Consider the following 57,671-nt stretch of genomic DNA (forward strand, 5'->3'; position numbering starts at 1 on the left):
TTCCGCGGTCAGCGCGGCCTGAATTTGTATCGATTAAATGAGAGGCCCTTAAGTCACCATCAGGATTATAGAGCTGCAAGCATCTTTCATCCATCAGCCCTTCGGGCAAAGCATCCTCGGGGCCTGCTTGGAACCATTTTTCATTGGGATAATGAACAAAGGCGCTGTTCGCAATTTCTTCGCCAAAAAAATAATCATTATAAAAGAAGTTACAGCTCATACGCTCAATATATTCGCCTAAAGCAGAACATAATGCGCTTTCTTTTGTTGCGCCTTTGCCATTGGTGAAACACATAGGAGAAGCAGCTTCGCGGATATGCAGTGACCAGACATTGGGAACAATATTACGCCAAGAAGCCACTTCAATTTTAATACCAAGATCTGTTAGGATCGCCGTCATGTTAGAAATGGTTTGCTCTAATGGCAAATCTTTACCGACAATCATAGTAGTGCCGTCGCTCGCATAGTCTTCTAGCAGCGATGCATCCTCTAAATTATCAACGGGATCAATTTTAAAATCAGGGGTTTGTTGAATAACTTTTTTTACAGTGCAGCGATCAGCAGAACGGATAATGCCTTCCCTGTCTTTCTCAGAAATACTTTCAGGTAATTCGATTTGAATTTGAAAAGTTTGATTGTAGCGGTTTTCTGGATCGATAATGTTATTTTGAGAGACGCGGATATCATCAGTTGGAATATCGCGAGCAAGACAATAAACTTTGACAAAATAAGCGGCACACAGCGCTGACGAGGCAAGAAAGTAATCGAAAGGACTAGGGGCGGTTCCATCTCCTTTGTACCGTATGGGTTGATCAGTGATAACAGTGAAATCATCAAACTTGGCCTCAAGTCGTAGATTATCTAAAAAATTTACAGTGATTTCCATGTGACTACTCTTTTCTCTAACGATGTTCTAAAGAATTCGATACAGCTTATATCTGATATCTTGTAAGTTGAATATAGCTCTATATAAATAAAACCTGAATATCGTTTACTTTCATGAGGCCATTTCCATGTCAATCATTCTAGATAGTTTGCCAACACCCGAAGAGTTCTTCCGCAATTATTGGAATAAAAAGCCTTTTGTGGTGCGCGGTATGATCCCTTCAACGGTGATCAGGTCCTTGATCGATGAAGATCATCTCGCGGGGCTTGCTATGGAAGAAGAAATTAAGTCGCGTCTTGTGCGTAAAGGGGAAAAGCAGTTTGAATGGACATGTCATCATGGGCCTTTTGAGGAGGAAGACTTTGCTGATTTAGGGGAGAAAGACTGGAGCTTGCTTGTCCAGAATGTTGACCTCTATCACAGGGCGACAGCAGAACTTCTAAAGCATTTCAATTTTTCTCCGCGCTGGTTACTCGATGATATAATGACCAGCTTTTCGCCCAAAGGCGGTACAGTGGGTGCCCACACAGATAGCTATCATGTATTCTTAGTCCAAGGCAAAGGCGAGAGATGCTGGAAAGTTGCACATACCCCCCTTAAGAAGGAAGAGTATATTGAAGAGATTTCTCTAAAAATATTAAAGGATGATTTTGAAGGCGAGGACATCACTGTCACAGAAGGTGATGTGATTTACATCCCCCCAAAATTTGCACATCAAGGCGTTAGCCTCGCACCTTCCATGACCTACTCTGTTGGCTTCTTAGGACCCTCTCTATCCGAGATGTTGATTGATTTCGGCCAGTATCTTGAAGAACATAATTCTGACATTTCACGGTATATGGGTCAAAACTTATCTGGAACTGCAGCCCCTTTTCAAGTCGCGCCCGATCATATTGATGACTTAAAGTCTTTTATGACAGATGTCTTTGATCAGGATGATTTTGTGCAGTGGTTGCTGCACTATTTTTGCGCCCCCGTGCAGACGGAGGATGAGTATCCTGATGATGAATTTGATGATGATAGAGATGAGAGCCAAGCGGACTTCGCTAAAAGCATAATTGAAAATAAGTCTAGGGTGATCAAAGATCCTTCTGTCAAAATAATGTTCACGCCCTCGAAACAGCCGCACAGATATTGCGTTTCAATTGGTGTTGTCTCATTCGATTTAGACTTTTCAGATTTGACTTTAATCGACAGCATGGCAAAAGAAGAGCCCTTTACGGGGGAAGTTTTTGCAGGCCATGTTGATATTTTGCAACGTTTGCTCACCCGCAATATTCTTTATAGAGTTAATCAATAGTTTCATGATAGGAGGCGGACATGTTTACTCGCGCTATACTACTTTTTATGACCATTATTAGTTTTTCGGCCTATGCTGATGACACAATCGTCGAAGAGGCTGATGGCTTGTCCTATGTCTATACGTCGTATTATGAAATAACGATTGATCGAAATTCTGCCGCCATTTGGCCCATTGTAAAAAACCTTCCTGCATGGATGTATGAGTTTGAATTGTCCTACGTAAGCGGCGAGAAGGGCGCAGAAGGTGAAGTTCTCAGGTTATATCCTGGACAGGAGTTTTTCATTCAAGTGACAAAGCTCATTCCTGAAAAGTTATTGGCAATCGTGAATTCACCTTCAAAATTTAGAGGGGAATCCTCAACAGGTTCGGCCGTAATTCATTTGAATGAGCGAGGCAATAAAACAGTCGTGAGTCTCACTATGAGCCGGCGATATACGTGGCACGGTGAGGGTGAAAATCCCATGAAAGCAATGCGCAAATCAGCAGCCTTTGCCGAGAATGCGAAGGCCATGTGGCAAGAAAAATTCTTAGGCCGTTTAAAAGAGTTAGCAGAAAAGTAAACGGCCTCTCTATTTTATGCGAATAATTCGTTCAAATAAGCCGCGATACGAACGCCGCCCATGGTCAGGCGTTTGTTCATAGTTGCTCTATGCTTATACGCATAGCTATACCAAAGATTAGTGCTTTCTGGATAGATGGTATCTCTGATCTTCGTACTTTCTCCAATCCAAACTTTCGGATCTGTTACTGACCAGCGTTTCACGTCGGCTTCAGTGTAATCGTTTTTGAGAAATTCAACATAGTCTCTATAAGAAAGATTTTGACCCTGTATCATTTGCGTATCCCATACTCGATGCAGGTTAGAGTCTTGGCCGAAATATTTTACTTTAAAATCATTGCCGCCACGATCCGTGCCATCCCCAGCGTGAAGAGGTTGGTGCAAATCTCCAATAATATGGACGATAAATCTGAGAGCGCGTTGCTTATCGGCAAGGGCGGTTTTTTCTGAAGTTAAGACAGCAGAAAACATTTTTAGAGCGGTTACGCTATCACCGCGTTCAGGCGCGCCAACATTCAGATAGACTTTGCCTTTGGGTACCGTCACATAATGATAGGGACCCGACTTTTTCCAAAAATCTTCTTTACTAGAGCGCATGAAATCCGCCCATGTTGAGGCTTCAGCAAGACTTTCGCCCCCCAAGATTTCCTTGATGGCAGCCTTGGCTTCTTCAGAGAGATACATCTCCGCAATCGCCCCTGTAATTCTATGGCCATTCTGCCCCCAAGCTTGAACATTAAAAGTTAGTACTAGGGTTGCAACAAATACAAGGATGGTTTTCATGACGGCCTCTCAAATCTCTAATTTTGGGTATTCACACCTATATAGTGTAAATAGCCTTCAAAAGATAGGCGGCATCTAGATTTATTTGGCTTGCAATCAGAGAGGGTTGATGCACAGTATATTTGCTGGAAGAGGGTTAATTATGCAAAAGCTAGATGTCTTAATTATTGGTGCGGGCATATCCGGTATTGGATATGGGGCTTATCTATCTATGAATTGCCCAGATAAGAGTTTTCGATTGATTGAAACGCGACAAAATTTGGGCGGGACGTGGGATTTATATAAATATCCAGGCATTCGGTCAGACTCGGATATGTATACATTTGGGTATAAATTTAAACCATGGAATAAGCCAAAAGATATCTCACCAGCAGCAGACATTCTTTCGTATCTAAATGAAACGGTTGATGATTTTAAGATGCGGCCTAAAATTGATTTTCAGCACTGCGTTAAGAAAGCCAACTGGGTAAGCGCTCAAAAATGTTGGCATGTAACAGTTCAGAATGTTCAAACGGGGGAAGAATACCTTTATGAGGCACGTTATGTGATCGCGTCCACTGGCTATTATGATTATGAGAAGCCCTATCTTCCAAACTTTAAAGGACAAGAGCGCTTCAAGGGGGATTTTTTTCATGCACAGCTTTGGCCCGACGCCTTATGCTATAAAGATAAAAAGGTTGTCGTGATTGGCAGCGGAGCAACAGCGGTCACTATCGTGCCGAATATGGTTCATGAGGTTGATCACGTGACCATGCTGCAGCGCTCCCCCACCTATATGATGTCTGTCCCCGGGTCATTTTTATCCCATAAAATTATCAAAGCCTTCCTCCCCCAGAAATGGGCGCATGCTGTCATTCGGAAAAAAATACTGACTCAAATGCGGTTGTTATTATGGGCCTGTGATCGATTCCCGATACGCGTACGCCGTTACCTTATGGAACAAGCCTCACAGCATCTTGAAGGGAAAATAGATGTGGAGACACATTTCAACCCCCACTATAACCCTTGGGAACAGAGGTTGTGCTTCATGCCGGACGGTGACTTTTTTAAAGCACTGCTAACAGAGAAAGCGTCCGTGGTTACGGACCATATTGAAGCCTTTACAGATACGGGCATCCAATTAAAATCTGGAAATCATTTAGAGGCAGATATCATTATTGCTGCAACAGGGTTGAATTTGAAGATTCAAAAGCATTTTGAATATTTTAAAGATGATGAGCCTGTTAATACAGCTGAGCTTTTTACATATAAAGGGGTCATGTTAGCTGGCTTGCCAAATCTATTTCCTGTGATGGGCTATTCAGGACAATCATGGACCTTAAAGGTAGATTTAGCAGCGCAATATTTTTGTGACCTATTGAAGCTAGCGGACCAAAAAGGGGCTGTGAGTGTGACACCAAAACCACCGGTGACGGATGGAAAAAAGGTCTATAGTCTTTTTGGAAAACGTCTTGAGAAAGCGTCTTATATCAAAAGAGCTCTAGATCAAATGCCACTGCAGTTGGAGGAAGAGCCATATAGTTTTCTTGATCTGCAACAAAAAGATAAGAAAATTCTCGCCAAGAGCCAGATCGATGATGGCTATTTAATTTTTGAGTAGGAGCAAAATCATGTTTGAAGATAAAACAATTGTTATTACAGGGGCGGCGAGCGGTATAGGAAAAGCCCTTGCCAAGGCTTTTGCAGAGCGGGGCAGTCATCTTGCTCTTGTTGATCTTAAAGAAGAAGCTCTTGCAGCCTTGGTACAATCACTGGAAGGAAGTCCTGGAAAGATAACATCGTATCATGCAGATGTTGGGGATGCTGATGTGGTCCGTGCATTACCAGAGCAAATATTGAATGACCACGAAGAAATTAATGTGCTGATCAATAACGCAGGCATCGCCATTGGTGCAGATTTCAAGAATACTTCGGAAACACAGTTTGATCGGTTGCTTCAGGTCAACCTGTTTGGCGTGGTGAATATGACACGAGCTTTTATGCCTGCTTTGGAGAAAGCTTCCTTCGCAAAACTCGTAAATATTTCAAGTATTTTTGGTTTTATTGCTCCGCCAAATCAGACGGCTTATTGTGCCAGTAAGTTCGCTGTGCGAGGCTTTACCGAAAGTTTACGCCATGAGTATCGACGGAGTCATATTGCTATTAGTTGTGTTCATCCTGGAGGTGTTGCGACCAATATCGCCAAAGATTCGCTTTTCCCAGATACATTAAAAGAGGTAGAGCGTGAGCATTTGCTTTCCTTGGCAGAAAAGGCGTTGGTGGCACCTCCAGCCTATGCTGCAGAGGTGATCATTAAAGGACTTGAGAAAAATAAACCAAGAATCTTTATTGGTAAAGATGCTTTGATGGCCCGCTTTTTTCAAAGACTATTTCCGCTCACATATATGAAATATATCGGTAAGCGCGTGTCTCTTTAGGGAGTTTTTTCTAGAAAATTTACCATTTTATCTAAAGACTGTTCAAATGCAGCCTTTGCCGATTTTACATGACCTGAAAGGTTTAGCATAGGATGCGGCAATCCTTCATAGCATGTGGCGTCAACCGATACCCCTGCCTCAGCTAGCTTAGAGGCATACGCCATGCCTTCATCGCGGAGCGGATCAAAGGCTGCTGTTGAAATGATTGCCGGGCAAACACCCTCGACGACACCATAAAGAGGAGAGATTCTCGGATCTTTTTTATCGACATCTGCTGGAATATAAAGATCAATGAACCACTGAATCAGTGTCTCATCCAAAAGATAACCCTTCCCAAAGGTTGAAATGGAAGGATGAAAATGGGCTAGGTCTACCCACGGAACCCATAGCATCTGCAGACAAGGAGGTTGGTCGTGGTCCTTAAGCTGTTGAGCGAGAATTGCAGCAATATTACCGCCTGCGCTATCGCCGCCAATGATAATTTTCCTGGCATCAATTCGAAAATTTTCTGCATGATCAACGACATAATCATAAGCGGCAATACAGTCTTCAATACCTGCTGGAAAGACATGCTCGGGAGCCATGCGATAGTCGATTGAGATGACCTTACATTTTGCATAGGACGCAATTTTTGAACAAATACCGTGATGCGACTTTGGTGACCCAGCCACATGTCCACCGCCGTGGAAATAAACTAGAACCGGGGTGACACGGTCAATGAGTTTCTTCGGTGCGATAAACAGAGCTGGCACATCGTGGCCGCCGCCTTGGATGATCAACTCTGTGGTTTCTATAGAACGATCAGGCTTTGGGGCGAGCATAGGGCCAGATTGTTCAATATCAAAACGCAGATGCTCTGGCGTTAATTGGTCGCCAAATTGAGGCGGAGATATCTCTAAGATAAATTGAACGTAAGGATCGAGTGTCTTACCGTTTACAGTAACAGCCGGCCCCACCATCAAGCGGATTAGACCCTTTGGAAGTGCACAAATGAAACGCGCAAATAAAGCTTCAAATTTTTGCCTCATGGTGATTCCTTTTCAATCACATTTAATCTCTCGACCCCAAAGTTTTGACCAGACAAAAAAACCGCCATCCAAGGATAGCGGTTTCCTCTTGTTTTATGAGATAGTCTTAAAAGACTCCTAGGCCACTGGCGAGAACCCAAATAAGAGCTGCCGGGCAGACATATTTAATAAGAACATGCCAGATTTCAAAGACACCGCCTTCAGGAAGACCCATTTCATCTTTCATGCTATCACGGCTTACAAACCAGCCAACAAAGATCGCAAGTAAGAGGCCACCTACAGGCATGATGATATTTGAAACGGTGAAGTCAATGATTTCACCCATATTGGCAACTTTACCATTTGGCAATTGCTCAAGGCCCATCCATGCTAATGGCAGGAATTCAGCTGCATCATTCCATGAGAAGACAGTCATCAATCCTACTGCAAATGCAATGGCTCCACCAATGATTGCTGCTCTCCAGCGTGTCATGCCAAATTTTTCTTCAAAATAAGCAACACCCGGCTCGAGAAGCGAAATAGATGATGTGATCGCTGCTATTGTGAGTAAGACAAAGAAGGCTGTTGCGATAAAGCTACCGCCAGGCATCTGCCCAAAAGCAATGGGAAGTGTCTTAAAGATTAAGCTAGGACCAGCATCTGGGGCGAGGCCATATGCAAAAACAAGCGGGAAGATAGCAAGCCCTGCAATCAAGGCGACTAGAGTATCCGCTGTGGCGATTAAGGCGCCAGACTTATGAAGGCTAATGTCCTTCGGTAAATACGAGCCATAAGCCAGCATTGTTCCAACAGTGACTGATAAAGAGAAAAAGGCCTGCCCAAGAGCGCTTAGGGCTGTTGAGCCATTAATCTTAGACCAATCAGGTGTAAAGAGAAATTCTGCGGTCTTTACCATATCCCCAGTTGCAAGAGAATAACCCAAAAGCAACAAAATGATGAGGAATAACAGGGGCATTAGATAAGTTACGGCCTTTTCTAGACCCCCCTTTATGCCTTTTCCAACGATCACGACTGTTACCATGATAAAGAGTAGATGCCAGAAAGTTACCGTCCCAGCATTGCTCGTAAATTCACCCATTGCCGCTGTTGCCGCATCAGCCGTGATGTCACTAAAAGCACCAGTCGCCGCTTGAATAACATAGCTCATAACCCACCCAGCGATCACGCTGTAGAAAGATAGGAGGCCCAAACCGCCACCGAAAGTACCAATATGACCAAGCCATGCCCATTTCGGATTAGCTGCAGATTCTTTCGCAATCGCCCCCAAAGAGCCTATGGGGCTTTTGCCACCACGTCGCCCAATAGATAGCTCTGCAATTAAAACAGGCAAGCCAATTAAAAAGACGAAAGCAATATACATTAAAATGAAAGCAGATCCGCCGTTCTCACCTGCAACATAAGGAAACCTCCAAATGTTGCCGAGACCGACAGCAGAACCTACCGCTGCAAAAATAAAAGCCATTCTAGATGACCATTGAACTTGAGCTGCACCAGCCATAGTGACACTCCCCTCCAGTTGTTTTTTTATACCATCGTCCCTCACGACAGCAGAGACACTTTGGTTAGCATATTAAAAAAGCCCTGAACAGCAGAATTGCGTCTCAGAGCTTAAATTTTACTTGTGAAATTGACCTATTGTAATCGGTCGATGACTTTACAGTAATCGCCGACAGCACGTATGGTCACACAAAGCCTATCTGTGTCAGACCACTCATCAGCAGGCACGCCCACTCGCCATACAATGCCGCGATTTGATTGAACTGTCCAAATGCCAATGACACCTTTTAATGGCTTGTATCGCTCTTCGAAAATCGCCACAGCTGCTGTGGCTTTGTCTTCGGAAAAATAAGAGGCAAAATGTGAGAACCAAGTGCCTGCCATCGTGGCGGATGCTGGAGTAGTAATTTGAGTATTTAACCGAAGAAGAGCAGCGGCTTGCTGATCTCGGTCTAGGGTTTGTTTTGCGGCTTTCTTCTGTGTCGGCTTCACAGGATCTAGGCCCGAATGCAATGGCTTTTCAGCAACAAGTTTCACATCATGTTGCACGAGAATTTGCTGCAACATAACAAGTTGATCAGCGGCAACAGAACTTACAGTTCCAGCGAGGGAAAGACATGAAAGGTTGATGCCTGATTGATCATTACTTCTGGCTAAGTCAGCAAATATTTGTCTTGCGGTGAGATGTTTGCCCCCTTGCGTGAGAGCAACAGCTGCAAAAAGATTATTCACCGGCGTATCACTGGCTTGATTTAGATGGGATAGGGCTGCAGCAGGATCTTTGGCGCAAAGAGCGGACTTAAGGGGGCTGGCTATTTTTTCAGATCGAATTGAAGGCCCTGCACCCCCTACCTGACATGCAGATAGATACAGAAGGCTACACAAAGCGATGATAGATTTTACCTGTTTCATAAAAACTTCCTATTGTGAGTTTGTATCAACGATCAATCTATAATTTCTAGATTGCACAGGGCGCGCATTCATTTTCATCACCCCTTCAAGAGCTTGAAGTTGGCCGGCAGACATTTGAATAGGTGTTTTGAGAAGATACCAATTCACACCTTCTGAACAAGGCGGAGTGGTAAGCGATCCCATATAGCGATAATAGCTTTTATTGTGCGGCATCAAATCTCTTGCATTGATCTGTGTTCTAGCATTTTTTCGCGAGTCACCTTTGTTGGCGGGTAGAGAGGCAAGCAACTCCTTAGCGGCTGCATTTTCAGTGCCTGTCTCGACCATGGCGCCGATGATTGCGACATTGCCACTCTGGTCTGTATGAACAAAGTGCAAAGCTGCAGGAAATTTTTTCCCCATAATCGTATGCTCAGAGGGTGTATGAAAATTGATATGCTTAAGTTCATAGCTTTTCATGCCAACTTTCATCATGCTGCCTGCTTGGTAGGTTTGCTGCAGTCCAGATCCAGTATTCACAAGATCTAAAGCCGTCACATTATAATGCAGCTGCAGCGCGTAAGTGTGCGCCGCTTCTGTGCCATTAATATCAATTGGTGACTGGCTTTTCCCTGTCTTGCATGTACCGCCCCAGGATTGAGGGTTTTGGTAGTTAATATCCTGCGTGGTGGCTGTTGAGGCCATGGAAACTGCAAGGACAGCTGTCGCTAAAATAGGTTTGATCATGATTGACTCCCGATCAATAATCATAGTTAATCTTTTCATTGATTATTAGCATAGCAGATTTTATGCCAACACTTACAGAGCTTTGTGATAAAATCTTTTTAGAAGAGGGAGTAAAGAATGCTTCAAATGAAAGATGCCTGTGAAAAATGTGAAAAATCACTGCCACCTGATAGTGACGAAGCTCACATATGCTCGTATGAGTGTACATTTTGTCGCTCGTGTGTTGAAGGGCCATTGAACCATACTTGTCCAAATTGCGGAGGGAGCTTTGAACAGCGCCCTAAGCGACAATCGTCCTAAGCAATAGGCCTCTTCCTAGGATTTCCGCCGCTTCTTCAAATTTATATATCCATTCATGATGAGGAGCCCTATGGTTATGAGAGCAATGCCAGCAAATTCTGTGCCTCCAAAACTCTCATCCAAAAGGATAACACCCATGATGATGGTGAAGGGAGGGATGGTGACGGTTACGAGAGATGCATTGGTAGCGCCCGCTTCTTTGGTGAGCTTAAAGAAAATGAGATAAGCGATAGCACTGCAAAATATTGTGAGCATTAATAAAGCAGTTATGACGTCTGCATTCGGCATCGACAAGGCGGTAAAATCCTCTGCGACCCATGCTATAGGGATCATGATGACGGAGCTGGTTGCCAATTGCCCAAAAGCGCCTTGATAGGGGGTCAGACCTGTATCTGTTAATTTCCTTAAGAAGATGACACCGAAGGCATAAAAAGTTGCAGTTCCTAGCATGCCCAGTTGCCCCCAAAAAGCCATTCCTGAAAATGAGAGAGCGCCTGGGTTAAAAAGAATAAGAATGCCAAGGAAACCAATGGTGATTCCGAATATTTTTCTGGGCGTCACTTTTTCATCCTGAGTCAGGAAATGCGCTAGAATAACAGTCATTATAGGTGTTGTGGCATTCATAATTGAGGCCATGCCCGCATCGATATATTGCTGACTCCATAACATTAGAGAAAAGGGAAGGGCATTGGTGAAGCACCCTATGACAAATAGAAAACGCCACACTTTAAAGCCTTTGGGAATGGTATGACCCAGAAGCAATAACAGCGGCAACAGGATCAGAGCGCCGCCTGCAACTCGAAAGGCGACAGTGGTCAGTGGTCCGTAATGTGTTAAAATAACTTCGTGGGCAATAAAACTACTCCCCCAAAAGGAAGATAAGAGGAAAAGAAGTCCCCAGTTTTTCGGTGTCATTTTTAAGGGATCAGCCATCTTAATTCTCTTCGCTTTTTATATCAGTCAAAAGGGTGTAGGCGATCTATAGTGCCGTGTCTCGCTGTTTTTGGTCGTCGTATCCCTTGGGGCAACTCATCAGGCTGATGGCGCGAAGGATTTAACTTTTAGAACATCATAGGCTGTCTGAATTGCGTGAAATTTTTCTGCAGCTTGCGGATCTCCAGGATTGGCATCTGGATGATAGGCTTTTGCCAGTCTGCGATATTGCTTTTTGATGGCGTCAGCATCCGTATCTGTATCAAGCTCTAAAGTATCGAGTGCGGCAATTTCTGTTCTCGAAAAGCCATTTTCATCTTCTGCACCACCCCATTCAAAAGTACGACTGCCAGCGAAGGCATCACTGCTGCTGGCTTCTTCGTCCTTCATAAATTTGAGAGCTTCTTCATCAGACATGCCTGAGAAAAAGTCCCAATTTCGATTATATTCCGCAGCATGACGCTGGCAAAAATACCAACGATCTTGCGGTGTGTGAGGCGATTTTGGTGCAGGATGTGAGCCTTTTTCATTGCAACCACGATAGTCGCACATTTTTACTGGCTCAGCATCATGTTCTTTGCCATACTCACCCCATCTGGGAAATCCGAAATTTTTTAAATTTTCACGTGCCATGTGGCTTGTATATAGGAAGGCATTAGACGGGGCAAGATCAAGATGATGTATATTAAAGAACTTTATGTTCATCCGGTAAAATCCATGCGCGGCTTGCAAGTTCAAGAGGCACGTTTTTCGCCTCAAGGCCTAGAGGGAGATCGTCGTTTTTCTGTGGTACTTGCGCGGAATGGCGTAGCGCTTACTGCACGCGAAAAGCCTGCTCTGTTAGGCATCGAAGCAGTTGTTTGTGATGATAATTTACTCTTAGCCTATCAGGGAAAGAAGATTTCTGTTTCATTGTCAGCACGCGGTCAGAGCCAGAATTATAGAATTTGGGGGGACCAGATTTCAGCTCAGGATCTCGGGGATGCTGTGGCTAACTATCTTTCTTCTATCGTGGGGAAAGAAGTCAGGCTAGTGGAAACAACAGAGGACAGTCGACGCCAATCGCCACTTGTAAATGTCCCTCATAACTTTGTTGATTTAATGCCGCTTCTTATGACCAGCGATGCCTCGCTTGAGGCTTTGAATAGTCATCTTGATAATCCCATATCCCAGAGGCATTTCCGCCCGAATATTGTGATTGGGGGCGTTGAGAAAGCCTATGCAGAAGATACATGGGATCAGGTCCAAATTGGGGGGAACACTTTTGAGATAACCTTTGGGTGTTCGCGCTGTATTATGCCCGAATATGACCCGGAGACCCAACTGAAAGACAAAGCGCTTCCAGTCACTCAGGCCCTGAGGTCGACAAGACAAGCAATCGACAAGTTGCTCTACTTTGGCCAGAATGCGATGCCCCTTACAACAGGAGATGTGCAGGTTGGAGACCCAGTAAAAATACTTACAACGCGTAACAATCAACGCTTAAATGCAGACGGAAAAACCTTTTACACGCCAGAATGAAGAACGGCGTAGGTAAGGGTAAATATTCCCAAAAAAAAGGGTTCCCGAGGGAACCCTATGTGGTCTTGCAACCACTCCCTTGCAGGAGGAATTTTTATTCAGCGGCAACCGCCTGTTTAAGTGCCTTTGGCGCTGTTGCAAGCACGTCAGCATCTACATGGCTTTCGAATTTTTCGAAATTTGTATTGAATAGTCCAGCCAGATAATCTGCTTTAGCGTCATAAGCATTTTGATCAGCCCAAGTCTCTCTCGGAGATAGAATTGCAGTCTCAACACCTTTAATCGATACAGGGACTTCAAAGCCAAAACGGTCATCTACGCGCGTTTCCATGCCTTCAAGGCTTCCATCTAGGGCAGCGTGCAGCATGGCTCGTGTCTGTTTAATAGGCATTCTATGCCCTGTCCCGTATTCGCCGCCAGTCCAACCTGTATTGACAAGCCAGCATGTCACATTTCCTTCAGCGATTTTTTTGCGAAGTAAGTTGCCATAGATAGCTGGGTGGCGAGGCATGAAGGGGCCTCCAAAACAGGCTGAGAAAGTTGCTTGAGGTTCTTTAACGCCAATTTCTGTGCCGGCTACTTTTGCCGTATACCCTGAGAGGAAGTGATACATGGCTTGTTCTGGGGACAGACGGGCAATCGGAGGTAAAACACCAAATGCATCAGCGGTGAGCATGATGATGTTGGTCGGCTTGCCGCCCATATTTTCTGCGCTCGTGTTGGGAATGAAATCGATTGGATAGGCAGCACGTGTGTTTTCCGCTAAGCTGTTATCAAATAGATCCAATTCTCGAGTAACAGGGTCCATCATCACATTCTCAACAACAGTGCCAAAGCGGCGTGTTGTCTCATATATTTCGGGTTCTGCTTCTGCTGATAGATTGATAAGTTTGGCGTAACAGCCACCTTCAAAGTTGAACACGCTGGAATCAGACCAGCCATGCTCATCATCCCCTATCAAGGTGCGGCTACTGTCAGCAGAGAGTGTTGTTTTCCCTGTGCCACTAAGGCCGAAAAAGATTGCAACATCACCGTCAGGGCCAATATTTGCCGAGCAGTGCATGGGCATGATTTCTTTGTCTGTTAACAAATAGTTTAGGATAGAGAATACTGACTTTTTATTTTCTCCAGCATATTCTGTACCGCCGATGAGAACCATCTTCTTGGTAAAGTTTACCGCAATGATCGTTTCAGAGTTACAACCCATTGTGGCAGGATCAGCCTTGAAACTTGGCAGGTTGATAACAGAAAATTCTGGGTCGAAATCTTCTAACTCAGAGAGATCTGGGCGGATTAACATCGTGCGACAGAAGAGACTGTGCCAAGCGAATTCACCGATCATTCTTACGCTAATTTGGTGGTTTTTGTCTGCACCGGCATAGACGTCCTGTACGAAGAGATCTTTTCCTTTGGCGTGGTCGATAAAGGCCGCATAGATTGTCTCCCAGTTTTCAGGAGTGATAGGGCTGTTCACTTTTCCCCACCATACGGTATTTTCTGTAGTCTCGTCTCTTACGGTGAATTTATCATTTGCTGAGCGGCCAGTTTTTGCCCCGGTCTTTACGACGAGAGGGCCGTGGGCCGCCACTTCTGATTCGCCACGCTTTAAAGACTCTTCATAGAGCTGCGCCGCATTCAAATTCCAGTATTCAGAAGAAATTTCTGTGAGACCCTGTTTTTCAAGGCCCACCTTACTTGGTGAGTTTCCGTAAATAGACAAGACTATACCTCCAAAACAGACATGATTAGTGCCTGTATAATTTTTAGTGCAGCAAATTTGGGACCAGCTGCTATAAAAAAGAATTGGATAACCAATTCGTTCATCTCTGATAAACATTTTCAGCGTTTAAAATCAAGCAAAAATAATTATGGGCAAGCCGATCGCATATTGTGTAGAATAAGGCGTAACCCTTATTTAGACATGTTGCTGTCTTTTTTTGGTCTTAAAAAGAGTGAAAGCTTTCAGAAAGTTACAATTAATAAGTAACAGAGATTGCAAATATTTCAGCACTCGATAGACTGAATAAAACGACCGCTAGGGGGACCTATGACAGCTACAATTGCCTTGGTTGATGATGACCGTAATATTTTAACGTCCGTAACGATTGCCCTCGAATCAGAGGGTTTTCGTGTCAGAACTTATCCTGATGGCCAGAAGGCCTATGATGCGCTTTCAAAAAATCCGGCCGATTTAGCCGTGTTTGATATTAAGATGCCAAGAATGGACGGAATGGAATTGCTGCGGAAAATTCGCGAAGTTAGTGACATGCCCGTAATTTTTCTAACCAGTAAAGACGAAGAAATTGATCAACTTCTGGGATTGCGCATGGGGGCAGATGATTATATTGGTAAGCCTTTTTCCCAGCGGCTTTTGATTGAGCGCATTCGGGCTCTTCTACGACGGACGGAAATGCGTGCAAAACCACCATCAGATCGCAAAAATGACGCAGTTGAAATTTCTGAAGAAGAAGTCATGGTGCGCGGCCACTTAGAACTTGATAGTCTCCGTCATTCTGTAAAATGGAAAGATCAATCGGTTACCCTTACCGTCACAGAATTTTTGATATTGCAGTCATTAACGCAGCACCCTGGTCACGTAAAAAGTCGTGATAATTTGATGGATAGTGCCTATTCTGACGATGTCTATGTGGATGATAGAACCATAGATAGTCATATCAAACGCCTGCGCAAAAAATTCAGAAAAGTGGATGGGGAGTTTTCAGCCATTGAAACCCTTTACGGTGTGGGATATCGTTATAAACAAGATTAGTAAAATCTTGAGAGGACGATTGCGTGGTTCCACCAAAACATAAGAGTGATCAAAAAGCCGGTTTATCTTCCGGTCTTTATACACGTGGGTATTCGCCGCTTATGTTCAGGGTTATGTTGATTAACCTATTGGCGGTGGTTATCCTCGCTGGCGGTGTTCTTTATGTGAACCAGTTTCGATATGAACTTTTACAACGCACGACCGCTAACTTAGAAGTACAAGCCGAAATTATCGCGGCAGCTATTGGAGAAGCCGCCCAAGGGGATGAGGATATTGACAGTTCTGTTGCACGTCCCATTATCAACAGACTTGTCGGGCCGACGAATGTCAGGGCTCGTTTGTTCAGCACTGAAGAGAAACTCATTATCGATAGCCGGTTTCTATCAGGTGAAAATAAAGTGATTGCTGAGCCCTTGCCTGACCCCCGCGACGAGCAGTCATTACTGCAACGGTTTGAAGAATCACTCTATCGGGCCATAGATTATTTTGCAGATCAAAAAGAATTCCCTCTTCAAAATGAAGAGACTGGCCCGAACGCCTTTGCATTACCTGAAGTAAAAAAAGCCCTTGAAGGCATGCCTGAAACAATTTTGAGACGTCAACAGGACGGCCTAATTGTTGTAAATATCGCTTTGCCAATTCAGCGGTTTAGACGCGTGCTTGGCTCCTTGCATATCAGCGCTACGACGGAAGATATTGAGGCTATCGTCAGGGCTGAACAATTCTCTATTATACGAGTGTTCTTATATGCATTTGCCGTTACGTTGATGCTTTCATTTTTCTTAGGACGTACTTTGGCCACGCCGATAAGAACACTGGCTCGTGCTGCTGTTCGGGTGAGGCGAGGTATTGGGAAAGAAGTCAGTTTACCAGAATTTTCTCAACGAAAAGATGAGATCGGCGACCTGTCTCGGGCTCTTTCCGATATGACGCGGGCTCTTTATAATCAAATTGATGCTGTAGAGCGCTTTGCAGCTGACGTAGCACATGAATTGAAGAACCCTCTCACAAGTATGCGGAGTGCTTTAGAAACCATTAAACTGACCGATAAAAAAGAACATAAAGAGCGCTTACTGGCAATTTTAGAGGACGATGTTCAGCGCCTTGATCGGTTGATCTCAGACATTTCAGATGCGTCGCGTCTTGATGCAGAATTAACGCGTTCTAAAATGGACCCGGTTGATTTAGAAGTATTGCTCAAGAATATGATTCACACTTATCAGCAAACCTCATGCGCTGAGGGGCCATTAATTGAGATGAAGGCGTCGGATGGAAAAGACTATAAAGTTTTGGGAATTGAGGAGCGTTTAAGCCAAGTATGGCGTAATATTATCGATAACGCCTTAACTTTCACACCTCAGGATAAAACTATTCGGCTAGAGCTCAGCAGTAATGAAAAGTTGATCACTATCCGTATTGAAGATGAAGGTCAGGGTCTCAGTAAAGGGGCCGAGGATAAGATATTTAAACGCTTTTATTCTGAAAGACCCGACCATGATGATCATCATGCTCTATCGGGGGGCGGGGGGCATTCTGGCCTGGGACTGGCGATCTCAAAGCAGGTCGTGGAAGCCCACGGCGGTACAATTCATGCCTCCAATAGAATGACCGACAAGGAAGAGATCTTGGGAGCAAGATTTGAAGTGCGACTTCCTGCAATGCACCGCGAATAGAATAATCTTTCAAAAGCGCATTTCTTACTTGACCCTGCCGGGACATATAGTCAATGTAGGCATAGGTCCCGCGTAAAACACAGTTGTTCAATTTAACTTCAGGGGACTTTCCATGCAAGGTCACACCAAACATTCTTATTTTTCATCCGCTTGGTCAAAAGCATCTGACTTTTTGCAAGACCCGGCTCTGCTAGATTCATGCGAATCCGCCTTGAAAGGAACAGCTAAGGAGCTTGTTCAAAAACGCGCACTTCGTATGCAAGCACAATTGGGGACTGTGAATGAAGGTGAAAATCTAGAGAAATTAAGAACGGTTTTACGGCGGTTGAAAGACGGCCATGGGGGCACACGGAATTTTATTGAATTTCAACAGCTTTGTAGCCAGGAACTGGGAGGGATTGTTCTTACAGCTCACCCAACCTTTGCCTTTCACGAAGATGTGCGCAATAGCATCAAAGACGGCTTGCTCTCAGGCGAGACAACAGCATTTGAGAATTTAAGGCCAGAAGGCTCGCCGACTCTTGAAGAAGAACGTAATCAAGCGGAAGAGGCAGTGCACAATCTACGGTCTGCACATCGAAAGGTGATCCGAATTGCTTTTGAAGTGGCACAGGAGGCCTATCCAGAGGAGTGGCATGAGTTTGATCCGTGTATTTTAACGCTGGCCAGTTGGGTTGGTTTTGATCTTGATGGTCGAACAGATATTACTTGGTCTACTAGTCTAGACTTCAGATATCATCTAGCACTTGAGGGGCTCACAGATTTAATAGTGAAAGCCGATGAAATTCTTGGGCAGTGTGACAATAACAATTTGAAAATTGTTAGAGAACAGCTGCAATTCTTATTGGAAACATTTACGAAAGGTCGCTCTCTTCTACAGGAAGAAGAAGCGGCTGATCAGCAAACTTTCGCACAGCTTAATCATGTCGCTATGGAACATAAGGTTCAGAAAGAGGCGGCTATTGAGAAAATTGAAGACGCTTTAGGCCATTTAATGAAAGCCGAAGCCAGTGATCAAGCCTTGATTGATTTCGGTGTCTTCCGCGCTGAATGGAAAACATTTGGACTTGGCCTCTGTCATATTCATTTTCGCTTAAATGCGGCTCAGCTGCATAATGCGATCAGAGGTAAGATAGGGCTGACTCGTTCTCCTGATCGCAGTGCTAGTCGTCGACATTACCTTGCAGCAATCAGTAAATTACTCGATACCGTTGAGCCAGTGAATATACACTATGGAACACTGAACAAAGAAAAAACAACAGCTAGACGTGTCTTTATGCTGGCAGCACAATTTGAGAAGCATTTTGATGGGCGAACACCTATTCGTATGCTTGTGGCAGAATCAGATACGCCTTTTACCATGCTGACGGCGCTTTATTATGCTCGCTTGTTCGATGTTGATGATCATGTGGAAATTTCTCCGCTGTTTGAAACGGCTCTTGGATTGCAGCGCGGTGATCGAGTGATTGATGAGTTATTGGATAATCCACATTTTGATCGATATATAAGAAAACAGGGGCGTTTTTGTGTACAGCTAGGGTTCTCTGATAGCGGCCGTTACATTGGTCAACTCGCAGCGAATTTAGCCATTGAGCGCTTTAAGTTGAGGTTAACACGCCTGTGGAAGAAACGAGGCCTGACTGATGTGCAATTGCTTTTCTTTGATACCCACGGAGAAAGTATAGGACGCGGTGCACACCCTGCAAGTTTGCAAGACCGCTTCCTCTATACGCATACTCCAGAGGTAAGACGGAATTTATCCGGGTTGCTCGTGCCTCATAAACACGAAGTGAGCTTTCAAGGGGGCGATGGATATTTGTGGTTTACAAGCCCAGAGTCTTCCCTCGCGGTGCTCACGAACTTCCTAGACGCTCGCTTATCAAGCCGTCAGGTTGATGATGGGGATCATCTCTATTCCTATAGTGGTTGGTCGCTTGATTACTTTTTAACACTTCGTGAATTTCAAGAGCAAATGAGTGATAGTTCGGGCTATGTCGCGCTTGTAGACAGTATTGGTCGAAATATGCTTTACCCAACCGGATCACGGGCCACAAAGCGACAAGGGCCTGGTTCTGGTGGGCAAGAAATGGAAAAAGTTTCTCAGTTGAGAGCTATTCCCCATAATGCCACGCTGCAACAGCTGGGCTACATGGCGAATAGTGTAGCGGGTCTGGCGCCGGCTATTGATTTTGCTTCTGAGCGCTTTTCAACAGTCTATGAAAATTCACCGCGCTTGAGGCGCCTTGTTGATATAGCCATGCATGCCGCAAAATATTCCTCGGTCCATGTTCTTCGTGGATATCAGGAGATGATGAATAGTGATAGCTGGCTAACTCTCTCAGAATCCATAGAGAATCAAGATCAGAAAGAAAGAATGAGGCGGCTTTCTAATACTCTTGAAGATATGTTCAGGCAGGAAAAGCTTGCCCACGAAGTGCGTAAGCTTCGTCGTGACGGAGAACAGCTGAATGATATTCTGTCCGATGAGGCCAGCCCAATTATCGGTGATGCAAAGCATTCTGATGTTTGGTGTCAACTTCATGAGACACGCATGGCTCTTTTGCAATTTATCTATATGAAAGCAATGGAAATTCCGCGTTTCAGCAGTCGGCTAGATATTTCTTTGAAGGATATGCTTGATGATCTTTTCCATCTTGATATAGAATCCTCACTGGATAAATTAGAAAAAATCTTTCCTCTGGATGTTAAACATAGTGACGATATCGCTTACGGCGAAGATCAAACCTTCGAGGATCGCTACCAAGGATATGACAGGGAGCATGAAAGAATTTTCAAACCCATTAGAAAAGCCTATGATTTGGTGCTGACAATTTCTGCCTTACTGGGGCATGAGATTGGTGCTTTTGGCTAAAGGAGGTCTATGCTTGTCCATGGAACAGCCCTAGAAGTGAATGGTCAAGCAATTCTGCTACGCGGTGCTAGTGGCGCTGGGAAGTCTGATTTGGCTTTGCGATTACTAGCGAAAGGGGCAAAACTCATTGGGGATGATTATGTTGTTCTTTCTCAAGCGGATCGGTCAGTCTTTGTCCGTGCAGCGCCTGAGCTTCATGGCATGCTGGAAGTGAGAGGGGTAGGCATTATCTATGTCTCTGAGGTTTTACCACTTGATACGCCCTATCCCTTGTTTGCCGTTGTCGATCTTTGTGACCGAGAGGATGTGCCACGTATGCCAGAAGATGAAGATGCACAGACAGAGATTTTAGGCATTGCAGTAAAAAGATTGGCGCTTCACTCTTTTGATGCTTCCACCCCACTAAAAATTGCATTAGTCTGTGGTCAGGATTTATAATTTCTGATTTAGGGGCTCGTGTGGCAAATCAAAATCTCAGTCGTTCCACTCTTTCTTCTCGGCGCCTTGTTATCGTGACAGGGTTGTCTGGAGCGGGGAAATCGACAGCGCTCAAAGCGTTAGAGGATTGTGGCTTTCATAGTGTTGATAACCTCCCATTAGATGTGATTGAAATGGTAACGCCTGCGCTCTTGATGGAAGGAAATGTTGCCATTGGTGTTGATAGCCGTACTCAGGGCTTCGACGCTGCCCTTCTTCGAAAGAGTGTTGAACATCTCAAGTCGACAACTAATATCATTGCTGAAATACTCTTTTTGGACGCGGCTGATTCTATTTTAGTCCAGCGGTATTCAGAGACCCGCCGTATTCATCCGCTTTCAAAAGATCGCCCTATAGAAGACGGCATTTCAATGGAACGGTCCTTACTGGATCCGGTCCGAAAGTATGCGAGCAGCACCATTGACACTACAACTATGTCAACGACAGATACGCGGCTTTTGGTGAAGGACAGAATGGGATCAGAAGAGGCAAAACTGGTGCTCACTCTCATGTCTTTTGGCTATTCTAAAGGCATACCTCGGGGAGCAGATTTGGTTTTTGATGTGAGGTTTCTTAGAAATCCGCATTATGAAACTGCATTGAAACCTCTGACAGGACAGACGGCGGCTGTGCAATCCTATGTTGCCGATGACCCAGCCTATGAGCCCTTTGTGACAAAGGTCGTTGATTTGCTTTCGTTTTTGATGCCAAAATATAAGGCGGAAGGGAAAAGTTATTTAACCATCGCTTTTGGCTGTACCGGCGGAAAGCATCGATCAGTGATGATGGTTGAAAAATTTTCTGGATTGCTCGATGAGGACGGATTAGAGTTACATTGTTGGCACAGAGATATGCCAAAAGACTAAGGAATTACCTTAGGAATTTTATCTATAGGTGTGGGAGTTTGATATGATTGGAATGGTACTGGTGACTCATGGTCGCTTAGCGGAAGAATTTATTGCTGCGACAGAGCATGTGGTTGGACCTCAGGATTTTATTCAAGCAATATGTATCGGCCCTGATGATGATATGGAAATTCGGCGGGAAGAGATCCAGAAAGCGGTCGCAGAAACCAATTGTGATAACGGTGTTATTCTGCTGACGGATATGTTTGGTGGCACTCCCTCGAACCTTGCCATCTCTCTTTTGGAGAAAGATCGTGTGGAAGTAATCGCAGGTATTAATCTGCCGATGCTCATTAAACTCGCCAGTGTGAGGCGCGACTCTTCCCTTGATCAAGCTGTCGAAGCTGCAAAAGAAGCAGGCATCAAATATATCAATGTTGCTAGTCATGTATTGGGCAGCTAATGATCTCCTTAACAGCCACCCTCCTCAATAGACGAGGCCTGCACGCACGGGCTTCAGCAAAATTCGTACGGCTTGTTGAAGACTGTGATCTCTCTGTAGAGGTCACAAAGGGAGCCACCACTGTTAACGGTAAATCCATTATGGGATTATTGATGCTAGGAGCCGCACAAGGCGATTCGATCACGCTGAGTCTCTCTGGCCCAGAAGAAGAGTCACTCTCTCAAGCTTTGAAGGCACTCATTGAAGATAAATTCGGTGAATCAGAGTAGTTTTCGCTCCTTTTAAGAATTTTTTAAGCAGTTTAATATAATCATATAAAGATATCTTTATCTTTTGGACTTCTGGTGCTATACAGCTACCAAATTTACATATATGTCGATAGGAGTTGACTATGGCTGACTATAAAATTGCTGACCTTTCTCTTGCAGATTGGGGCCGTAAAGAAATTAATATAGCTGAAACAGAAATGCCGGGTTTGATGGCCTTGCGGGATGAATATGGTGACGAGCAACCTTTGAAGGGAGCGCGGATTGCAGGATGTTTGCATATGACAATTCAGACTGCTGTCTTGATCGAAACGCTCACTGCACTTGGTGCGACAGTTCGCTGGTCTTCTTGTAATATTTTCTCTACCCAGGATCATGCTGCTGCGGCAATGGCTGCTTCAGGCATTCCTGTCTTTGCTTGGAAAGGCGAAACAGAAGAAGAAGCTGAATGGTGTATTCATCAGACAATTAAGGGTCCAGAGGGTTGGACACCTAATATTGTTCTTGATGATGGAGGAGACCTAACACAGATTCTTCATACGGACTATCCAGAGATTATGGCGGCGTGTAAGGGTATTTCAGAGGAAACGACAACAGGCGTTCTCCGCCTTTATGAGATGGCAAAAGAAGGCCGTCTGCTTGTGCCTGCTATTAACGTAAATGATAGTGTAACAAAATCTAAATTTGATAATCTTTATGGCTGTCGTGAAAGTCTTGTGGACGGCGTGAAACGTGCAACTGATGTCATGATTGCAGGTAAAATTGCAGTTGTCTGTGGTTTCGGTGACGTGGGGAAAGGCTCTGCAGAATCACTGCGCAGCCAAGGTGCTCGTGTTCTTGTAACAGAGATCGACCCTATTTGTGCTCTTCAGGCTTGCATGCAAGGGTATGAAGTCGTGACAATGGATGATGCAAAATCTATTGGAGATATTTTTGTGACAACAACTGGTAATGTTGACATTATCACTCTAGAGCATATGCGCGATATGAAAGACCGAGCCATCGTCTGCAATATCGGCCACTTTGACAGTGAAATTCAGATCGCTGGTTTAGAAAATTATAAGTGGGAAGAAGTGAAGCCACAAGTTGACGAAGTTGTATTCCCTGATGGAAAACGCCTCATTGTGCTTGCAAAAGGTCGCCTCGTAAATCTTGGGTGCGCAACAGGCCACCCTTCATTTGTAATGTCAGCCTCTTTCACCAACCAAGTCCTTGCTCAGATAGAACTTTGGAAAAACGCAGCAGCTTATAAGAAAGAAGTTTATGTTCTTCCAAAACATTTGGATGAAAAAGTAGCTGAACTTCACCTTGCGAAACTCGGCGCAAAATTAACAAAATTGTCGCAAGAGCAAGCGGATTATATCAACGTACCCGTCGAAGGGCCTTATAAGCCTGAGCATTACCGTTACTAATTGCTAGAAGAGGAAGCCTTATGAGCGAATATCTTTTTACAAGTGAATCTGTTTCTGAAGGACACCCTGACAAGGTTGCGGATCGTGTTTCGGATGCAATTGTTGACTTATATTTTTCTAAAGACCCTCAGTCTCGTGTGGCTGTAGAAACACTTGTGACGACCAATCGAATTGTCTTGGCTGGTGAAGTCCGCTGTGCGCATGATGTCACCCATGATGAGATAGAAAATGCTGCTCGTGCTGCAGTGAAGTCTATTGGGTACGAGCAAGATGGTTTCCACTGGGAAACAGCAGTGCTCCATAACTATATCCATGCTCAATCCGCAGATATTGCCATGGGTGTTGATAATTCTGCAGATAAGCAAGGAGAAGAAGGCGCTGGCGACCAGGGTATTATGTTTGGCTATGCTTGTAATGAAACAGAGCATCTCATGCCTGCGCCCATTGCTTACAGTCACGAAATCTTGGAAAAGCTTGCAGCTGTTCGCCACGGCGGCGATAGACGGTTGGAACCTGATAGTAAGTCACAGGTTACATTGAAATATAAAGATGGATACCCTGTTGGTGCAACGTCCGTGGTTGTTTCTACACAGCATGCTGAAGGGGTTACCCAGGCTGAACTTAAGGCATTGGTGAAAGATATTGTAACTGAGGTTCTACCTGAAGGGTGGATGCCATCTGATGATGAGCTTTATGTTAATCCAACAGGTCAGTTTATTATTGGGGGTCCTGATGGAGATACAGGCCTAACGGGTCGCAAAATTATTGTCGATACATACGGCGGGGCTGCACCTCACGGGGGCGGCGCCTTCTCAGGGAAAGATCCGACAAAGGTAGATCGATCAGCAGCATATGCAGCGCGGTATTTAGCAAAGAATGTTGTCGCTGCAGGTATTGCTGATAACTGTACCATTCAGTTATCATATGCCATTGGTGTTGCTAAACCTCTCTCTGTGTATGTGGATTTGTGGGGCAAGGTAAAAGTTGATTCTGCAAAAGTGTCAAAGGCCTTGCAAGAACTTATGGACTTAAGTCCAACCGGCATTCGAACTCATCTTGGATTGAATAAACCGATTTATGAGAGGACAGCAGCGTATGGCCATTTTGGCCGATTGCCGGATGCTGACGGTGGATTTTCTTGGGAAAAGACAGACCTAACAACCGCGCTGAAGGCTAAACTTAGTCTCTAAGAGCAGATTGTAAATGCATCGTAAGGGCTGTCAGACAGAATGAGTCGGCAGCCTTTATTTTTTATCTTCTTTCCTGTAAGTAGAAAAGGTAGGGGAGTCGGATGTGATGCCATTGGAACAGACCATTTATGTAGTAGGCCTTATAGCCATTGTCTTACTTGCGGCTCTTTTTATTGTTTTTTATCGCCTCTATAAAGATAAAATACAGGTTACTCTTTTAGAAACCCAGCTTGATTTATTTGATCGATGGCTTAATACACGCTCCCGACAACCTCTATGGGTCTATGAAGATGGCTCACTAGACTATAGCAAAAAAGCTCTCGACCTATTGAATATATCGACAGCACCAGCTCATTTTTCCGATTTACAAAATGTCTTCCCTCATAAAATCTACGCAGAAATTGATCTGTTTATTCAAAGTCCTTCTAGAGGAGGGACACTCACAGGTTTTATCTTCGAGCGAGAGGGGAATGGCACTCTTTCAGTGACAATTGATCATATTGATAAAAGTCCAAGTGGCATGCCGTCCTATGTGGTGTGGCTTGAGAAAAACCCAAAAAGAGTAACAGGTGCAGGGGATGATCTTCACGAAGTGAAAGCCCTAAAGACGCAGTTGGATTTAACAAGCGGCGTCCTCAATACTTTATCTGTACCTGTATGGATATGGGAAACATCTGGGACAGTCCTATATGTGAATAATGCTTATTTAAAAGCTGTGGACGGCAAAAGCTTGGACGATGTTCTCTCACGTAAGATCAGTTTGATTGAACAAAAAGAGCCTCATCGCCGTGACCGCATTTATAGAAATGTGGTTGAGAATAAAAGGACAACACAAGAGCGCCAATATGCCATTGTCGAAGGACAACGCCGTGCTTATATGGTGATTCACAAATCAGCACCGGATCAAAAGTCAATTCTTTCCATAGCCATTGATATCACAGCAGAGGAAGATGCACTTTCAGAATTAAACCGCGTTCTGGAATCGCAATCGGTCACTTTAAATAGGCTGGCAAGTCCCGTGGCCATTTTTGGGCCTGATCAGCGGCTGACATTTTATAATCAATCCTTTCAAAGACTAACAGGGGTTGAAGAAACTGTCCTGGCCGAACGGATCAGCCATAATGATTTACTCGAAGAAATGAGGGCATTACGTCGCTTGCCTGAACAAGTTGATTTTAAGCAGTGGAAAGACAATGTTCTCAAACAATATGTAGGGCTTCTCGAACCTGTAGAAGAGACTTGGCATATGCCCGTCGGTTCTACCTATAGAGTTCTTACCCAGCCGCATCCCCTCGGTGGTTTGCTGCTGTTATTTGAGGATATGACAGATAAGCTCGCGTTAGAGCAATCTGTTCATACTTTAACGGCTGTCCAAAGTCAGACATTAGAAAACCTGCAAGAAGCGGTCGCATTATTTGGATCTGACGGCTCTCTCAAGCTTTACAATCATGGCATTGTGGATTTATGGAATTTACAGGATTTGGAAGGGCAAGTCGGCACACTTGTGGGAATGCACGTCCAGCAAATTTCAGACGCCGCCCTTTCAGCCCTTGGCTTACATTCTGAGTTGGAGGGCGTTCAGTCTCGCATTTTACAGGCCAATTTAGACTTATTTACACAGCTTTCTGGCTGGATATCTCAACGAGATCAACGGCGAGAAAATTGGCGTGCTCCAAATGATCGGATTATGGAATATTCAGTTGTTCCGCTTCCCGATGGGTCCTCATTGTTGACACTGACGGATATAACAGACAGCTTCAATATACAATTGGCTCTGAGAGAACGGTCTCAAGCTCTTGAGACGACAGCCCGAATGAAATCTGACTTTATCGCCAATATGGCTTATGAACTGAGAACGCCGCTCAACAGCATTATTGGATTTTCTGATCTTCTAATTCAAGGGCTCTATGGTTCACTAAAAGATCAACAGATTGACACTTTAGGCAGTGTGAGAGAGGCTGCTGATGGACTGAATCATCTTATTACCAACGTCTTGAATATTGCTGTGATTGATTCAGGTGAAGCGGAATTAGCAATTGAAGACGTTGACCTCATAGAAGTTTTCTCTCTTGTTGAAGACATGACATTGGATCAACTGAGGCGGAGAAAGTCTCAGATGCTTTGGTCCGTTGCTGAAGATGTACCCACCCTTGAATTGGATGGGACTCGAATTAAACAAATGCTTTATAGTTTGGTGAGTTCAATTGGTAATATTTCAAAGCCAAAAGCAACGATTTCTCTTTCAGCAACATTGGTCGATTCTGAATCCATCCAAGTGAGTGCATCTATTGTTCGGACCTTAGTCGATCCCTATGATTTAGATTCATTACGGCGAACAATTGATCAAGAACGCACCGTGGCCCTTCAGAGTGCAGGAAGTTTGGATATGACGCTAGTTCGATCGATTGTTTCAATTCATAACGGATATGTTACAATGCATGAAAATCAAAATGAAAATATTGAAATTCAACTGACATTTCCCATAAAATTTATTCAATAACCTCTCTTTTTATTAGGTATCATATGTCTCAACTGCCCATTTTTTCTTTCCAGAGTTATAGTGAACAAGAGACCGAAGCTTTCGCCATACAGATTGGGCGTCTACTTCGTGTCGGCGATATCGTGGCTTTGGTTGGTGATTTAGGGGCAGGAAAAAGTGTGACAGCGCGAGCAATTATTCGATTTCTTTGTGAAGATGATGCCATGGAAGTGCCCAGCCCAACATTTACCCTCGTTCAAGAGTATCAGACAGATAAAATGAACATATGGCATTCAGATTTATATCGAATAGAAGAGAGCGATGAAATATATGAGCTTGGGTTTGAGGAAGCCTTAGACCATGCAGCTCTATTAGTGGAGTGGCCAGATCGATTGCCTGCCGAGTTCCAAGAAGACTGTCTTGTATTCACACTGAAGAATGATCCAAAAGATAAAAGCCGGCACATTTCCCTATACGGTAATCAGCAGTGGCAAAAACGCCTTGAAAAGAGAAAATAATGACACAGAGATTGCGGGAAAAACGGGATCAGATCATTGATGATTTTTTGCAACAAAATGGAATGTCGGGTTGGCAGCGTAAAGTCATCGCTGGGGATGCTTCATTTCGTCGTTATGAACGCCTTAAGAAGGGTGAGCAGTCTCTTATTCTAATGGATGCACCGCCGCCCATTGAATCCGTAATCGCTTTTCTTCAAGTTACAGATATACTGCAATCTTGCGGTTCTGATAAAATTATTACTCCTAAAATCATCGCAAAAGATGAAGCACTAGGCCTATTAGTTCTGTCAGATTTTGGGTCGGATGTTTTGAAAAAGGCCGTAGAAGGGTCACCGGAAAGAGAAAAGAGACTGTATTTGAAAGCAATTTCTATACTCTCAGATTTGCACAAAGAAGACCCCGCTGAAGCTCTCCCTGAGTATGACGAAGCCCTGTACCACCGAGAGGTTTCACTCTTTGCAGACTGGTATATGCCTGCAATATTTGGTGATTATAGAGGAAGAGACGCTTTTTTTAAATCTCTTGAACCAGCGTTGAAATTTCTTTCTCAAACCCCGTTTCAGAAGAAAATTGTCTTGAGAGACTATCATGCTGAAAACTTAATGGTTTTGGAGGCTGATCATTTGGGACAGCTGGACTATCAAGACGCCGTCATAGGACACCCTGCTTATGATTTGGTTTCCTTAACGCAAGATGCCCGGCGGATTGTTTCACCAGACTTAGAAGAAGCCTGCCTTCGTCAGTATTTATCAAATTATACAGGAAATGAGCAGGAATTCCGGACGTTTTATGCCATTCTTGGTGCACAGAGGTCTCTAAAAATTATAGGAATTTTTTACAGACTGTTTCTGAGAGACCAAAAAGAGGATTATTTGCCCTATATTTCTCATGTGTGGCAAATGGTGGAACGGAATTTACAGGCGCCCATCCTCAAGCCCTTGAGGGATTTTCTAGAGCAATATATCCCGCAACAGCGCAGAAAGGCAGTCGCTGATAGTAACATGATCAGAGATAAGTTTCCCATAGGGACCAACGCCATGATTATGGCTGCAGGGAAAGGAACACGGATGGGGGAGTTGTCCCATCATACTCCTAAACCTTTGGTTCAGGTGAATGGTATTTCATTATTGGATAGAGCCATGGACCATTGCTTTCATGCCGGCGTTCAAAGGGTGGTCGTCAATGTCCATCATTTGGCTAGTCAAATCGAAACAGCACTAGAAAATCGCCCGATTGGTCCACAGGTGTTACTGTCTGACGAACGAGAGGCTCTATTAGAGACAGGGGGCGGGGTGATGAAAGCTCTTCCTTTGTTAGGGAAAGATCCTTTTTATGTTATCAATAGCGATGCCCTCTGGATTGATACAGGAGAGAGACAGCTTCTGCAGCAATTGGCTGCTGATTTTGACGAGTCACGGATGGATATCTGTTTGGCTGTAATGCGTGTGGAAGAGGCACCTGGGTATGACGGCGTTGGAGATTTGTTTTTCAATGAAGTCAGCGGAGAAGTCGAGCTCAGAGGCAACGCACCTTCGGCCAGTCATATGTTTGCTGGTGTAAGACTGATGAAAGCAACCTGCTTCGACGGGGAAGAGATTGGGCAGTGGTCTATGCGACGTCTATTTAGAAAAGCCGAGGCCAAAGGGCGTTTGTTTGGTTCCTTATACAAGGGAACATGGCTTCATGTTGGCGATCCAGACGCCCGAAATGAAGCAGACAATCTTCTTAAAAAGATTGAAGGATAATCTGAATGTTTCCGTCGCGGCCTGATATTTATACGATTTCCCCAGACCTCCCTTTCGCTGATACCCTTGCAGAAGGGATGATTGAACGGTTTCAGACAGGGCATGAATTTGCCTTATCTGACTGCCTTATTCTGGTGCCCAATAGACGAGCTGTTCGATCGGTAAGAGAAGCTTTCATAAAAGTGGCGGGCAGAAAGCCTATTTTATTGCCTTCTATCCGAGCCATCGGAGATGTGGACGAGGAAGAGATGGAATTCTTGAGCAGCGACATTGCCTTTGATATCGCTAGCATTCCCCCATCTATTCGAGCCAAGGAACGCCAATCCCTACTGATGGTTCAAGTCGAGCGATGGATGAAGCTGAACCAACGCATCGATCTTGCTCCGGCTCAAAGTTGGCGATTGGCAGGCGAGTTAATGCGGTTTATGGATCAAGTCGAAACAGAAGGCCTATCATACGAGGGATTGGTAGATCTTGTAGCTGAAGACTTTGCAAAGCATTGGCAAATTACTTTAGATTTTTTAAAAATTATTACTAATTTTTGGCCGGCTATTCTTGAAGAAGCAGGGCAGATTAATCCAGCTGCGCGGCGCGATAAACTGATGAAGGCCCTCATCCGTTCATGGGATAAAAAACCCCCGAAAGGGCCTGTTCTAGTGGCAGGCTCCACAGGGACAATTCCGGCAACACGGGCCTTAATTAAAGCTGTACTTAAATTAGAGAAAGGCTGGGTCATCTTGCCTGGTATTGATCAAGACATGAGTAGAGAAGCATGGCAAAGTCTATCAGCTCATCCTTCTCATCCACAGCATGTAATGCATACTCTATTGGACAGCTTACAGCTAGAGAGAGAAGATGTCCTAGAGTGGCAGGGGACTAATGATATCAGTTTGAAATGTCAATTAATGCGTGATGTTATGCTTCCAAGTTCAGCTCTGGGTGAGTGGCAAAATAGCCCCTGGACGAGAGATAAGGCCCAAGCCCAAGCGGCCTCACAAGGCCTGTCGGTTCTTGTCTGTCCCACCCGACGAGAAGAGGCAACGACCATCGCTTTAATCATGCGTGAAACGCTAGAAATTGCAGGCAAGACTGCTGCATTAGTGACCCCGGATCGGTTGTTGGCAACGCATGTTAAATCGATTTTAAAGCGTTGGGATATTAGAGTAGATGATAGTGCGGGTGACCCTGCAACCATCAGTCAAACAGGAGCCTTTCTCCAACTCTTTGCCGATCTATTTGCCGCAGACTTCTCACCGATAACCCTTTTAGCTTTCTTGCAGCACCCCTTTATGAGTATGGAAATGCTCCGGTCAGACTATCGTCAATTTGTACGGCATCTTGATCGATATGTTCTTCGCGGACCACGCCCAACGAGTGGTCTTGTCGGCCTGAAAAAATATGCGGCGCAAAAAACTTCTGATAAACGTCATCCATTCCCTAAAAAAGACTACAGAAGCCTGACTCTCTTCATAGAGCTGGTTGAGCCAATTGCTCTTGCTTTTGATCAAGGGCATCGGTTTGCAGATTGTTTAAAAGAATTTATCCGGGTGGCAGAAAAGTTGGCGACAAGCCCTGATCAAGAAGGGGCTGATCAATTATGGCGCGGCGATGCAGGAGAGGCTTTGGCGATAGCGATTTCTGACATGATCAGTGAGTGCCAGAGTCTGCCTGCTTATCCTGCCTTTGAATTTGCACCGTTGCTGAAAGAAATGATAAAACGAGAAACGATCCGTCCTAAGTTTGGGGCTCATCCTCGACTCTCAATATGGGGAACAATGGAGGCTAGATTACAGCGCACGGACGTGATGGTTTTAGGCAGCGTCAATGAGGGAACCTGGCCGGCAGAAACGCAAGCAGATCCTTGGATGAGTAGAGAAATGCGGCACTTGTTTGGCTTGCCTGCGCTTGACCGAAAGATTGGCCAAAGTGCGCATGACTTCATGCAGGCGATTTGCGCTGACACAGTCTATATCTCGAGAGCAGAAAAAGTTGATGGCAGCCCAACTGTACCAAGTCGATGGCTTTTGAGGCTGGAGGCTCTTCTTGGGTTTTTACCAGAAGCAAAAAAACCTTATCTTTTGTGGGCAGAACAATTGGATCAAGTTGGGACCTATGAACCGGTTCAACCACCAACCCCTAGACCGCCTGTTTCAGCAAGACCGAGAGAGTTGTCTGTGACACAGGTTGAAACGTGGATGCGTGATCCTTATACGCTCTATGCGAGCAAGATTCTGGGCTTGTCGAAATTAGACTCTGTGGATGCTAAGCCCAGTGCAGCAGATAAAGGAACCCTCATTCATGCATGCCTAGAGCGATTCTTAAAAGAGAAGGGTGCTGAAACAGGTCAAGCGGGAGTTGACAGACTTTTATCCATAGGACGAGAGGTCTTTAGTGCTTATCTGTTAATGCCTTCTGTCTATGCTTTTTGGTGGCCGCGATTTGAACAGATCGCGGGCTGGTTTGTCGCATGGCAAGAGGAACGCCGAGGAAAAATAAATCCCGTCGCTATAGAAGAACGGGGCCTTGTTGAGCTGAGAGGGCTGAACTTTAAGCTTAAGGCTTTTGCCGATAGAATCGATCAGACTATTCAGTCGGACGCATATGAAATAATTGACTATAAGACAGGCCAGCCACCAACCCCAAAAAGAGTGTTAGCTGGGTATGCGCCCCAACTGCCTTTAGAGGGCTTTATTATTCAGCAAGGTGGCTTTCCCTCGCTAAAACCCGGGCGTATTGCTTCGTTAACATATATTCATTTAAAGGGAGGGCTAGAAGTCGCTGAAAGCAAAAGACCAGTGAAAGATGTTGAGGGCGCCATCCTGCAGGCTGAGGAAGGACTGCGTCATCTTATTGAAATATTCGATCAAAGGGAAACACCCTATTTGGCTAGCCCGCGGGCTGATATCACAGGATATGGTGAATATGATCAGCTGGCACGAGTGAAAGAATGGCAAAATGGCCTTGGTGCCTCCTTAGAATCTATAAGCCGAGAGGGGGATGAGAATGGTTAAAATGTCCCCCGAGCAAGCAATGGCGACGCACCCTGAAACAACCGTTTGGGTTGGCGCGTCTGCTGGTACAGGTAAAACCCATGTCTTAACAGCACGTGTATTGCGGTTAATGGTAGGCGGTACGGCCCCAGGCAATATCCTTTGTCTTACCTTCACAAAGGCCGCTGCGGCTGAGATGAAAACAAGGATATTCCGCGAGCTAGGCGCATGGGCTGTGATGAATGATGTTCAGCTAAAATCAGCTCTGAAAAGACGCGTTGATGAAGAGGCTTCTCCGGAAGTTCTTGCGCGTGCTAGACGTTTGTTTGCAGAAGTTTTAGACCTTTCTGGTGGGCTGCAAATTCTGACCTTTCACAGTTTTTGTCAGTCCTTGCTGGGTCGCTTTCCTCTCGAGGCTGGCATTGCTCCTGGATTTGAAGCGTTAGATGATCAAATGGCTGCAACAGTGAAACTTGAAGCAAGAGATCGTGTTCTCAAGAGTAATGTAGAGCAATCAGCCTTATCTGAAGTTGCAAAGCGTGTGAATGAAGCTGATTTTGACAGAGTCATGGAAGGCCTGATGCACAAAGGCATTGAGGTTCAAAAACTCTTGAAATCACACGGGAAAATTGGCTTGAGATCCGCTTTGCTTCGTCATTTTAATTTTGACCCTCAACAATCAACTCAACTGTTAATAGAGAGTTCCGTCAAGGATGAGAGTTTTTCGCTAGAAGGCTTAAAAGAGCTACTGGTTTGTTTCACCAGTGGTAGTAAAAAAGAGCAGGCCATTGCAGGACAGATTGAGAGCTTTTTAAAAGCTGAGGAAACTGAGCGCACTCGGTATTTCTCTGACTATAAATACGGCTTTCTAACAAAAACAGGAGCGGCGCCTCTTAAAAATATACCAACCAAAAAAACATCTGAAAAAGCAACGCATTTGGTCGAGATCTATCAGGAGGAACAGGAACGACTTTACGTGCTCAATCAAAAACTACTGACGTTGGAAATGATTGATGCGACAACAGCCCTATTAACATTGGGATTTGATCAGATTGATGCTTATAGAACTTTAAAACAAGCCCGCGGTGTGGTTGATTTTGATGACATGATTAACAGCACTGTTTCGCTTCTTGCCGGATCTGGCGCTGCCTCTTGGATATTATATAAATTGGATGGCGGCATTGATCATATTCTTGTCGACGAAGCGCAAGATACCAACGCTAATCAGTGGGATGTAGTGGAAACATTGGCTTCAGACTTTTATTCAGGAGAAGGTGCGCGCGAGGAACAGGTCGGCCAAGACGCGGCAAGTCATTTTGCACGTACTGTCTTTGCCGTTGGCGATGTAAAGCAGTCTATATATAGCTTTCAAAATGCAGACCCAAAAGAGTTTATTGCAGCCCGCAGCAGAGTGTTTAACCGCGCTGAGAATGCTCAGATGGCATATGGCCAAATACCTTTGAACCAGTCTTTCAGGTCAGGAGGCGCTGTTCTAACGCTTGTGGATCAGGTCTTTAGACAGGGAGGACGGGGCTATCCAGGGGTCACTTCAGATGAGGAGGAAATTAAACATGACTATCACCGTCAAGGATATGCGGGGTCTGTAGAACTTTGGCCTTTAGAAATCGAAGAAGTAACTGAAGAAAAGTCTGATGCAGATAAAGAGACATGGCAGGCGCCGATAGCTCAGGAAGAAGCATCAGATTCAGAACAGAAGACAGCTTGGAAAGTCGCCCGTCACATCGCTGACCAAATAAAAAACGAGCATCGCCTTGAAGCGAAGGGGAGGCCAATCAGGCCCAGTGATATCTTAGTGATTGTGCGTAAACGTTCACGCTTTGTAGAGCAGCTCACCCGGGCCCTCAAAATCTTAGATATTCCTGTCAGTGGCCGAGATCGCATACAGTTGGCATCTGAAGCCCCAGTTATGGATCTTCTTTCTCTCATGCGGTTTATGCTACAGCCTGAAGATGACTTGTCTTTGGCTGAGGTGTTAACGGGGCCATTCGCTGGACTTACACAAGAAGCATTATTCGACTTAGCCTATGAGAGACCCGTCAGTTTGTGGCAACAACTTGTATCGCGGCGCTCAGAAAGACCTGAGTATCAAAAAATTTATGACTTTCTGTCGGCTTGCTTGAATGAAGTGGATCGAGGCACACCGTTTGATTTCCTCATGACCCTTCTCAATGAGTTTGATGGCCGTAAAAAATTGGTCCATCGCCTGGGGGAAGAATGTCACGATGCCCTTGACGAAATGCTGGACATGGCTCTCACATTTGAACGATTAAACAGCCCCTCTCTGCAGTCTTTTCTTCACGCCTTTGAACAGACGGACGTGACCATTAAACGGGATATGGAGGAGGCTGGGAATAGTGTTCGCATAATGACGGCGCATGGATCTAAAGGATTGCAAGCGCCAATTGTCTACCTTCCCGATACCACAAGTGTTCCTGAAATAGGGCGCGATACAGCCTTACTAACAAAAGGCTCACAAGAGAGCGCAGAATCGTGGCTGCTTTGGACCTCTGGTATTAAGAACTTGTCTCTTGTAGATGATTTGAAAGCACAACATAAAATAGAGATGATGGCAGAATATCGACGCTTGCTTTATGTAGCGATGACTCGGGCTGAGGATCACCTCTTTATTACAGGCTGGCAAAAGAAGCGAAAAATCAGTGAGGATTGCTGGTATGAACTCATTAAAGAGGGATTTGAAGCGATCGAGGGTTCATTTACGAGGCAAGATTCAGAGGGTGAAAGCTTATGCTTTGCCGTGCCACAAAAGAGCCCTATAGACACCTCTGAAAGTAAAACGAGTGTGAAGCAAATTCATGAGGTGCCCAACTGGGCCAAAAACGTTATGCCTGAAGAGCCTACTCCGTCCCGCCCCTTAGTTCCTTCCAGACCAGATCATGATGAGCCGGCAGCACGAAGCCCCTTGAGCAGAGTCACGGATCGGCCATTCCAGAGAGGCAACCTTATCCATAGCCTGCTAGAATGGCTGCCAGAATTAAGCTCGGACATGCGGGGGAAAGCGACTATTGAATATTTAGCACATCCTGGCCATAACCTAAGTCAAACGCAGCAAAAGAAAATGGGTCAAGAAGTTCTCTCTATTCTTGAAGATCAAGATTTTGCGGATCTCTTTTCACCTCAAAGTCGTGCTGAAGTCCCCATTGCGGGTCTTCTGTCAAATGGCCATGTGATTTCTGGACAGGTCGATCGACTGGTTGTGACTGAGGAGTCAGTTAAAATTGTAGATTATAAAACTAATCAGCCAGCCCCGCGTTCTGCCCAGGATGTTCCTGAGGCCTACCAACGACAGATGGCGCTCTACAGATTGGCCCTTGAAGATATTTATCCTGACAAAAAAGTGAAATGTTACCTCTTATGGACAGATATTCTCACGATTATGGAGGTTTAGATTAAATCACCTAGTCATGATCTATTCTCCCAATCACAATAATCGATCACTGTGTATTGACCTTATGCTCTCCTGCACCTATTTTGAACTCAATGATGAATTTTACGGGTAATGAAAAGGATAAGAATATGGCTGTGATAGAAGTCAATGATGACAATTTTGAAGATGTAGTTTTGAATGCAGATAAGCCAGTCGTGCTTGATTTTTGGGCGCCATGGTGTGGTCCTTGTAAAATGCTTGCACCAGTTTTGGATCAAACGGCTGGTGAGCGTGATGATATTATCATTGCGAAAATGAATATTGATGAAAACCCAATGACGCCGACAAAATATGGTGTCAGATCCATCCCGACCGTGATCGTTATGAAAAACGGTGAAGCAGCGGCAACAAAAATGGGTGCAATGCCTAAAGGTCAGTTTGATCAATGGTTGGGCGATAACATTTAAAAGATATATCTCTGGATTGAGAAAGGGCGCAGTCAGCTGACTGCGCCCTTTTTGTTGGAACGGTCCATCCATGCCCTGCTATGAATTGGGCGCCATTGGATCAAAGGCAAAAATTTACCTGGAAATTGCCCAGTTCCCTATGAAGGGTAACTTGAAGTTAGTTGGTTTTGCGATTAGACATTCTGCGAAAACTCGGACGCTTGCCATACGTTAGGGCGCGCCATCCCCATTCCAGAGGGCCATAGACAAAATATCGGAGCCAAATGTGACTATACAAAACTAGAAACGCATATGAAAAAACTACAAAAAGCATAGGCTTTGACAGGCCTACTTTACCAGCCTGATACAGTCCGAACGGCCCATAATAATACAGCATGAGCATAATGCCGCCGAGTACGTAATTGGTCAGGGCCATTCGTCCCACAGGCGCAAAGACGGGCAATATACGCACCCAAAAACGGGACCGTAAACCTAAGACAATCAAGCAAATATATCCGGCTGCGGTTAAAGGTGTTGCAACAACCTGCAAGGCCTTTTGGATAAGGTCGCTTCCTGAAAATTCGGGCATGAAATAGGCAACGATATCTAATCCAAGACCGAGTGGTAAGACTATGATAAGCCACCGCTTAAAGCCATCCAACCATTGATCCGGATTCAGTAACCAGCCCTTGCGTCCAACCCACATACCAATCATAAATCGGCCTAATGCATAGAAAATAAAGCCAACCATACTACCACCCAAAATCCAGTCACGCATCGTGAAACCATAGAAGTGGGCGATCAGATTTTTATAGCCCCAATCTGCCGCCAGTGCTTGTCGTTCTATAATAGCAGCATCGGTAAAATACCAGTCACTGTCCAAACTTTCGCGCACGCCGAAAAGCTGAAAAATACCACCAATGGCCAACATTCCGAACAGGGAGAGAGGGATGCCTAATCCCACGAGGACACGATTACTCACATCCCGCATGGCGAACAGTATATAGCCTGTTAGGGCATAGACTAACAGGATTTCCCATATGGATATGAAGAAGATATTTATAAGAGAAAACCCAAGAAGCACAGTCAGCCGACGTAAGTATATCTGATTAAAGTTATCGCCCCGCGCGCTCAATCGATCCATTTGTAAATAAAAACCTAGCCCGAAAAGAAAAGCGAAGAGGGTGTTCGCTTTTCCAGACACAAATAATGTTATCACAAAGGCAACATAGGGATCCCACGCAGCATAGGAGGATGTTGCCATTTGATCCGCTGTAGAAGCAATGCCAAATAGATAAAATTCACTGAAATTACCCAGAATTACGCCAAATAAGGCAAAGCCTCTAAGAACATCGAGTTCAGCTATTCTCGCTTTAACATTCACGGGGTTGGCTGTTGAGTTTGACAAGGCGCTACCCTTTCTTCTGAGAATAATAGCGATGCTAGAAGAAACGACTGTAGCCTATGAATATATCTCTGTATATAGGCAATTCTAGGGTGCATTTTTGGGTTATTTGCTAAGCCATAGTTAAAGAAAATTTTATATATACAAAAACTTGCTTCACGGTAATGAATTTAGGGCTAATCTGGTAAATACCCAATTTCTCTTAAAATTGATCCCGCTAGATAAAGGGACCCCCCTAACAAGATAAAAGGGGCTGGTCCAGTCTTTGTCTGCTCGGCGATTGCCTCAATAGCCTTTGTCACTGATGTTGCCATAGTGCCGTGAATTCCCACATCCGTTGCTGCGGCAGCTAGAAAAGCGGGAGCGGCTGCATTTTCTTCGCCGGGAATATCCACGGCTATAACCTGATTGACTGTTCCCGTAAGATTTTTTAAATAGCCTGTGGCATCTTTTGTTCCCATCATGCCTAAGATGAGAAAGACTGGGCGTTCTCCAAGATCTTCACCTAGTTCGTCATGGATAAATTTCTTTATAACAACAGCCGCCGCTGGATTATGTCCACCGTCTAACCATAGGGCATGTTCATCGGGAAGAAGATCATTAAGCAGACTGTCTTCAATTTCTTGAAGTCTTGCAGGCCAGCGAACCCAGCCGAGCCCAGCTTTGATCGCAGATTCTGGAATTGAGAGCGCTTTTTGTGTTCGTGCGATAGCAATGGCCATGGCCGCATTCATAATCTGATGACGACCGTGCAGCGTGGATTGAGGTAAAACCAGCTTGCCTTTAGCATCCTCATAGATCAGATCGCCAGTTTCAGAGTGAATGACCGCCTCGTAATGCTTGTTCCAGAGAGATGTTGGAGCATTTTTAATGTCTGCTTCTCGAGCAATAGCCTGTAGAGCAGGACCTTGCTGTGGGCCGACTATAAGGGGGGTATCCTCTTTGATTATCCCAGCTTTTTCTTTAGCGATGGCTTCAAGTGTATGTCCGAGAAATTGCTCATGATCCATCGAGACAGGCGTGATACAAGTTAGGGCTGGCTTTGGGATGACATTTGTAGCGTCTAGACGACCCCCAAGGCCTACTTCAAGAATACAGAAATCAGCAGGAGTTCTTGAGAAAGCAAGCAGGGCAGCAGCTGTGGTAACCTCAAAATAAGTGATAGAGTCGCCTGCATTTTTCTCTTCAACCTCTTGGAGAATTTCACTCAGATAAGTCTCTGAGATTAATTGCCCTGCGAGGCGAATGCGCTCATGAAATCTAACCAAATGAGGACTGGTGTAAGCATGAACACGGTGGCCTGCTGCCTCAGCAATGGCCCGAAATGTTGCAGTGGTAGATCCTTTTCCATTGGTGCCAGCAATATGAATAACCGGGGGGAGTGAGTTTTGCGGATTTCCAAGTTTTTTAAGCAACGTCATTAATCGCCCCAACGAGAGGTCAATTACTTTTGGATGCAGAGACATTAGGCGCGTCAGGATAGCATCACTGGCGGCACATTTCTGGTCGATTTCATTCATCAGGAGTGGTCAGCACTTTATTCTGCAGCTTGTGTGCTGCGAGAACTCCACTTGCCTCCCATTAAGAAGCCAAGAACTTTACCAAGTTCCTCATTCATATGATGGCGGTGAACAACCATATCAACCATGCCATGTTCGCGGAGATATTCGCTGCGCTGGAAACCTTCAGGAAGTTTTTCACGGATCGTTTGTTCAATCACACGCGGCCCTGAAAAAGCTATCATAGCGCCAGGTTCTGCTATGTGAACATCCCCCAGCATAGCATAGGAAGCAGATACGCCTCCAGATGTGGGATCTGTTAGTACAACCACATACGGCAGACCGGCTTCTTTTAGAAGCTGCAGAGCTACTGTCGTACGAGGCATTTGCATCAATGACAGAATGCCTTCTTGCATGCGCGCACCGCCTGATGCAGTGCAAATCACTAGAGGGGCACCAATTTTAATGGCATGTTTAGCGGCAGAGATAATGCCTTCTCCAACGGCCATACCCATAGATCCACCCATGAAGAAGAAATTCTGCACAAGAACAACTGTATCATTTCCTTGTACTTTACCTACTGCGGCTTTCACCGCATCATTATCGCCTGTTTTAGCACGGGCATCTTTGAGGCGGTCAGGGTATTTTTTTGTATCTCTGAACTTAAGAGGATCTTCCTGCACTTTTGGCATCTCAAGTTGCTTATAAGTGCTGCGATCGAAAATGCTAGCAAATCGATCTTCAGGAGGCATGCGATCATGATGGTCGCAGTGACCGCATACATATTGATTGGCGACGAAATCTTTATGAAAGATCATCTGGCCACAATTTTTACATTTATGCCAAAGATTATCAGGTGTATCTTTACGGTTTAAAACCGCTTGTAATTTCGGCTTAACATAGTTTGTCAACCAATTCATCGGGCAACCCCTTCAGTAAATAATACAAAACCTAGGCTGATCTTACACCAGCAGCGAGGCTTTTGACAAATTCTAAAGTCTTCGATGCTGTCTCTACGCTTGCTTTACCATTCTTGTCAAGATCTGCTGCAATTGTTTCCACAATTGCGGATCCAACAACGGCCGCATCGCAAACCTTTGCCATCTCTCTGGCTTGCTCTTGTGTTCTGATGCCAAACCCTATCGCTACGGGCAGGTCTGTATGTTTTTTAATCCTTTGCACTGCATCGCCAGCTATTTGCGCCGTAGACGACTGTGCCCCTGTTATGCCAGCGACAGCAACATAGTAAACAAAACCAGAAGCACCGTCGACGATGGTTTGAATACGTTCATCATCGGAAGTTGGTGTAATGAGCCGCACCACATCAAGACCGGCAGTATTAGCGGGGCCTCTCAGTTCTTCATCTTCTTCTGGAGGAAGGTCGACAATAATAAGACCGTCCACGCCTGCTTCTGCTGCATCTGTGGAAAAGCTTTCGATTCCATAGGTATAAACAGGATTGAAGTAGCCCATTAGAACAATAGGAGTTTCTTGATCGTCATGTCGAAATTCTGCGACCATTTTCAACGTATTTTTAAGCGACCCACCACTGGCTAAAGCCCGTTGAGCCGCTTTATCAATGCTTGGACCATCTGCAGAAGGGTCTGTAAAAGGCATGCCAAGCTCGATGATATCTGCACCCGCAGCAGGGAGACCTTTTAAAATCTTGAGGGAGGTTTCAAAATCAGGATCTCCTCCTGTAATGAAAGTGATAAAAGCCGCTCTCTTTTCACGGTTTAATCTCTCGAATGTTTTGGGTAATCTGCTCATCTTATATCTCCACCCCGAGATGATCTGCGACAGTGAAGATATCTTTATCACCGCGCCCAGATAAGTTCAGGACTATTATTTTATCTTTATCCAGTGTCGGGGCAATGCGTGCAAGATGGGCAAGAGCATGACTGCTTTCTAAGGCAGGAATAATCCCTTCCAGCTTACAGCAGAGTTGGAAGGCTTCCATAGCTTCCTCATCAGTTGCATTGACGTAGTTAATACGGCCCTTTTCATTAAGCCATACGTGTTCAGGTCCAATGCCAGGATAATCAAGCCCTGCTGAAATAGAATGGGCTTCTTGGATCTGGCCGTCTTCATCTTGAAGGAGCATGGTGCGATTGCCGTGAAGCACGCCTGGACTCCCTCCAAGAATAGAGGCCGCATGCTGATCTGTGTCAACGCCGTGTCCTGCAGCTTCTACAGCATCAATGCTAATATCTGGCTCATCTAAAAAGGGATGGAATAGGCCGATGGCATTGGATCCTCCGCCGACACAAGCAATGAGCTTATCAGGAAGACGCCCTTCTTTTTCTAGTATTTGTGCGCGAGTTTCCTGGCCAATAATGCTCTGGAAATCACGGACCATTTTAGGATAAGGGTGCGGTCCAGCTACAGTGCCGATAATATAAAATGTGTCATGGACATTCGTCACCCAGTCTCTTAGGGCATCATTCATTGCATCCTTTAAAGTCGCTGACCCACTGGTGACAGGTTTTACCTCCGCGCCTAACAGTTTCATTCTAAAGACATTTGGCTTCTGACGTTCAATATCTACAGCGCCCATAAAGACTGTACATTCCATGTTGAATAAAGCGGCGACTGTAGCAGTCGCGACACCGTGTTGACCCGCGCCAGTTTCAGCGATGACACGGGTCTTACCCATGCGCTTAGCCAGAAGGACTTGACCGATCGCATGATTAATCTTGTGAGCCCCTGTATGATTTAGCTCTTCGCGCTTCAAGTAAATTTTTGCCCCGCCGAAATGCTCTGTCATACGCTCTGCAAAATAAAGCGGGCTCGGGCGGCCAATATATTCCTTGTTTAGGTAAGCAAGTTCTTCTTGATACGCTGGATCTTGCCATGCTTTTTCAAATTGCTTTTCGAGATCTAGAAGCAACGGCATTAATGTTTCGCTCACATAGCGACCGCCGTAAATTCCAAAGTGACCGCGCTCATCTGGGCCACTGCGTAAGCTGTTTGGGGTATAAGTCATGGATATATCCTGTATTGAAAATCATTTTAGGATCAACTCTCTCTTAAAAAAGAGGGGTCGACGCAGTAGATATAGGCTGAGGGCTAGCGAGTCCCAAATGTTATTTTTGTAACTATTTCATTTGCTTAATTTCATACAAGAGGGCTTTGATCTTTGCGATATCTTTTAGCCCTGGTTTGCTCTCAACACCGCTAGAAATATCGATCATAGTGGCATGACTTTGGTGCACAGCCTCGTGCATATTCCCTCTGTGAATACCTCCTGCTACAAACCAAGGCAGCGGTGTTTTGAGGTTTCTGAGTAAGGCCCAGGGTAAGCTGACATTATTGCCGCCTGGTAGGTCTGACCCTTTGGGTGGTTTAGCATCGAACAAAAGAAAATCTACACTCTTATAATAAGGGACAGCCTTTTCTAGATCGCTGCTGTCAGCAATCGCTAAAGCTTTGATGGTCTGCAGGCCGGTTTTGTCTTTAAGCGCACGGATATGTTCAGGACTTTCATGACCATGGAATTGAAGATGCGTCAAATCAAGTGCCTCGATCATTTCAAGAATATCCTGCTCCGCTGCATTTACGAATACGCCGACACGTGCGGGTCCTTGGGGCAGTGATTTTCCCAATTCCTGAGCCTTTGATAAAGTCAGATGTCTTGGTGATTTTGGGAAAGAAATAAAACCCAGATAGGCAGCCCCGGCTTCAGCCGCAGCTTCCGCGGCCTCCATAGTGGTAATTCCACAAATTTTTACGGATACAGAGGACTGTGTCACACCTTAAGCCTTTTTCTTTTTCTCAATCGCTGTTTCATAGGAAAGCAAATTTTCAAATTCAACCTCTGCTTTACTGAGCATTGCCATAGCAGCTTTTTGTACATCATCTCCCAACAGCATAGCACTGTTCCATGTCGCTACATACTCAAGACCAGATTGAATGCTATTCTCTCGTGCATGATTAAGAACGGCTTTGGTTCCTGTCATGGCCATTGGAGATTTGGATGCTATCATCTTTGCAAGAGCAAAGGCTCCCTCTAGCATATCGTCCTTGGTGTCGTAGACGGTATTGACAAAACCGTATGATTTGGCTTCCTCTGCTTTAAATTCTCGACCTGTATATGCTAACTCACGAACCAGGCCATTCGGTAATAAATGGCCAATTCTCTGCAAGGTTCCTACATCTGCAACAATCCCAACATCAATTTCTTTGATGGAAAAAAAACTATCCTTCGTACAAAGGCGAATATCGCAAGCTGTAATCATGTCAACACCGCCGCCGATGCAAGCGTTATGAATGGCAGCAATAACGGGAACTCGAGCCCGGTCTGCGGCGTCTAAGCCATGCTGCCAATTTTTTACATGGCGCCTTAATCTATCTCTGTGACGGGCAGGATCTTTGGCTTGTTCCATTAAAAAACCAGCTGCTTCTTTGAGATCAAGGCCAACAGTGAAATGCTTACTCTCGCCGCCGCTCAGAACGATTGCTCTAACTTCTGGATTTTCACAAAGTGCATCGACAGCAGCTCCTATTTCTTCAAACATGAGGCCGCTCATAGCATTTAATTTCGCTGGGCGGTTCAGGGCAACATGTCCCACATGCCCATCGAGGGTGATTTTTACGGTTTCATACCTCATTGAGTTGATCCTCTTCAAGTTCATTTTCCAGCTCAGCTAATTTGTCTTCTGGAATACAATATTGTGAATAGATTAAGTCTGCGGCGTCGGCAATTTGCTCTAGATAGTCGACTTCTATATTGAGCCCAAATAAAATGAGTAAAAAATTTGTTGTTGTTTCCGTCACACTGGTTCTCAGGCTATCACTATAGGGTGTGCCGAAAGGGCCTTGGTCATCCGCGAGTAAAGGAAGGCCTTCAAGGTTAATAGATCCGCGACCAACGCCTTCATAGGTTTCATTTTCTGTGCCGACGCGCAGCGTGATATCCCCATTAATCTGATCGATATCGTAGCACCCTACTGGAAGGCCAGTGCCAAGTGAGAGTAGATTTGCAGCATCGACGACATTATTAATAAAATAAAGATCTTTGCCTGACATGACACGTCTTAGGAGAGCTTCACTAGAAGGCCTGTATCGACTGGGATCTTTGCCGCATATTTTGAAGGCCTCCCTTATGGAGGCAATAATGGGATCACTGCTGGCAGCTTCCCCCATCATTTCTGCTTGTCGGCTCTCTGCTTCAGCTTGCAGGCTTTCTACAAGCCCCGCAGGACTTTCTGTCACTTGAACAGGGAAATGAATGGCCCCAAGGTGAACAGCAAAGCCTAGAGATTGAAATTTTTGATCCACTAAAATCTGCACAATCTTTACTCCTCTTAAGGAGAGAATAGGGGAGGTTTTTTATAAGGTCTAGACAAAAAAAACCACTTACACCGAAGTTCGGATGCAAGTGGTAAGGTGCTGTGTCTTTTGCAAGAGTGCACAGGTGTGCACTGAGCAAATATAAGTTGGAAAACGCGTATCCAACTTATTCTTAAATCAGGAGGGAAAACCTGATTAAGCAAGAGAGGCCTTAGGGAAACCTGACTTGTAAACTATGTACGGGGCGGGAATTATTTTGGATCAAAAAAAAGGCCCGATGAAATCAGGCCTTTTAAGAATAGTTTAAGAGAGACGCTTATGCTGCCTTCTTACCTTTGGGGTTTGTTGGGGTGTAGAAAGTTTCCCCTGAGGATGCCATATCTCTCAATTGTTGTGTCGGCCGGAACCGCTCGCCGTGTTTATCGGCAAGACGATCTGCTGTTTCAACAAAACTCGCTATACCAACAGTATCCAAATAACTGAAAGGACCGCCAAGGAAAGGAGGGAATCCAATTCCGAAGATTGCTCCTACATCTGCTGAGGACGCATCAATGAGGACACCTTCTTCGAAACAGCGTGCTGCTTCTACGACTTGACGCACAAGAAGTCGCTCTTTAACAGCTTCTAGGGTTGGCTGCTCATCTGACAAAGGGAAATGTTCATTGAGATCAGGCCAGAGATATTTTTTACCTCCTTCAGGATAGACGTAAGAACCCTTCCCGTTTTTACGGCCGTAGCGCTCTAGTTCCATCATTTTCTCAACGAAAGCGTCGGCTGGAGTTGCAACATAGGCATCACCAAGGGCATCCCGTGTTGCCTTGCCAACTTTGTATGAAAGATCAATGGCAACTTCATCGCCGACAGCGAGAGGGCCGACCGGCATCCCAACCATTTTCCCAGCATTATCGATTAGAGCGGGGTTCACACCTTCTTGAACCATGCAATAGCCTTCAGTTACATAGGTGCCAAATGTACGGCTTGTAAAGAAACCACGGCTATCATTGACCACGATAGGCGTTTTCTTAATCTGTGATACATAGTCAAGCGCGAGAGCCAGTGTTGCATCATCGGTTTCATTGCCCATAATAATTTCAACAAGAGGCATTTTATCCACAGGGCTGAAGAAATGAATACCGATAAATTGATGAGGGCGTGTGAAGTTTTTCGCCAAGCCTGTAATTGGCATTGTTGATGTGTTTGATCCATAAACAACATCTTTGCCAATGACGGCCTCAACTTTTTCCGTCACTTCTTTCTTCACTTTTGGATCTTCGAAAACAGCTTCGATGATCAAGTCACAGTCAGCAAGGTCATCATAGCTATCTGTTGGGATGATGCGCTCAAGAAGTGCATCGCCTTTTTCCTTGGAGACCTTACCTCGTTCAACGCCTTTTTTCACAAGATTGCGGCTATAATCTTTTCCTTTTTCAGCACTGTCTTTGCTGACATCGAAAAGAACAACATCCATACCAACTTTTGCTGAAACATAGGCGATTCCAGCCCCCATAAGGCCCGCACCAAGCATGCCGAGACGCTTCACTTTGTTTTTCTCAGGGCCTTTCGGACGAAGAGATCCTTTTTCCACAGCTTGTTTATTTAGGAACAGAGTGCGGATCATGCTTTGTGAAACTGGCCCTTTCAACAAGTTAAGGAAATATTTGCTTTCAATTTTTAAAGCGGTGTCCATGGGCACGATTGATCCTTCGTAGACGCATGACAAGATGGCCTGAACCGCAGGATAATTTTGCTTGGTTTGTTTTTGAGCCATGGCATTAGCGCCAACGAAGACTTGAACAGCACGTGGATCCATAGCGCCGCCGCCGCCAGGAAATTTAAAGCCTTTTTTATCCCATGGCGCAATGGCAGAGGATGTCTTTGCCACATAGTCCTTTGCTTTGCCCACGACGTCTGCAGCATCCACGACTTCGTTCAAAATGCCAAAGCCTTGAGCTGTGAAGGGGTTAAAATTCTTTGCGGTCATGAGGGGTTGCGCGGCATTTTGGATGCCAATAAGGCGTGGAAGACGTTGCGTGCCTCCAGCACCAGGTAGCAATCCGATTTGTACTTCAGGGAAACCAATCTGAGTTTTTGGATCATTAGTACAAACGCGGTAATGACAGGCAAGAGCGATTTCAAATCCGCCACCAAGGGCAAGGCCATTGATCGCTGCAGCGAAAGGTTTGGTTCCTTCTTTTGCTAAGGTCTTCATATCCTTACCACCAGTTTCCATTTTACGGAAAACACGATTAAGATTAAATGTTGCTTCAAATTGTTCTTCGAGTGACGCATTCGCCATATCCATGCCGCCAAGCATTGTTAGGTCAGCACCAGCCACAAATGAGCCTGTTTTTCCTGAAGTGATGACACAGCCTTTAATCGCTTCGTCAGAGAGAACTTGATCAACACAGGTTTCGAAATCTTCGATAACCTGAGCGTTGATGACATTCATTGATGCATCAGGTAGATCAATTGTCATCAAAGCAACGCCGTCTGAATCTACTTCAAAATTAATTGTTTTAGTCATTATTTTGCTCCCTACTCTTACACACGTTCAATAATAGTTGCTGTACCCATACCAGCACCGATACAAAGCGTTGCAAGGGCTGTTTCTTTGCCGCTACGCTCTAACTCATCAAGAACGGTACCAAGGATCATTGCTCCTGTCGCACCTAGTGGGTGTCCCATCGCGATAGATCCGCCGCAAACATTCATTTTATCATGAGGTATATTCAGTTTCTGCATCATACGTAGAACAACAGAAGCAAAAGCTTCATTCAATTCGTATAAATCAATATCCGCTACAGCCATGCCCGCTTTCTTAAGGGCTTTTTCTGCTGCATAGCTTGGACCCGTCAGCATAATTGTAGGCTCGGAACCAATTGAAGCCATTGATTTGATACGAGCTCTTGGCTTAAGGCCAAGTTTCTCGCCAATTTCTTTGTTCCCAATAAGAATGCCTGCAGAGCCATCTACGATGCCCGAGCTATTTCCTGCGTGATGCACATGGTTAATTTTTTCAAGTTCGGGGTATTTTTGTACCGCGACATCGTCAAAACCAAAGGCGCCCATCTCAATGAAAGAAGGTTTTAGACCCCCTAGAGACTGCATGTCCGCTTCAGGACGCATATGCTCATCTTTTGCGAGAGCTGTCATGCCAATGACGTCTTTTACGGGAACGATTGACTTGTCAAAGCGTCCTTCAGACCATGCTTTAGCAGCGCGTTTTTGGCTTTCTACAGCGTAAGCATCGCAGTCGTCGCGACTGAATCCATACTTCGTAGCGATCAGATCAGCTGAAACACCTTGCGGCACAAAATAAGAATGGAACGCAACCGCTGGATCAGTTGCCCAAGCAGCGCCATCTGAGCCCATAGGAACCCGGCTCATGCTTTCAACACCACCGCCGATTGCCATATCTGCTTCGCCAGACATGACTTTCGCTGCAGCGATATTTGTTGCTTCAAGACCTGAAGCACAAAAACGGTTGACCTGAAAACCAGCGGTTGTCTCTGCATACCCAGCATTAATCGCTGCGATGCGCGGAATACATCCTCCTTGTTCACCCACAGGGGAAACACAGCCCATGACAACATCATCTACGACAGACGTATCCAAGTCGTTCCGTTCTCGCAGAGCTTCTAATACTTGAGTGGCCAGTTGAACGGGTGTTATTTCGTGCAAGCTGCCGTCCTTACGGCCTTTTCCACGCGGTGTGCGCACATGGTCATAAATATAGGCTTCAGTCATATTTTTGTCCTCTTCCTTTAGAACTTTTTAAGAGATGAATGAAGCAGGGCAAACCCTGCTTGATTTGTTAATACTTAAGATAGATTAAAATTCGTCTTCGTGTAGCGCCATGACATCTTCACATCCGGCTTCGAGCTCAGCAAGAAGGGATTTTGTTTCCACCATACGGCGGCGCATAAAGTAGCGACCAGTTTTAATTTTTGTTTTATAGAAAGCTGTATCGCCTTCACTGGCTTCAATTTTTGGCTGCACTACAGATGCCATCCATAGCCACATGTGACCAAGAATGACACGGCCAAAAAGGTGCATATAAGCGACAGAGCCGGCGCCTGCATTATCTGGGTTTGCCATGCCATTTTGCATGAGCCACATGGTTGCTTGTTGCAGATCTTTGATGCCGGCTTCAAGTGGGACAGTAAAATCTTTGAGAGCGTCATTCTCTTTGTTCTCAGCAATCAACGTCTGAACTGATTTGAAGTAGCGCTGGATTGAGCGGCCTCCATTGGCACCCAATTTCCGGCCAACAAGGTCAAGGGCTTGAATGCCATTTGTGCCTTCATAAATTTGCGCGATCCGTGCATCCCGAACGAATTGTTCCATGCCCCATTCTTTCACATACCCGTGGCCGCCAAAGACCTGTTGGTTGTTGACACAGTTATCAAACCCTTCATCCGTCATGACGCCTTTAATGATAGGCGTAAGAAGGCCGACAATGTCATCTGCCCACTCGCGGCGTTTTTCATTGGTGGAATTGTGAGACATTTCTACAAGATGACCGCACCACACCGCCAAACAACGAGAGGCTTCATTAAAGCTTTTACTGTTCATAAGCATCCGACGGACATCAGGATGTACAATGATTGGATCTGCGGGGCCCTCTGGATTTTTTGGTCCAGTTAGAGAGCGCATTTGCAAGCGGTCTTTCGCATAATCTAGAGCATTTTGATAAGAGACTTCTGAAAGAGCAAGACCCTGGATCCCCACACCGATCCGTGCCGCATTCATCATGATAAACATAGAGTTCAACCCTTTGTTCTTTTCACCGATCAAATAGCCCGTAGCTTGGTCGTAATTCATAACACAAGTTGAATTAGCATGAATGCCCATTTTTTCTTCTAGGGAACCAACTGATACGCCGTTACGCTCACCGATAGAGCCATCGTCATTGATATGAAACTTTGGAACGATAAAGAGGCTTATGCCTTTTGTTCCTGCAGGAGAATCGGGCATGCGTGCGAGCACAAGATGAATGATGTTCTCACTCATATCGTGATCACCGCTTGAGATGAAAATTTTTGTCCCAGTAATGTTGTAACTGCCATCGGCATTTGGCTCAGCTTTTGTGCGGAGCATGCCAAGATCTGTACCACAGTGAGGCTCAGTTAAATTCATAGTTCCTGTCCATGAACCTTCAACCATTTTGGGTAGATATTGCTCTTTTTGTTCTTGAGATCCATCAATATTAATGGCTGCCATTGCGCCTGAAGAGAGGCCAGGATACATAGCAAATCCATGGTTCGCACTGACAAGAAATTCTTCAATGATCATGCCTACTGCATGAGGCATGCCCTGACCCCCAAACTCTGGGTCTTGGGTCAATGATGGCCACCCGGCTTCCGAGTAAGCTTGGTATGCTTCCTTAAATCCTTTTGGCGTTTTAACCGTCCCATCTTCAAGGAGTGTACAGCCTTCTTCATCCCCAGAGAGGTTAAGAGGGGCGAGCTCATTGGAGACAAACTTTCCAGATTCTTCCAAAATTGCGGCAATAAGATCTGGTGTCGCTTCAGCGTAAGACGGCAGGTCTTCCACATGACTTTGAAGGTCTAAAACTTCATTGATTATAAACAGCGCATCTTTTACTGGGGCAGTATAACGAGGCATGTCTCTTCCTTTTCTTCTGTTTAAGCTGGTGATGTATCCAGCGTTCTTAGATTATAGATTAGTTTTTCAAAAATTTTACGGCAGGCGGAACTTCTGGCGTCTTGCCTGTAGCCTTACTGATCCACTTTCCTGTCTTTTCGCATGCAGTGAGGTCTTCAAGAAGGGAGCAGAAATCTGTCAATTCTTTGATGGTATCGTCAATATCTTGACGCTGATCTTCTAAGGCATTGATACGAGACCGACATTTTTCTAGAGTCACAATTCGCTGCGTTGTTCGGTCATCATCAAGGCTATAAAGATCGAGCATCTCTGAAATCTCACTCAGAGAAAAGCCGACCCGACGCCCCCTTAAAATCCAGGCAACTTTCGTTCTATCAGCAGGGCTATATATTCGATTTTGCCCTTCTCTTGTTGGCGTGATCAAGCCTTGTTCTTCATAATGACGCAGAGTGCGCGACGTCACATCAAACTCCTTGGTCAGGTCTTTGATGGTGAAACGTTCTTTACTGTCCTGCATGATCATAAAGTCATATCCTGCTCTTTGGGATTCCCCATAGGTCAATGCAATCGTGCATCAACAAAATCCCGTTTTCCCGAGGGTCTATATTATTTACGTTTACGTTAACGTCAACTTGAAAATATATTGTTTCTTAACTATTTGTTTTTAAGTACTTTTTCATCTTTGATTCATGTATATATAGAGTTAACTCTTCTGAATTTCATACCGAATCGGGTTTTCTATTATGAAAAATTTATGGAATAGTCAGACAAAGATGAAGCTGACGATTGCAATTATCCTAGTTCTGCGTTACCACTGAAGATAGAGTAATAATTCAGTTTAAAAGCAACCTCTTATGCCGCTTTATCTGCCGATCGCTGAACTTTCAATGAACGTCATCCTCGTAATAGGGATGGGCGCAATGGTTGGTTTCTTGTCTGGTATGTTTGGTGTTGGCGGCGGTTTCTTAATGACACCGCTCTTGATTTTCGCTGGGGTCCCTCCGACTGTTGCAGTTGCAACAGAAGCCAATCAAATTACTGCTGCCTCTGTTTCTGGGGCGTTGGCCCATTATAAAAGGGCTGGCGTAGATTTGAAAATGGGCATGATGCTCATAGTAGGGGGGGCTATTGGTGCCTTTTTTGGGGCGAAAGTTTTTGCTTTCCTGAGGACACTTGGCCAAGTGGATTTGATGATTTCACTCGCCTATGTTCTTTTCCTTGGCTCTGTTGGAGGGTTAATGTTTTGGGAAAGTGTTCAAGCGATTATCCGTGCGCGTAATAATACACCGCCTGTCATTAATCGGGATAACCGGCATGCCAGCTGGGTACATAAATTACCCTTCAAAATGCGATTTAGAAAATCTCGGCTTTACATCTCTGCAATCTTACCAATTAGTATCGGCCTTGTGGTCGGAGTCTTGGCAGCGATTATGGGTGTTGGCGGCGGGTTTATCATGGTGCCAGCGATGATTTATATTTTGGGAATGCCGACCAATGTCGTGGTTGGAACCTCGTTGTTTCAGATTATTTTTGTGACCGCATTAACCACTGTTTTTCACTCAGTCAATACACAGACTGTTGATATACTGTTGGCGCTTCTGCTTTTGTTAGGGGCTGTTGTCGGCGCACAGGTCGGTGTCAGGGTCGGCTTAAAGTTAAAGGGCGAACAATTGCGCGCTTTGCTCGCACTAATGGTTTTAGCAGTTTGTGTGAAAATGGCCTTAGGTCTCCTGATTGAACCCGATGACCTCTTTTCCGTACAGGAGGTGGGCAAATAATGATGAAAAGGCTTTTCCTTGCATTTTTCTTACTGGTTCCATTGGGGATGTCTGCCCAGGCTCAAGTAACGGACCTCTCAGAAAATCGAATTGAAATTCGATATAGCTTTGAGGGCGCAGATTTAATTTTGTTTGGCACCCCAGGACAGAGATTACAACCGGGTGAATATGACGTTGTCGTCGTTGTTCGCGGTCCGACGGTACCTACAATTGTCCGTAAAAAAGCTCATAAGTATGGGATATGGATGAATGACCAGTCTCTGACATTTCCTCAAGTCCCAGGGTATTATGCGGTTGCGGCCAATCGTCCCTTAGCCGAGATTGCGAGCAAAGAGGACCTTGAAAAGCATGCCATAGGGTTTGAGAATATGGCCCTTGAGACTGAGCAGCCCTCCTTGTCAGCGGTGCAACTTAAATCGTTTAAGGAGGCGCTTTATCGAGGGCGACAAGAAGCTGACCTCTACCGACAAGGCCAGGATACAGTCAAGTTGATTGGAGAAGGGCTTTTCAGGACGAATGTGCATTTACCTGCGAATGTACCTGTCGGTGATTTTTTGGTGAACGCGTATATTTTCCAGGATAAAAATTTGCTCGCTTTTAATGAGATTCCCATGGTCGTTGCCAAAGAAGGGTTTGAGCGGGCGGTTTATGAATTTGCGCATACAATGCCCATGTTATATGGCCTGACTGCTGTTTTCATAGCCCTCGTGGCTGGTTGGCTAGCGGGGATGGCAGGCTTAAGAAAAGGCTAAGTTTTTGCGACGGTTGCGCATCCGAGTTTCTCGTCAATTTCAATAAGGCTGTGCCCGCTTTCTACGCAAAAGGCTGGTATGTCTTTGGCCGCATTAGGATCATCAAAGTAGATCAGGATTGTGTCTCCAGATTGCATTTCAGCCAATTTTCGTCTGAGCCTTAACACAGGCATGGGACAACGCATACCACGCGCATTCAATTCATAAGATATGGACTCTGCACGCATCAGCTTATCAGGCCTTGAGGGAGCGCATGATTGTTGTCTTGATGATCTGAGAATCGGGTCCCTTGACGAGAAGTGATTTTCCGATTCCCTCGGCTAGGACGAAGACAATTTCACCGGCTTCTATTTTTTTATCCTGTGCCATGTTGTTCACAAGGGTATCAGCTTCCAGAGTATGAGGAACATCAGCAGCACGGGTCATCATACCGCAAGCTTTAAGATGTCGGGCAACTCTATCTGCTTCTTCTTGAGGGCAAAGGCCTAAATGCACAGAGGCTTCGAAGGCTAAACACATGCCAATTGAAACGCCTTCGCCGTGAAGTAGAGTTCCGTCATAACCACAGGCTGCTTCGATGGCGTGCCCAAAAGTATGTCCGAGATTGAGCAATGCTCTCTTGCCCCCTTCTCTTTCATCTTCTGAGACGACTTGTGCTTTTGATTGGCAACTTTTGGAGATGGCTTGGGCCATTAAATCCTTGTCTCCCTTTAAAAGGCTTGGGCCATTTTCTTCGAGCCAAGAGAAGAATGTCTCATCATTAATAAGACCATATTTGACCACTTCAGCATAGCCCGCCAAAGTTTCACGCGCTGGCAGTGTCGACAGGCTGTTAATGTCTATGAAGACAGCTTCGGGTTGATAGAAAGCTCCGACTAAATTTTTGCCGTATTTTGTATTGATGCCTGTTTTGCCTCCTACGCTGCTATCAACTTGTGAAAGCAAAGTCGTGGGGACTTGAATGAAAGGAAGGCCGCGTAATAAGCTGCTGGCCACATAGCCCACGAGGTCTCCAATGACACCGCCGCCTAAGGCGACAAGGCAGTCTTTCCGACTGGGCTTATAGGAAAGCAGTCTATTGATGAGGCTTTCGTATTGTGAAAAGGATTTTGTTTGTTCACCAGCAGGCAAAATCACGGTCTCAACATGAAGGTGAGCTGCAGCACAGCTTTCTAGCAGAGGCGAGAGATAATGAGGGGCGACATTTTCATCAGTGATGATAAACAAGCGATCACTTTGCAAATGATCTGAAGCTAACTCTGCAAAAGATGGGATCAAATCAGATCCGATGGAAATGGTATAAGAGCGATCCGCAAGATCAACAAAAACTCTTTCAAGGATTTCAGCAGGCACTTAACTCTCCTTCGCTTTTTTCTCCCCTTCAGGGGGGTGACTCTTTCGAATTTTTTTATAATAGGCTCTTAAGATTTTGACCATATTGGCAACAACAATTTCGTGGGGGCCATCGCTAGAGCGGACTTGGAGTGTTGATTCCGCATAAATTGGATTGCGCTCTGCGGCTAAGTTTCTCAAAATATCTTCAGGATTGCCCTTCTTAAGAAGGGGACGGGTATCTCGTCTGCTGGTTCGTTCCACCAGCACATCAATATCTGCATTAAGCCAGATTGTTGTGGCTTCTTTTTTGATCAAAGCACGGGTTTCTTCATTCATAAAAGCTCCGCCGCCAGTAGCAATCACTTTTGGTTTGCCTTGCATAAGGCGGTTAATGACACGCCGTTCTACAGCTCGAAATTCGTCTTCCCCGTATGAATCGAATATCTCAGCAACAGACATTTGTGCCGCCTTCTCAATTTCATGATCACTGTCTACAAAACCTACCCCTATGGATCGGGATAGGCGCCGGCCAATGGTGGTCTTCCCAACCCCCATCAGCCCAATTAAAACAATTGGCTTGTCAAGCTTGACGGTAGACTGATTACGACTGCCTTGACGCTGAGACGTACTCCGCCCAGAACGGCCAGCCCCTTGTCTATCAGGGCGGCGACTGCCAAAGTTTCGGCGATTTTTATGTCGACGTGATCTAATCATAGAAAATCTATTACGGATTTTTAGGGCGTCGCGCTACAGTTTTATCCGCTTTGTGACTAAATATTTCAGGGGCCAATCATAAAATAGCCTGATTTTTATGGTCTAAGGTTTTTTATTCAAAGGAAAATGACCACAAGACTGGACTTGCTCAGCATGGCTATCTATAAAAAGAAACGATAAGATTTTGGGTAAGGGCGAAGACCCCTAAAAGGTAGATTATATGTCAACGATTACTAAAGTTATTTCTGGAGCAATTTTTCTCGGTCTAATCATTGGGGCAGTTGTCTTGATGACTACGGACATTCCTGCACCGGAATCAAAGGTTTCTAAAACTCTCAGCAATGATCGTTTTCCTGGATAGGTTCCAGTAAAATTCACCTTTTGGAAAACAGGACACACCCTATGAAAAATGCATTCACCTATCTGCTCACCATGGGACTCTGTTTTCTCCTGCTCAAGACGTCACCAATTGCCTCGCAAGAGACTGAAGAAGAAAACAAGCCTTCAGCATCAGAAGAGAAAAAGTCTGTCCCTAAGGAAAAAAAGGCAGAAGAGACAGAGAAATCATCAACAGAGACAACTTTAAACGCTGTAAAAAAAGAGCTTCTTTCTGTTAAAGAGCAACCAAAATTAAAATTACAATTAGGCCCTGGAATTGGAAAACCACTTTCAGTCTTGCCGCGTCCCTTTTTGCCTAAAGGGAGTGTAAAGCTGCCTGCAAAGTCCTTGTCTGAAAATCACCCCAGTATTCAAGAAAACAGCCTGCCAAGAGCTGACAAAATAGATCAGACTCTTGTTGAAACGCAGGAGAAGACTCCTCTTGTTGAAGGGCAACCAGTTAACAAGGCGGATGACATTGTAGAAAATACTGGAGGGCAGAATCCTCTAGGTGTTTCAATTTTGGAAAGTGGTTCACTGGCAGCCCTGGATCCAAGCGGTGTCGCTGTGAATGAGACGATACTAAGCCCCGTTGGTGCTGACTTTTGGACTGGTTTGTCACGGGCAGAAATATTGACCCAATATTCAAAATTAACACGGTCGGGGGGCTCTTCGGCCTTGGATAAGCTGTCACGGGATATTTATAAAGCAGGAATTGATCTGCCAGCCCCTAAAGATGAACAGCAAGATGTGAATGGCTTTTTAAGACAACGCTTTCAGTTTTTATCTCAGTCTGGTGAAGGTGAAGCCCTGGCCAGTTTATTAGCCTTATTACCTGCGGATAAAGACTGGTCTGAATTTGATGAAGAAAAGACCAAAGTTGCGCTTGCAGCAGATAAAAGGGCAGAAGCTTGTGCTATCGCTGAAGGTCGTGTTGGTTCTTCTCGTGAAGCTTATTGGCTCAGGCTGTTAACCTTCTGTAACGCCATTAATGGGCGCAGAGATAATGTTGATTTCCAGATTAGTGTCTTAGAAGAATTAGACAGTTTAAGTCCGGCTTTTTTTAAGCTTATCGATTATATTTTAATTGAGGCTGAAACAGGAGTGGCCGCTGATCGATCACCAGATATTCTCTCCCCTTTAAATATCCAGATTTTAGAAGCCTCTCTCGTGAATATTTCCCGTGCGGCTGTCAGTGATTTGTCCCTTGAAAATGTGGATCCGCTTGCTGTACCGGTCCTTTTGAAGGCACCCGGTGTGAAGCCTGAAGCTAAGGTGAAATTGCTTGAAAAAGCATTGATTGAAAATTGGGTCACTTCTCAAGCCTTTACCGATTTCATTATCAGGTTTGCCCCGACACCGATTCAGGTGGCTGATGCATATAGTCTTGCCCAAACCCTTGAGGGAGAAGAAGTTGATATAGAAGATCCTGGATTTATCATTGACCTAACTCTTGCGAGTCAAGCTTTGCGAGCAGATACAATCGAAGAAAGAATGACTGCCTTACAATTCGCTTATAGACGTGCTGTAAAAGCAGGGCATATGCATCGTTTGGCCGGGGGATATCTCCCCCTTGTTCGTGACGTTCCAGTAACAACTGATGCTGCTCAATATGCTGAAATGATGATTAGAATGGGCCTTGTTTCCGGTGATTATGATCTTGCCCTTAATTGGTTCACAATGATTAGACAATCTGAGGCAGGTAAAGTGCCAAATCTGGATACTACATTGATCAAAGTTTTTCCTTATATGGCATTACTCGATTCTTCTATTTCTCTGGATGACAAAGTGTCTTCTCAGTGGTGGGATGCAGTAAAAGCGGATCCAATGAAATATGAAAAAGCAGGTATGATTGCCACCGTTCTAGAGGCTCAACAAATCGAAGTGGCAGAAAGCTTTTGGGAAAAATTAGCAGAGGGCCCCGTCGTTCTCAAGTCCGGTGCGGCTTCACCAGCTCAGTGGCGAGCTCTTTTGAAGGCATCTCTTGAAGAAGATAGACGAGGTGTTTTCAATGCGGCTCACTCTATGATTGCTAGTGCTAAAATTTCTAATATTCCAGTAGCTCTGTCCGGTACCTTGCTGGCCAGTTTGGTCGCTGCGGACTATAAAGAGATCAGCAGGTCTCTTGCCATCGAAATGCTTGTGCTCTCAGGCTTGTAAGCAAGGCATAAAAGATGTCTGACGTTGCGTTAATTGATCAATTTTTAGAAATGATGGCTGCAGAAAAAGGCAGTGCTCGGAATAGTCTATTGGCCTATCAGCGAGATTTACTTGATCTTTCGGAAACTGTATCTGGTTCCCTTGAGCATGCATCGACGAGTGATTTAAAAGCATGGCTTGCTTCTATACAAAAAAGAGGCTTATCAAATAGTACTGCGGCTCGCAAGCTCTCAGCCGTACGACAATTTTATCTCTTTCTGTTTCGAGATGGATTGCGCTTTGATAATCCTGCAGCAATTTTGGAGAGCCCTCG

Annotated in this window: 50 protein-coding genes (2 of these 50 cut by a window edge); 26 read left to right on the forward strand and 24 right to left on the reverse strand. The window is 45.0% G+C overall.

Going from position 1 to position 57,671, the window contains the following annotated elements; all coding sequences use genetic code 11:
- Positions 1 to 886: the start of an OsmC domain/YcaO domain-containing protein gene (locus QGN29_RS05915; protein WP_310799772.1), read on the reverse strand. Its footprint begins 1,292 nt before the window's first position; only the first 886 of its 2,178 coding nucleotides appear in the window; its start codon is at positions 884 to 886; the stop codon falls past the left edge of the window.
- A 127-nt stretch (positions 887 to 1,013) separates the two neighbouring features.
- Here QGN29_RS05915 and QGN29_RS05920 point away from each other — a divergent pair, with 127 nt between their 5' ends.
- A complete protein-coding gene (locus QGN29_RS05920; protein WP_310799773.1) occupies positions 1,014 to 2,186 on the forward strand; it encodes a cupin domain-containing protein in 1,173 nt (390 codons plus the stop codon).
- A 20-nt stretch (positions 2,187 to 2,206) separates the two neighbouring features.
- Positions 2,207 to 2,749, forward strand: a complete 543-nt coding sequence (locus tag QGN29_RS05925; protein ID WP_310799774.1) for an SRPBCC family protein — start codon at positions 2,207 to 2,209, stop codon at positions 2,747 to 2,749.
- Positions 2,750 to 2,763: 14 nt separating this feature from the next.
- Here the strand turns inward: QGN29_RS05925 and QGN29_RS05930 are convergent, their stop codons facing one another.
- Positions 2,764 to 3,531: a S1/P1 nuclease gene (locus tag QGN29_RS05930; RefSeq protein WP_310799775.1), complete on the reverse strand. Its 768-nt coding sequence runs from the start codon at positions 3,529 to 3,531 to the stop codon at positions 2,764 to 2,766.
- Positions 3,532 to 3,673: 142 nt separating this feature from the next.
- Here QGN29_RS05930 and QGN29_RS05935 point away from each other — a divergent pair, with 142 nt between their 5' ends.
- Together QGN29_RS05935 and QGN29_RS05940 are read left to right on the forward strand one after the other, a co-directional pair.
- Positions 3,674 to 5,131, forward strand: a complete 1,458-nt coding sequence (locus QGN29_RS05935; protein WP_310799776.1) for a flavin-containing monooxygenase — start codon at positions 3,674 to 3,676, stop codon at positions 5,129 to 5,131.
- A 10-nt stretch (positions 5,132 to 5,141) separates the two neighbouring features.
- Positions 5,142 to 5,948: an SDR family NAD(P)-dependent oxidoreductase gene (locus tag QGN29_RS05940; RefSeq protein ID WP_310799777.1), complete on the forward strand. Its 807-nt coding sequence runs from the start codon at positions 5,142 to 5,144 to the stop codon at positions 5,946 to 5,948.
- Here QGN29_RS05940 and QGN29_RS05945 read toward each other — a convergent pair.
- The 4 genes from QGN29_RS05945 to QGN29_RS05960 form a co-directional block, all read right to left on the reverse strand.
- A complete protein-coding gene (locus QGN29_RS05945; protein ID WP_310799778.1) occupies positions 5,945 to 6,976 on the reverse strand; it encodes an alpha/beta hydrolase in 1,032 nt (343 codons plus the stop codon). The two genes, QGN29_RS05940 and QGN29_RS05945, sit on opposite strands and share 4 nt — an antisense overlap.
- 106 nt (positions 6,977 to 7,082) lie before the next feature.
- Positions 7,083 to 8,474 (reverse strand): sodium-dependent transporter, encoded by a 1,392-nt coding sequence (locus QGN29_RS05950; RefSeq protein WP_310799779.1) that lies wholly within the window; start codon positions 8,472 to 8,474, stop codon positions 7,083 to 7,085.
- Positions 8,475 to 8,608: 134 nt separating this feature from the next.
- A complete protein-coding gene (locus QGN29_RS05955) occupies positions 8,609 to 9,385 on the reverse strand; it encodes a hypothetical protein (RefSeq protein ID WP_310799780.1) in 777 nt (258 codons plus the stop codon).
- 9 nt (positions 9,386 to 9,394) lie between these two features.
- Complete coding sequence (locus QGN29_RS05960) at positions 9,395 to 10,111, reverse strand: carbonic anhydrase (protein WP_310799781.1); 717 nt, start codon at positions 10,109 to 10,111, stop codon at positions 9,395 to 9,397.
- 126 nt (positions 10,112 to 10,237) lie between these two features.
- On the opposite strand from QGN29_RS05960, the gene QGN29_RS14475 reads away from it, so the two are divergent.
- A complete protein-coding gene (locus QGN29_RS14475; RefSeq protein ID WP_375164686.1) occupies positions 10,238 to 10,411 on the forward strand; it encodes a DUF1272 domain-containing protein in 174 nt (57 codons plus the stop codon).
- 15 nt (positions 10,412 to 10,426) lie between these two features.
- On the opposite strand, the gene QGN29_RS05965 is transcribed toward QGN29_RS14475, so the two are convergent.
- Together QGN29_RS05965 and QGN29_RS05970 are read right to left on the reverse strand one after the other, a co-directional pair.
- Positions 10,427 to 11,344: a DMT family transporter gene (locus QGN29_RS05965; protein ID WP_310799782.1), complete on the reverse strand. Its 918-nt coding sequence runs from the start codon at positions 11,342 to 11,344 to the stop codon at positions 10,427 to 10,429.
- Positions 11,345 to 11,443: 99 nt separating this feature from the next.
- The gene (locus QGN29_RS05970; protein ID WP_310799783.1) at positions 11,444 to 12,049 is read right to left on the reverse strand and encodes a J domain-containing protein; all 606 of its coding nucleotides are present in this window, start codon (positions 12,047 to 12,049) and stop codon (positions 11,444 to 11,446) included.
- Here QGN29_RS05970 and QGN29_RS05975 point away from each other — a divergent pair.
- Entirely contained in the window at positions 12,020 to 12,865 is an 846-nt protein-coding gene (locus QGN29_RS05975; protein ID WP_310799784.1) for an MOSC domain-containing protein, read from the forward strand. The two genes, QGN29_RS05970 and QGN29_RS05975, sit on opposite strands and share 30 nt — an antisense overlap.
- A 94-nt stretch (positions 12,866 to 12,959) precedes the next feature.
- Here the strand turns inward: QGN29_RS05975 and QGN29_RS05980 are convergent, their stop codons facing one another.
- Positions 12,960 to 14,702, reverse strand: coding sequence for a phosphoenolpyruvate carboxykinase (locus QGN29_RS05980; protein ID WP_375164643.1), 1,743 nt, complete (start codon positions 14,700 to 14,702; stop codon positions 12,960 to 12,962).
- A gap of 210 nt (positions 14,703 to 14,912) precedes the next feature.
- Here QGN29_RS05980 and QGN29_RS05985 point away from each other — a divergent pair, with 210 nt between their 5' ends.
- The 15 genes from QGN29_RS05985 to trxA all read left to right on the forward strand — a co-directional run bounded on the left by QGN29_RS05985 (position 14,913) and on the right by trxA (position 36,438).
- The gene (locus tag QGN29_RS05985) at positions 14,913 to 15,635 is read left to right on the forward strand and encodes a response regulator (RefSeq protein WP_310799786.1); all 723 of its coding nucleotides are present in this window, start codon (positions 14,913 to 14,915) and stop codon (positions 15,633 to 15,635) included.
- A gap of 23 nt (positions 15,636 to 15,658) precedes the next feature.
- Positions 15,659 to 17,308: a sensor histidine kinase gene (locus QGN29_RS05990; RefSeq protein WP_310799787.1), complete on the forward strand. Its 1,650-nt coding sequence runs from the start codon at positions 15,659 to 15,661 to the stop codon at positions 17,306 to 17,308.
- A gap of 112 nt (positions 17,309 to 17,420) precedes the next feature.
- Positions 17,421 to 20,180 (forward strand): phosphoenolpyruvate carboxylase, encoded by a 2,760-nt coding sequence (locus QGN29_RS05995; protein ID WP_310799788.1) that lies wholly within the window; start codon positions 17,421 to 17,423, stop codon positions 20,178 to 20,180.
- 9 nt (positions 20,181 to 20,189) lie between these two features.
- On the forward strand, positions 20,190 to 20,618 hold the full coding sequence (locus tag QGN29_RS06000; RefSeq protein ID WP_310799789.1) for an HPr kinase/phosphorylase: 429 nt from the start codon (positions 20,190 to 20,192) through the stop codon (positions 20,616 to 20,618).
- A 20-nt stretch (positions 20,619 to 20,638) separates the two neighbouring features.
- Positions 20,639 to 21,523, forward strand: a complete 885-nt coding sequence (rapZ, locus tag QGN29_RS06005; RefSeq protein ID WP_310799790.1) for an RNase adapter RapZ — start codon at positions 20,639 to 20,641, stop codon at positions 21,521 to 21,523.
- 43 nt (positions 21,524 to 21,566) lie between these two features.
- Entirely contained in the window at positions 21,567 to 21,965 is a 399-nt protein-coding gene (locus QGN29_RS06010; RefSeq protein ID WP_310799791.1) for a PTS sugar transporter subunit IIA, read from the forward strand.
- A complete protein-coding gene (locus QGN29_RS06015) occupies positions 21,965 to 22,234 on the forward strand; it encodes an HPr family phosphocarrier protein (RefSeq protein ID WP_310799792.1) in 270 nt (89 codons plus the stop codon). Before QGN29_RS06010 ends, QGN29_RS06015 begins: the two co-directional genes overlap by 1 nt.
- A gap of 122 nt (positions 22,235 to 22,356) precedes the next feature.
- Positions 22,357 to 23,643 carry an adenosylhomocysteinase gene (gene ahcY, locus QGN29_RS06020; protein WP_375164644.1) on the forward strand — a complete coding sequence of 429 codons (1,287 nt, stop codon included), beginning with the start codon at positions 22,357 to 22,359 and terminating at the stop codon, positions 23,641 to 23,643.
- 20 nt (positions 23,644 to 23,663) lie between these two features.
- A complete protein-coding gene (gene metK / locus QGN29_RS06025; protein WP_310799794.1) occupies positions 23,664 to 24,833 on the forward strand; it encodes a methionine adenosyltransferase in 1,170 nt (389 codons plus the stop codon).
- 106 nt (positions 24,834 to 24,939) lie between these two features.
- Entirely contained in the window at positions 24,940 to 27,333 is a 2,394-nt protein-coding gene (locus QGN29_RS06030; protein WP_310799795.1) for a PAS domain-containing sensor histidine kinase, read from the forward strand.
- A gap of 23 nt (positions 27,334 to 27,356) precedes the next feature.
- A complete protein-coding gene (tsaE, locus tag QGN29_RS06035; RefSeq protein WP_310799796.1) occupies positions 27,357 to 27,830 on the forward strand; it encodes a tRNA (adenosine(37)-N6)-threonylcarbamoyltransferase complex ATPase subunit type 1 TsaE in 474 nt (157 codons plus the stop codon).
- Positions 27,830 to 29,575, forward strand: a complete 1,746-nt coding sequence (locus QGN29_RS06040) for a phosphotransferase (RefSeq protein WP_310799797.1) — start codon at positions 27,830 to 27,832, stop codon at positions 29,573 to 29,575. The genes tsaE and QGN29_RS06040 overlap by 1 nt, the downstream gene beginning before the upstream one ends.
- A 5-nt stretch (positions 29,576 to 29,580) precedes the next feature.
- Positions 29,581 to 32,586 carry a double-strand break repair protein AddB gene (addB, locus tag QGN29_RS06045; RefSeq protein ID WP_310799798.1) on the forward strand — a complete coding sequence of 1,002 codons (3,006 nt, stop codon included), beginning with the start codon at positions 29,581 to 29,583 and terminating at the stop codon, positions 32,584 to 32,586.
- Complete coding sequence (addA, locus tag QGN29_RS06050; protein WP_310799799.1) at positions 32,579 to 35,992, forward strand: double-strand break repair helicase AddA; 3,414 nt, start codon at positions 32,579 to 32,581, stop codon at positions 35,990 to 35,992. Before addB ends, addA begins: the two co-directional genes overlap by 8 nt.
- Before the next feature lie 128 nt (positions 35,993 to 36,120).
- The gene (gene trxA, locus QGN29_RS06055; RefSeq protein WP_310799800.1) at positions 36,121 to 36,438 is read left to right on the forward strand and encodes a thioredoxin; all 318 of its coding nucleotides are present in this window, start codon (positions 36,121 to 36,123) and stop codon (positions 36,436 to 36,438) included.
- Between the two features lie 157 nt (positions 36,439 to 36,595).
- Here trxA and QGN29_RS06060 read toward each other — a convergent pair whose 3' ends face one another.
- From QGN29_RS06060 to QGN29_RS06115, 12 genes are all read right to left on the reverse strand, one after another.
- On the reverse strand, positions 36,596 to 37,825 hold the full coding sequence (locus QGN29_RS06060; protein ID WP_310799801.1) for a DUF418 domain-containing protein: 1,230 nt from the start codon (positions 37,823 to 37,825) through the stop codon (positions 36,596 to 36,598).
- Between the two features lie 173 nt (positions 37,826 to 37,998).
- Entirely contained in the window at positions 37,999 to 39,342 is a 1,344-nt protein-coding gene (locus QGN29_RS06065; protein ID WP_310799802.1) for a bifunctional folylpolyglutamate synthase/dihydrofolate synthase, read from the reverse strand.
- A gap of 17 nt (positions 39,343 to 39,359) precedes the next feature.
- Positions 39,360 to 40,241 carry an acetyl-CoA carboxylase, carboxyltransferase subunit beta gene (gene accD, locus QGN29_RS06070; RefSeq protein WP_310799803.1) on the reverse strand — a complete coding sequence of 294 codons (882 nt, stop codon included), beginning with the start codon at positions 40,239 to 40,241 and terminating at the stop codon, positions 39,360 to 39,362.
- A 31-nt stretch (positions 40,242 to 40,272) separates the two neighbouring features.
- Positions 40,273 to 41,091, reverse strand: coding sequence for a tryptophan synthase subunit alpha (trpA, locus tag QGN29_RS06075; RefSeq protein ID WP_310799804.1), 819 nt, complete (start codon positions 41,089 to 41,091; stop codon positions 40,273 to 40,275).
- Between the two features lies 1 nt (position 41,092).
- Positions 41,093 to 42,307 carry a tryptophan synthase subunit beta gene (gene trpB, locus QGN29_RS06080; RefSeq protein ID WP_310799805.1) on the reverse strand — a complete coding sequence of 405 codons (1,215 nt, stop codon included), beginning with the start codon at positions 42,305 to 42,307 and terminating at the stop codon, positions 41,093 to 41,095.
- Positions 42,308 to 42,419: 112 nt separating this feature from the next.
- The gene (locus tag QGN29_RS06085; protein WP_310799806.1) at positions 42,420 to 43,073 is read right to left on the reverse strand and encodes a phosphoribosylanthranilate isomerase; all 654 of its coding nucleotides are present in this window, start codon (positions 43,071 to 43,073) and stop codon (positions 42,420 to 42,422) included.
- 3 nt (positions 43,074 to 43,076) lie between these two features.
- The gene (locus QGN29_RS06090; RefSeq protein ID WP_310799807.1) at positions 43,077 to 43,931 is read right to left on the reverse strand and encodes a crotonase/enoyl-CoA hydratase family protein; all 855 of its coding nucleotides are present in this window, start codon (positions 43,929 to 43,931) and stop codon (positions 43,077 to 43,079) included.
- The gene (locus tag QGN29_RS06095) at positions 43,921 to 44,613 is read right to left on the reverse strand and encodes a B3/B4 domain-containing protein (RefSeq protein WP_310799808.1); all 693 of its coding nucleotides are present in this window, start codon (positions 44,611 to 44,613) and stop codon (positions 43,921 to 43,923) included. The genes QGN29_RS06090 and QGN29_RS06095 overlap by 11 nt, the downstream gene beginning before the upstream one ends.
- A 316-nt stretch (positions 44,614 to 44,929) precedes the next feature.
- Positions 44,930 to 47,137 carry a 3-hydroxyacyl-CoA dehydrogenase NAD-binding domain-containing protein gene (locus tag QGN29_RS06100; protein ID WP_310799809.1) on the reverse strand — a complete coding sequence of 736 codons (2,208 nt, stop codon included), beginning with the start codon at positions 47,135 to 47,137 and terminating at the stop codon, positions 44,930 to 44,932.
- A gap of 17 nt (positions 47,138 to 47,154) precedes the next feature.
- Complete coding sequence (locus tag QGN29_RS06105) at positions 47,155 to 48,360, reverse strand: acetyl-CoA C-acetyltransferase (RefSeq protein ID WP_310799810.1); 1,206 nt, start codon at positions 48,358 to 48,360, stop codon at positions 47,155 to 47,157.
- Positions 48,361 to 48,444: 84 nt separating this feature from the next.
- Positions 48,445 to 50,241: an acyl-CoA dehydrogenase C-terminal domain-containing protein gene (locus tag QGN29_RS06110; RefSeq protein WP_310799811.1), complete on the reverse strand. Its 1,797-nt coding sequence runs from the start codon at positions 50,239 to 50,241 to the stop codon at positions 48,445 to 48,447.
- 58 nt (positions 50,242 to 50,299) lie between these two features.
- Positions 50,300 to 50,764 (reverse strand): MerR family transcriptional regulator, encoded by a 465-nt coding sequence (locus tag QGN29_RS06115; RefSeq protein ID WP_310799812.1) that lies wholly within the window; start codon positions 50,762 to 50,764, stop codon positions 50,300 to 50,302.
- A 331-nt stretch (positions 50,765 to 51,095) separates the two neighbouring features.
- Here QGN29_RS06115 and QGN29_RS06120 point away from each other — a divergent pair, with 331 nt between their 5' ends.
- Together QGN29_RS06120 and QGN29_RS06125 are read left to right on the forward strand one after the other, a co-directional pair.
- On the forward strand, positions 51,096 to 52,019 hold the full coding sequence (locus QGN29_RS06120; RefSeq protein WP_310799813.1) for a sulfite exporter TauE/SafE family protein: 924 nt from the start codon (positions 51,096 to 51,098) through the stop codon (positions 52,017 to 52,019).
- A complete protein-coding gene (locus QGN29_RS06125; RefSeq protein ID WP_310799814.1) occupies positions 52,019 to 52,771 on the forward strand; it encodes a TIGR02186 family protein in 753 nt (250 codons plus the stop codon). The genes QGN29_RS06120 and QGN29_RS06125 overlap by 1 nt, the downstream gene beginning before the upstream one ends.
- Here QGN29_RS06125 and QGN29_RS06130 read toward each other — a convergent pair.
- From QGN29_RS06130 to QGN29_RS06140, 3 genes are read right to left on the reverse strand one after another with little or no spacing between them, the layout of a single operon-like run.
- On the reverse strand, positions 52,768 to 52,998 hold the full coding sequence (locus tag QGN29_RS06130; RefSeq protein WP_310799815.1) for a sulfurtransferase TusA family protein: 231 nt from the start codon (positions 52,996 to 52,998) through the stop codon (positions 52,768 to 52,770). The genes QGN29_RS06125 and QGN29_RS06130 overlap by 4 nt on opposite strands.
- A 7-nt stretch (positions 52,999 to 53,005) precedes the next feature.
- A complete protein-coding gene (aroB, locus tag QGN29_RS06135) occupies positions 53,006 to 54,124 on the reverse strand; it encodes a 3-dehydroquinate synthase (protein ID WP_310799816.1) in 1,119 nt (372 codons plus the stop codon).
- The gene (locus QGN29_RS06140; RefSeq protein ID WP_310799817.1) at positions 54,125 to 54,820 is read right to left on the reverse strand and encodes a shikimate kinase; all 696 of its coding nucleotides are present in this window, start codon (positions 54,818 to 54,820) and stop codon (positions 54,125 to 54,127) included.
- A gap of 220 nt (positions 54,821 to 55,040) precedes the next feature.
- On the opposite strand from QGN29_RS06140, the gene QGN29_RS06145 reads away from it, so the two are divergent.
- The 3 genes in view from QGN29_RS06145 to QGN29_RS06155 are tightly spaced (at most 41 nt apart) and all read left to right on the forward strand, a layout consistent with a single transcriptional unit that may run on beyond the window.
- The gene (locus tag QGN29_RS06145) at positions 55,041 to 55,181 is read left to right on the forward strand and encodes a hypothetical protein (protein WP_310799818.1); all 141 of its coding nucleotides are present in this window, start codon (positions 55,041 to 55,043) and stop codon (positions 55,179 to 55,181) included.
- A 41-nt stretch (positions 55,182 to 55,222) separates the two neighbouring features.
- Positions 55,223 to 57,358 (forward strand): hypothetical protein, encoded by a 2,136-nt coding sequence (locus QGN29_RS06150; protein WP_310799819.1) that lies wholly within the window; start codon positions 55,223 to 55,225, stop codon positions 57,356 to 57,358.
- 14 nt (positions 57,359 to 57,372) lie between these two features.
- Positions 57,373 to 57,671, forward strand: partial view of a site-specific tyrosine recombinase XerD gene (locus tag QGN29_RS06155; RefSeq protein ID WP_310799820.1) — the beginning only. It continues 616 nt past the right edge of the window; the window shows 299 of its 915 coding nt (coding positions 1-299); the start codon lies at positions 57,373 to 57,375; its stop codon lies beyond the right edge, outside the window.

Source organism: Temperatibacter marinus (assembly GCF_031598375.1).
GTDB lineage: Bacteria > Pseudomonadota > Alphaproteobacteria > Sphingomonadales > Kordiimonadaceae > Temperatibacter > Temperatibacter marinus.

Excerpts from the sequence above, each read along its gene's own strand:
- QGN29_RS06140 (WP_310799817.1), bottom strand. The coding sequence starts at position 54,820 with ATGATTAGATCACGTCGACATAAAAATCGCCGAAACTTTGGCAGTCGC.
- trpA (WP_310799804.1), bottom strand. The coding sequence starts at position 41,091 with ATGAGCAGATTACCCAAAACATTCGAGAGATTAAACCGTGAAAAGAGA.
- QGN29_RS05975 (WP_310799784.1), top strand. The coding sequence starts at position 12,020 with ATGATGTATATTAAAGAACTTTATGTTCATCCGGTAAAATCCATGCGC.
- QGN29_RS06090 (WP_310799807.1), bottom strand. The coding sequence starts at position 43,931 with ATGAGGTATGAAACCGTAAAAATCACCCTCGATGGGCATGTGGGACAT.
- QGN29_RS14475 (WP_375164686.1), top strand. The coding sequence starts at position 10,238 with ATGAAAGATGCCTGTGAAAAATGTGAAAAATCACTGCCACCTGATAGT.
- QGN29_RS06065 (WP_310799802.1), bottom strand. The coding sequence starts at position 39,342 with ATGAATGAAATCGACCAGAAATGTGCCGCCAGTGATGCTATCCTGACG.
- QGN29_RS05995 (WP_310799788.1), top strand. The coding sequence starts at position 17,421 with ATGCAAGGTCACACCAAACATTCTTATTTTTCATCCGCTTGGTCAAAA.
- QGN29_RS06120 (WP_310799813.1), top strand. The coding sequence starts at position 51,096 with ATGCCGCTTTATCTGCCGATCGCTGAACTTTCAATGAACGTCATCCTC.
- QGN29_RS05955 (WP_310799780.1), bottom strand. The coding sequence starts at position 9,385 with ATGAAACAGGTAAAATCTATCATCGCTTTGTGTAGCCTTCTGTATCTA.
- QGN29_RS05945 (WP_310799778.1), bottom strand. The coding sequence starts at position 6,976 with ATGAGGCAAAAATTTGAAGCTTTATTTGCGCGTTTCATTTGTGCACTT.
- QGN29_RS06145 (WP_310799818.1), top strand. The coding sequence starts at position 55,041 with ATGTCAACGATTACTAAAGTTATTTCTGGAGCAATTTTTCTCGGTCTA.
- trpB (WP_310799805.1), bottom strand. The coding sequence starts at position 42,307 with ATGACTTATACCCCAAACAGCTTACGCAGTGGCCCAGATGAGCGCGGT.
- ahcY (WP_375164644.1), top strand. The coding sequence starts at position 22,357 with ATGGCTGACTATAAAATTGCTGACCTTTCTCTTGCAGATTGGGGCCGT.
- QGN29_RS06040 (WP_310799797.1), top strand. The coding sequence starts at position 27,830 with ATGACACAGAGATTGCGGGAAAAACGGGATCAGATCATTGATGATTTT.
- QGN29_RS05980 (WP_375164643.1), bottom strand. The coding sequence starts at position 14,702 with ATGTTTATCAGAGATGAACGAATTGGTTATCCAATTCTTTTTTATAGC.
- QGN29_RS06000 (WP_310799789.1), top strand. The coding sequence starts at position 20,190 with ATGCTTGTCCATGGAACAGCCCTAGAAGTGAATGGTCAAGCAATTCTG.
- QGN29_RS05950 (WP_310799779.1), bottom strand. The coding sequence starts at position 8,474 with ATGGCTGGTGCAGCTCAAGTTCAATGGTCATCTAGAATGGCTTTTATT.
- QGN29_RS05935 (WP_310799776.1), top strand. The coding sequence starts at position 3,674 with ATGCAAAAGCTAGATGTCTTAATTATTGGTGCGGGCATATCCGGTATT.
- QGN29_RS06125 (WP_310799814.1), top strand. The coding sequence starts at position 52,019 with ATGATGAAAAGGCTTTTCCTTGCATTTTTCTTACTGGTTCCATTGGGG.
- tsaE (WP_310799796.1), top strand. The coding sequence starts at position 27,357 with ATGTCTCAACTGCCCATTTTTTCTTTCCAGAGTTATAGTGAACAAGAG.
- QGN29_RS06130 (WP_310799815.1), bottom strand. The coding sequence starts at position 52,998 with ATGCGTGCAGAGTCCATATCTTATGAATTGAATGCGCGTGGTATGCGT.
- addB (WP_310799798.1), top strand. The coding sequence starts at position 29,581 with ATGTTTCCGTCGCGGCCTGATATTTATACGATTTCCCCAGACCTCCCT.
- addA (WP_310799799.1), top strand. The coding sequence starts at position 32,579 with ATGGTTAAAATGTCCCCCGAGCAAGCAATGGCGACGCACCCTGAAACA.
- QGN29_RS06110 (WP_310799811.1), bottom strand. The coding sequence starts at position 50,241 with ATGCCTCGTTATACTGCCCCAGTAAAAGATGCGCTGTTTATAATCAAT.
- metK (WP_310799794.1), top strand. The coding sequence starts at position 23,664 with ATGAGCGAATATCTTTTTACAAGTGAATCTGTTTCTGAAGGACACCCT.
- QGN29_RS05985 (WP_310799786.1), top strand. The coding sequence starts at position 14,913 with ATGACAGCTACAATTGCCTTGGTTGATGATGACCGTAATATTTTAACG.
- QGN29_RS05970 (WP_310799783.1), bottom strand. The coding sequence starts at position 12,049 with ATGAACATAAAGTTCTTTAATATACATCATCTTGATCTTGCCCCGTCT.
- QGN29_RS06030 (WP_310799795.1), top strand. The coding sequence starts at position 24,940 with ATGCCATTGGAACAGACCATTTATGTAGTAGGCCTTATAGCCATTGTC.
- QGN29_RS05940 (WP_310799777.1), top strand. The coding sequence starts at position 5,142 with ATGTTTGAAGATAAAACAATTGTTATTACAGGGGCGGCGAGCGGTATA.
- QGN29_RS05925 (WP_310799774.1), top strand. The coding sequence starts at position 2,207 with ATGTTTACTCGCGCTATACTACTTTTTATGACCATTATTAGTTTTTCG.
- QGN29_RS06105 (WP_310799810.1), bottom strand. The coding sequence starts at position 48,360 with ATGACTGAAGCCTATATTTATGACCATGTGCGCACACCGCGTGGAAAA.
- QGN29_RS06115 (WP_310799812.1), bottom strand. The coding sequence starts at position 50,764 with ATGATCATGCAGGACAGTAAAGAACGTTTCACCATCAAAGACCTGACC.
- QGN29_RS06150 (WP_310799819.1), top strand. The coding sequence starts at position 55,223 with ATGAAAAATGCATTCACCTATCTGCTCACCATGGGACTCTGTTTTCTC.
- QGN29_RS06100 (WP_310799809.1), bottom strand. The coding sequence starts at position 47,137 with ATGACTAAAACAATTAATTTTGAAGTAGATTCAGACGGCGTTGCTTTG.
- QGN29_RS05965 (WP_310799782.1), bottom strand. The coding sequence starts at position 11,344 with ATGGCTGATCCCTTAAAAATGACACCGAAAAACTGGGGACTTCTTTTC.
- QGN29_RS05960 (WP_310799781.1), bottom strand. The coding sequence starts at position 10,111 with ATGATCAAACCTATTTTAGCGACAGCTGTCCTTGCAGTTTCCATGGCC.
- QGN29_RS05930 (WP_310799775.1), bottom strand. The coding sequence starts at position 3,531 with ATGAAAACCATCCTTGTATTTGTTGCAACCCTAGTACTAACTTTTAAT.
- QGN29_RS06010 (WP_310799791.1), top strand. The coding sequence starts at position 21,567 with ATGATTGGAATGGTACTGGTGACTCATGGTCGCTTAGCGGAAGAATTT.
- accD (WP_310799803.1), bottom strand. The coding sequence starts at position 40,241 with ATGAATTGGTTGACAAACTATGTTAAGCCGAAATTACAAGCGGTTTTA.
- QGN29_RS06015 (WP_310799792.1), top strand. The coding sequence starts at position 21,965 with ATGATCTCCTTAACAGCCACCCTCCTCAATAGACGAGGCCTGCACGCA.
- QGN29_RS05920 (WP_310799773.1), top strand. The coding sequence starts at position 1,014 with ATGTCAATCATTCTAGATAGTTTGCCAACACCCGAAGAGTTCTTCCGC.
- trxA (WP_310799800.1), top strand. The coding sequence starts at position 36,121 with ATGGCTGTGATAGAAGTCAATGATGACAATTTTGAAGATGTAGTTTTG.